General features: G+C 35.9%; 60 protein-coding genes, 2 tRNA genes and 1 pseudogene (1 of these 63 running past the window's edge). 39 read left to right on the top strand and 24 right to left on the bottom strand.

Features of this window, described 5'->3' with window-relative positions:
- The 5 genes in view from QWY88_RS09105 to QWY88_RS09085 are tightly spaced (at most 1 nt apart) and all read left to right on the top strand, a layout consistent with a single transcriptional unit that may run on beyond the window.
- Positions 1 to 467 carry the final stretch of an ABC transporter permease gene (locus QWY88_RS09105; RefSeq protein ID WP_304546083.1) on the top strand. Its footprint begins 652 nt before the window's first position, so the window shows 467 of its 1,119 coding nt (coding positions 653–1,119); its start codon lies off the left edge, out of view; the stop codon is at positions 465 to 467.
- A complete protein-coding gene (locus QWY88_RS09100; RefSeq protein WP_304546082.1) occupies positions 467 to 1,201 on the top strand; it encodes an ABC transporter ATP-binding protein in 735 nt (244 codons plus the stop codon). Before QWY88_RS09105 ends, QWY88_RS09100 begins: the two co-directional genes overlap by 1 nt.
- Complete coding sequence (locus QWY88_RS09095; RefSeq protein WP_304546081.1) at positions 1,198 to 2,139, top strand: MlaD family protein; 942 nt, start codon at positions 1,198 to 1,200, stop codon at positions 2,137 to 2,139. Before QWY88_RS09100 ends, QWY88_RS09095 begins: the two co-directional genes overlap by 4 nt.
- Position 2,140: 1 nt before the next feature.
- The gene (locus QWY88_RS09090; protein ID WP_304546080.1) at positions 2,141 to 2,734 is read left to right on the top strand and encodes an ABC-type transport auxiliary lipoprotein family protein; all 594 of its coding nucleotides are present in this window, start codon (positions 2,141 to 2,143) and stop codon (positions 2,732 to 2,734) included.
- On the top strand, positions 2,731 to 4,008 hold the full coding sequence (locus QWY88_RS09085; protein WP_304546079.1) for an aminopeptidase P N-terminal domain-containing protein: 1,278 nt from the start codon (positions 2,731 to 2,733) through the stop codon (positions 4,006 to 4,008). Before QWY88_RS09090 ends, QWY88_RS09085 begins: the two co-directional genes overlap by 4 nt.
- Here QWY88_RS09085 and QWY88_RS09080 read toward each other — a convergent pair.
- Both QWY88_RS09080 and QWY88_RS09075 read right to left on the bottom strand, forming a co-directional pair.
- A complete protein-coding gene (locus QWY88_RS09080) occupies positions 3,998 to 4,696 on the bottom strand; it encodes a DUF4386 domain-containing protein (RefSeq protein ID WP_304546078.1) in 699 nt (232 codons plus the stop codon). The two genes, QWY88_RS09085 and QWY88_RS09080, sit on opposite strands and share 11 nt — an antisense overlap.
- Positions 4,697 to 4,726: 30 nt before the next feature.
- A complete protein-coding gene (locus tag QWY88_RS09075) occupies positions 4,727 to 5,161 on the bottom strand; it encodes a hypothetical protein (RefSeq protein WP_304546077.1) in 435 nt (144 codons plus the stop codon).
- A gap of 87 nt (positions 5,162 to 5,248) precedes the next feature.
- On the opposite strand from QWY88_RS09075, the gene QWY88_RS09070 reads away from it, so the two are divergent.
- Entirely contained in the window at positions 5,249 to 6,490 is a 1,242-nt protein-coding gene (locus tag QWY88_RS09070; protein ID WP_304546076.1) for a diguanylate cyclase, read from the top strand.
- 2 nt (positions 6,491 to 6,492) lie between these two features.
- Complete coding sequence (locus QWY88_RS09065; RefSeq protein WP_304546075.1) at positions 6,493 to 8,175, top strand: Na/Pi cotransporter family protein; 1,683 nt, start codon at positions 6,493 to 6,495, stop codon at positions 8,173 to 8,175.
- Here QWY88_RS09065 and QWY88_RS09060 read toward each other — a convergent pair.
- Genes QWY88_RS09060 through QWY88_RS09045 form a run of 4 tightly spaced genes read right to left on the bottom strand, consistent with a single transcriptional unit; the run spans position 8,172 to position 11,139 of the window.
- Positions 8,172 to 8,513 (bottom strand): SUI1 family translation initiation factor, encoded by a 342-nt coding sequence (locus QWY88_RS09060; protein WP_304546074.1) that lies wholly within the window; start codon positions 8,511 to 8,513, stop codon positions 8,172 to 8,174. The two genes, QWY88_RS09065 and QWY88_RS09060, sit on opposite strands and share 4 nt — an antisense overlap.
- 1 nt (position 8,514) lies before the next feature.
- Positions 8,515 to 9,372: a DUF5718 family protein gene (locus QWY88_RS09055; protein WP_304546073.1), complete on the bottom strand. Its 858-nt coding sequence runs from the start codon at positions 9,370 to 9,372 to the stop codon at positions 8,515 to 8,517.
- The gene (locus tag QWY88_RS09050; RefSeq protein ID WP_304546072.1) at positions 9,372 to 10,976 is read right to left on the bottom strand and encodes an ABC-F family ATP-binding cassette domain-containing protein; all 1,605 of its coding nucleotides are present in this window, start codon (positions 10,974 to 10,976) and stop codon (positions 9,372 to 9,374) included. The genes QWY88_RS09055 and QWY88_RS09050 overlap by 1 nt, the downstream gene beginning before the upstream one ends.
- Before the next feature lie 25 nt (positions 10,977 to 11,001).
- Positions 11,002 to 11,139: a lipoprotein gene (locus QWY88_RS09045; protein WP_304546071.1), complete on the bottom strand. Its 138-nt coding sequence runs from the start codon at positions 11,137 to 11,139 to the stop codon at positions 11,002 to 11,004.
- Between the two features lie 50 nt (positions 11,140 to 11,189).
- On the opposite strand from QWY88_RS09045, the gene QWY88_RS09040 reads away from it, so the two are divergent.
- Positions 11,190 to 11,606 (top strand): GNAT family N-acetyltransferase, encoded by a 417-nt coding sequence (locus QWY88_RS09040; protein ID WP_304546070.1) that lies wholly within the window; start codon positions 11,190 to 11,192, stop codon positions 11,604 to 11,606.
- Between the two features lie 5 nt (positions 11,607 to 11,611).
- Here the strand turns inward: QWY88_RS09040 and QWY88_RS09035 are convergent, their stop codons facing one another.
- On the bottom strand, positions 11,612 to 12,046 hold the full coding sequence (locus QWY88_RS09035; RefSeq protein WP_304546069.1) for a YchJ family protein: 435 nt from the start codon (positions 12,044 to 12,046) through the stop codon (positions 11,612 to 11,614).
- A 161-nt stretch (positions 12,047 to 12,207) separates the two neighbouring features.
- Between QWY88_RS09035 and pta the strand changes: the two genes are divergently transcribed.
- Complete coding sequence (gene pta / locus QWY88_RS09030; protein ID WP_304546068.1) at positions 12,208 to 14,304, top strand: phosphate acetyltransferase; 2,097 nt, start codon at positions 12,208 to 12,210, stop codon at positions 14,302 to 14,304.
- The gene (locus QWY88_RS09025; RefSeq protein ID WP_304546067.1) at positions 14,285 to 15,325 is read left to right on the top strand and encodes an acetate kinase; all 1,041 of its coding nucleotides are present in this window, start codon (positions 14,285 to 14,287) and stop codon (positions 15,323 to 15,325) included. Before pta ends, QWY88_RS09025 begins: the two co-directional genes overlap by 20 nt.
- Before the next feature lie 27 nt (positions 15,326 to 15,352).
- On the opposite strand, the gene QWY88_RS09020 is transcribed toward QWY88_RS09025, so the two are convergent.
- The gene (locus QWY88_RS09020; RefSeq protein ID WP_304546066.1) at positions 15,353 to 15,571 is read right to left on the bottom strand and encodes a cold-shock protein; all 219 of its coding nucleotides are present in this window, start codon (positions 15,569 to 15,571) and stop codon (positions 15,353 to 15,355) included.
- A 426-nt stretch (positions 15,572 to 15,997) separates the two neighbouring features.
- On the opposite strand from QWY88_RS09020, the gene QWY88_RS09015 reads away from it, so the two are divergent.
- The 21 genes from QWY88_RS09015 (at position 15,998) to QWY88_RS08915 (ending at position 37,414) form a co-directional block, all read left to right on the top strand.
- Positions 15,998 to 20,716 carry an Ig-like domain-containing protein gene (locus QWY88_RS09015; RefSeq protein ID WP_304546065.1) on the top strand — a complete coding sequence of 1,573 codons (4,719 nt, stop codon included), beginning with the start codon at positions 15,998 to 16,000 and terminating at the stop codon, positions 20,714 to 20,716.
- Positions 20,717 to 20,849: 133 nt separating this feature from the next.
- On the top strand, positions 20,850 to 21,239 hold the full coding sequence (gene gspG / locus QWY88_RS09010) for a type II secretion system major pseudopilin GspG (RefSeq protein WP_193113043.1): 390 nt from the start codon (positions 20,850 to 20,852) through the stop codon (positions 21,237 to 21,239).
- 3 nt (positions 21,240 to 21,242) lie between these two features.
- Positions 21,243 to 21,725: a prepilin-type N-terminal cleavage/methylation domain-containing protein gene (locus QWY88_RS09005; RefSeq protein WP_304546064.1), complete on the top strand. Its 483-nt coding sequence runs from the start codon at positions 21,243 to 21,245 to the stop codon at positions 21,723 to 21,725.
- A complete protein-coding gene (locus tag QWY88_RS09000) occupies positions 21,725 to 22,939 on the top strand; it encodes a type II secretion system F family protein (RefSeq protein ID WP_304546063.1) in 1,215 nt (404 codons plus the stop codon). The genes QWY88_RS09005 and QWY88_RS09000 overlap by 1 nt, the downstream gene beginning before the upstream one ends.
- Positions 22,940 to 23,854 (top strand): hypothetical protein, encoded by a 915-nt coding sequence (locus QWY88_RS08995; protein WP_304546062.1) that lies wholly within the window; start codon positions 22,940 to 22,942, stop codon positions 23,852 to 23,854.
- A complete protein-coding gene (locus tag QWY88_RS08990; protein WP_304546061.1) occupies positions 23,838 to 24,773 on the top strand; it encodes a hypothetical protein in 936 nt (311 codons plus the stop codon). Before QWY88_RS08995 ends, QWY88_RS08990 begins: the two co-directional genes overlap by 17 nt.
- On the top strand, positions 24,770 to 25,177 hold the full coding sequence (locus QWY88_RS08985; RefSeq protein ID WP_304546060.1) for a hypothetical protein: 408 nt from the start codon (positions 24,770 to 24,772) through the stop codon (positions 25,175 to 25,177). Before QWY88_RS08990 ends, QWY88_RS08985 begins: the two co-directional genes overlap by 4 nt.
- A complete protein-coding gene (locus QWY88_RS08980; protein ID WP_304546059.1) occupies positions 25,171 to 25,704 on the top strand; it encodes a hypothetical protein in 534 nt (177 codons plus the stop codon). Before QWY88_RS08985 ends, QWY88_RS08980 begins: the two co-directional genes overlap by 7 nt.
- Positions 25,688 to 26,488, top strand: a complete 801-nt coding sequence (locus QWY88_RS08975; protein ID WP_304546058.1) for a hypothetical protein — start codon at positions 25,688 to 25,690, stop codon at positions 26,486 to 26,488. The genes QWY88_RS08980 and QWY88_RS08975 overlap by 17 nt, the downstream gene beginning before the upstream one ends.
- Positions 26,475 to 28,313: a secretin N-terminal domain-containing protein gene (locus tag QWY88_RS08970; RefSeq protein WP_304546057.1), complete on the top strand. Its 1,839-nt coding sequence runs from the start codon at positions 26,475 to 26,477 to the stop codon at positions 28,311 to 28,313. Before QWY88_RS08975 ends, QWY88_RS08970 begins: the two co-directional genes overlap by 14 nt.
- Positions 28,300 to 29,820 (top strand): GspE/PulE family protein, encoded by a 1,521-nt coding sequence (locus tag QWY88_RS08965; RefSeq protein WP_304546056.1) that lies wholly within the window; start codon positions 28,300 to 28,302, stop codon positions 29,818 to 29,820. The genes QWY88_RS08970 and QWY88_RS08965 overlap by 14 nt, the downstream gene beginning before the upstream one ends.
- Positions 29,813 to 30,211 (top strand): prepilin-type N-terminal cleavage/methylation domain-containing protein, encoded by a 399-nt coding sequence (locus tag QWY88_RS08960; protein WP_304546055.1) that lies wholly within the window; start codon positions 29,813 to 29,815, stop codon positions 30,209 to 30,211. Before QWY88_RS08965 ends, QWY88_RS08960 begins: the two co-directional genes overlap by 8 nt.
- The gene (locus QWY88_RS08955) at positions 30,208 to 30,711 is read left to right on the top strand and encodes a prepilin-type N-terminal cleavage/methylation domain-containing protein (protein WP_304546054.1); all 504 of its coding nucleotides are present in this window, start codon (positions 30,208 to 30,210) and stop codon (positions 30,709 to 30,711) included. The genes QWY88_RS08960 and QWY88_RS08955 overlap by 4 nt, the downstream gene beginning before the upstream one ends.
- Positions 30,712 to 30,750: 39 nt before the next feature.
- Entirely contained in the window at positions 30,751 to 32,109 is a 1,359-nt protein-coding gene (locus QWY88_RS08950; RefSeq protein ID WP_304546053.1) for a phosphomannomutase/phosphoglucomutase, read from the top strand.
- A 72-nt stretch (positions 32,110 to 32,181) separates the two neighbouring features.
- Positions 32,182 to 32,520: a hypothetical protein gene (locus QWY88_RS08945; RefSeq protein WP_304546052.1), complete on the top strand. Its 339-nt coding sequence runs from the start codon at positions 32,182 to 32,184 to the stop codon at positions 32,518 to 32,520.
- Between the two features lie 45 nt (positions 32,521 to 32,565).
- Positions 32,566 to 33,573, top strand: coding sequence for a dihydroorotase (gene pyrC / locus QWY88_RS08940; RefSeq protein ID WP_304546051.1), 1,008 nt, complete (start codon positions 32,566 to 32,568; stop codon positions 33,571 to 33,573).
- Positions 33,563 to 34,219: a response regulator transcription factor gene (locus QWY88_RS08935; RefSeq protein ID WP_304546050.1), complete on the top strand. Its 657-nt coding sequence runs from the start codon at positions 33,563 to 33,565 to the stop codon at positions 34,217 to 34,219. The genes pyrC and QWY88_RS08935 overlap by 11 nt, the downstream gene beginning before the upstream one ends.
- On the top strand, positions 34,209 to 35,030 hold the full coding sequence (locus QWY88_RS08930) for a sensor histidine kinase (RefSeq protein ID WP_304546049.1): 822 nt from the start codon (positions 34,209 to 34,211) through the stop codon (positions 35,028 to 35,030). Before QWY88_RS08935 ends, QWY88_RS08930 begins: the two co-directional genes overlap by 11 nt.
- 15 nt (positions 35,031 to 35,045) lie before the next feature.
- A complete protein-coding gene (exbB, locus tag QWY88_RS08925; protein ID WP_304546048.1) occupies positions 35,046 to 35,498 on the top strand; it encodes a TonB-system energizer ExbB in 453 nt (150 codons plus the stop codon).
- 1 nt (position 35,499) lies between these two features.
- A complete protein-coding gene (gene exbD / locus QWY88_RS08920; protein ID WP_304546047.1) occupies positions 35,500 to 35,895 on the top strand; it encodes a TonB system transport protein ExbD in 396 nt (131 codons plus the stop codon).
- Positions 35,896 to 35,905: 10 nt separating this feature from the next.
- The gene (locus QWY88_RS08915; protein ID WP_304546046.1) at positions 35,906 to 37,414 is read left to right on the top strand and encodes a hypothetical protein; all 1,509 of its coding nucleotides are present in this window, start codon (positions 35,906 to 35,908) and stop codon (positions 37,412 to 37,414) included.
- On the opposite strand, the gene QWY88_RS08910 is transcribed toward QWY88_RS08915, so the two are convergent.
- From QWY88_RS08910 to QWY88_RS08900, 3 genes are read right to left on the bottom strand one after another with little or no spacing between them, the layout of a single operon-like run.
- Positions 37,389 to 37,640, bottom strand: a complete 252-nt coding sequence (locus tag QWY88_RS08910) for a hypothetical protein (protein WP_304546045.1) — start codon at positions 37,638 to 37,640, stop codon at positions 37,389 to 37,391. The two genes, QWY88_RS08915 and QWY88_RS08910, sit on opposite strands and share 26 nt — an antisense overlap.
- Entirely contained in the window at positions 37,637 to 38,185 is a 549-nt protein-coding gene (locus QWY88_RS08905) for a YceI family protein (protein ID WP_304546044.1), read from the bottom strand. The genes QWY88_RS08910 and QWY88_RS08905 overlap by 4 nt, the downstream gene beginning before the upstream one ends.
- 37 nt (positions 38,186 to 38,222) lie before the next feature.
- Positions 38,223 to 39,950 carry a sensor domain-containing diguanylate cyclase gene (locus tag QWY88_RS08900; RefSeq protein ID WP_304546043.1) on the bottom strand — a complete coding sequence of 576 codons (1,728 nt, stop codon included), beginning with the start codon at positions 39,948 to 39,950 and terminating at the stop codon, positions 38,223 to 38,225.
- 93 nt (positions 39,951 to 40,043) lie between these two features.
- On the opposite strand from QWY88_RS08900, the gene QWY88_RS08895 reads away from it, so the two are divergent.
- Positions 40,044 to 41,333: a GGDEF domain-containing protein gene (locus QWY88_RS08895; RefSeq protein ID WP_304546042.1), complete on the top strand. Its 1,290-nt coding sequence runs from the start codon at positions 40,044 to 40,046 to the stop codon at positions 41,331 to 41,333.
- 5 nt (positions 41,334 to 41,338) lie between these two features.
- Here the strand turns inward: QWY88_RS08895 and QWY88_RS08890 are convergent, their stop codons facing one another.
- From QWY88_RS08890 to groES, 4 genes are all read right to left on the bottom strand, one after another.
- Positions 41,339 to 42,085 carry a glutamine amidotransferase gene (locus tag QWY88_RS08890; protein WP_304546041.1) on the bottom strand — a complete coding sequence of 249 codons (747 nt, stop codon included), beginning with the start codon at positions 42,083 to 42,085 and terminating at the stop codon, positions 41,339 to 41,341.
- A gap of 62 nt (positions 42,086 to 42,147) precedes the next feature.
- Entirely contained in the window at positions 42,148 to 42,813 is a 666-nt protein-coding gene (locus QWY88_RS08885) for a nitroreductase (RefSeq protein WP_304546040.1), read from the bottom strand.
- Between the two features lie 146 nt (positions 42,814 to 42,959).
- Complete coding sequence (groL, locus tag QWY88_RS08880) at positions 42,960 to 44,597, bottom strand: chaperonin GroEL (RefSeq protein WP_304546039.1); 1,638 nt, start codon at positions 44,595 to 44,597, stop codon at positions 42,960 to 42,962.
- 36 nt (positions 44,598 to 44,633) lie between these two features.
- Positions 44,634 to 44,894 (bottom strand): co-chaperone GroES, encoded by a 261-nt coding sequence (gene groES / locus QWY88_RS08875; RefSeq protein ID WP_304546038.1) that lies wholly within the window; start codon positions 44,892 to 44,894, stop codon positions 44,634 to 44,636.
- A gap of 207 nt (positions 44,895 to 45,101) precedes the next feature.
- On the opposite strand from groES, the gene QWY88_RS08870 reads away from it, so the two are divergent.
- The 3 genes from QWY88_RS08870 to QWY88_RS08860 all read left to right on the top strand — a co-directional run bounded on the left by QWY88_RS08870 (position 45,102) and on the right by QWY88_RS08860 (position 46,700).
- Positions 45,102 to 45,178: transfer RNA gene (locus tag QWY88_RS08870), tRNA-Met, on the top strand.
- 25 nt (positions 45,179 to 45,203) lie between these two features.
- Positions 45,204 to 45,278: transfer RNA gene (locus QWY88_RS08865), tRNA-Asn, on the top strand.
- 195 nt (positions 45,279 to 45,473) lie between these two features.
- Positions 45,474 to 46,700: a hypothetical protein gene (locus tag QWY88_RS08860; protein WP_304546037.1), complete on the top strand. Its 1,227-nt coding sequence runs from the start codon at positions 45,474 to 45,476 to the stop codon at positions 46,698 to 46,700.
- A gap of 38 nt (positions 46,701 to 46,738) precedes the next feature.
- Here the strand turns inward: QWY88_RS08860 and QWY88_RS08855 are convergent, their stop codons facing one another.
- The gene (locus QWY88_RS08855) at positions 46,739 to 47,062 is read right to left on the bottom strand and encodes a hypothetical protein (protein ID WP_304546036.1); all 324 of its coding nucleotides are present in this window, start codon (positions 47,060 to 47,062) and stop codon (positions 46,739 to 46,741) included.
- 197 nt (positions 47,063 to 47,259) lie between these two features.
- Between QWY88_RS08855 and QWY88_RS08850 the strand changes: the two genes are divergently transcribed.
- The 3 genes from QWY88_RS08850 to QWY88_RS08840 all read left to right on the top strand — a co-directional run bounded on the left by QWY88_RS08850 (position 47,260) and on the right by QWY88_RS08840 (position 49,105).
- Positions 47,260 to 47,526, top strand: a complete 267-nt coding sequence (locus QWY88_RS08850) for a hypothetical protein (RefSeq protein WP_304546035.1) — start codon at positions 47,260 to 47,262, stop codon at positions 47,524 to 47,526.
- 164 nt (positions 47,527 to 47,690) lie between these two features.
- The gene (locus tag QWY88_RS08845; RefSeq protein ID WP_304546034.1) at positions 47,691 to 48,224 is read left to right on the top strand and encodes a hypothetical protein; all 534 of its coding nucleotides are present in this window, start codon (positions 47,691 to 47,693) and stop codon (positions 48,222 to 48,224) included.
- Between the two features lie 17 nt (positions 48,225 to 48,241).
- Complete coding sequence (locus QWY88_RS08840; RefSeq protein WP_304546033.1) at positions 48,242 to 49,105, top strand: PDC sensor domain-containing protein; 864 nt, start codon at positions 48,242 to 48,244, stop codon at positions 49,103 to 49,105.
- A 2-nt stretch (positions 49,106 to 49,107) separates the two neighbouring features.
- Here the strand turns inward: QWY88_RS08840 and QWY88_RS08835 are convergent, their stop codons facing one another.
- From QWY88_RS08835 to gyrA, 8 genes are read right to left on the bottom strand one after another with little or no spacing between them, the layout of a single operon-like run.
- Positions 49,108 to 50,067, bottom strand: coding sequence for a radical SAM protein (locus tag QWY88_RS08835; protein WP_304546032.1), 960 nt, complete (start codon positions 50,065 to 50,067; stop codon positions 49,108 to 49,110).
- A complete protein-coding gene (gene hemE / locus QWY88_RS08830; protein ID WP_304546031.1) occupies positions 50,036 to 51,070 on the bottom strand; it encodes a uroporphyrinogen decarboxylase in 1,035 nt (344 codons plus the stop codon). Before hemE ends, QWY88_RS08835 begins: the two co-directional genes overlap by 32 nt.
- 50 nt (positions 51,071 to 51,120) lie before the next feature.
- Entirely contained in the window at positions 51,121 to 51,636 is a 516-nt protein-coding gene (locus tag QWY88_RS08825) for a YqhA family protein (protein WP_304546030.1), read from the bottom strand.
- 1 nt (position 51,637) lies between these two features.
- Entirely contained in the window at positions 51,638 to 52,666 is a 1,029-nt protein-coding gene (locus tag QWY88_RS08820) for an aspartate-semialdehyde dehydrogenase (protein WP_304546029.1), read from the bottom strand.
- An 8-nt stretch (positions 52,667 to 52,674) separates the two neighbouring features.
- A complete protein-coding gene (locus tag QWY88_RS08815; RefSeq protein ID WP_304546028.1) occupies positions 52,675 to 53,817 on the bottom strand; it encodes a sigma-54-dependent transcriptional regulator in 1,143 nt (380 codons plus the stop codon).
- A 20-nt stretch (positions 53,818 to 53,837) separates the two neighbouring features.
- Positions 53,838 to 54,248, bottom strand: coding sequence for a hypothetical protein (locus QWY88_RS08810; protein WP_304546027.1), 411 nt, complete (start codon positions 54,246 to 54,248; stop codon positions 53,838 to 53,840).
- On the bottom strand, positions 54,197 to 54,760 hold the full coding sequence (locus QWY88_RS08805) for an LPP20 family lipoprotein (protein ID WP_304546026.1): 564 nt from the start codon (positions 54,758 to 54,760) through the stop codon (positions 54,197 to 54,199). The genes QWY88_RS08810 and QWY88_RS08805 overlap by 52 nt, the downstream gene beginning before the upstream one ends.
- 59 nt (positions 54,761 to 54,819) lie before the next feature.
- Positions 54,820 to 57,306 carry a DNA gyrase subunit A gene (gene gyrA / locus QWY88_RS08800; protein ID WP_304546025.1) on the bottom strand — a complete coding sequence of 829 codons (2,487 nt, stop codon included), beginning with the start codon at positions 57,304 to 57,306 and terminating at the stop codon, positions 54,820 to 54,822.
- Between the two features lie 201 nt (positions 57,307 to 57,507).
- Between gyrA and QWY88_RS08795 the strand changes: the two are divergent.
- Positions 57,508 to 57,671 (top strand): annotated as a pseudogene (locus QWY88_RS08795) (ammonium transporter); the annotation flags it as partial.

Genomic DNA, 57,671 nt, shown 5'->3' with positions numbered 1-57,671 from the left:
TAATAGCAGGACGCAGTGGGTCAGCATATACTGCACAAATAGGTGCTATGAAGATAACGCAAGAGATTGATGCTATGAAGACTATGGGATTTGAGCCTTTTGCATTTTTAGTATTACCTCGAATCATAGCTTTGAGTGTTGCCATGCCGCTATTGATTTTCGTTGCAGATATGATGGGGATGCTTGGCGGTGTACTAGTTGCCAGTTTAGATCTGAAAATCACAACAGAACTTTTTATTGAGAGATTTCATGAAGTGATTGCTGCAAAACACTTTTTTGTAGGGGTTTTTAAGGGACCGTTTTTTGCCTTTTTAATAGCTACCATAGCAATCTATAGAGGTTTAATGGTAAAAGATGATACGCAGAGTATAGGATTTAACACTACTAAAAGTGTTGTAGAGTCAATCTTTGCCGTCATTGTATGTGATGCTATTTTCTCTATAGCTTTTACAAACCTGGGGATATAATGAAGCTAATCGATGTGAAAAATCTTACAACTGTTTTCGGTGATAAAATTGTTCACTACGGTATCAACCTGAGTGTAAACGAGGGGGAGATCTACGGTATAGTCGGTCCCAGCGGATGTGGTAAGACAACTTTATTGCGTGAGATTGTTATGTTGCAGGAGTTTCACAACGGTAGTATAGAGGTACTGGGGAAAAAGATCGAGAAGCTCTCAACAAAAGAGATACTTGAATTAAAGCGTCAATGGGGTGTTTTATTTCAGTTCGGTGCGCTTTTTTCCTCTTTAACCGTTGCAGAAAATGTAGCGTTACCGCTTGTTGAGTATACATCTTTATCTAAAAAAATGATAGATGATATAGTGAGATTTAAGATAAAGCTAGTTGGGCTCAAACCCGAAGATGGAGCACTCTATCCGTCTCAAATAAGTGGCGGTATGAGAAAAAAAGCGGGGCTTGCACGTGCCTTGGCACTTGATCCGAAACTGTTGTTTTTAGATGAGCCTACAAGTGGACTTGATCCGGTTTCGGCTAGGGAGTTTGATAGATTGATTTTAGATTTAAGAAAAATGTTAAATCTGACTATTGTAATGGTTTCACACGATTTGCGTTCAATTTACGATACTTTAGATAAAATAGCTATAATTGATAATAAAAAAATTGCCTTTGAAGGTTCTTTAGATGAGATGGATTCGGTCGAGAACCAGTTTGTACAAACATTTTTTAAAGAGAAACTATGAACAATAAAGTAAACTACACACTCATTGGTACTATTGTCTTACTTGGTTTTTTCACTTTGGCGAGTTTTTCGTACTGGATGTTAAAACCTTCCCATGAAGACGAGATCAAACGCTATGTGATCTACTTTGATGAGTCTGTATTTGGTTTGAATCTTGATGCTCCGGTAAAATTTCGCGGTATCAATGTCGGTAAAGTTTCCAATCTTCGAATAAACCCGCATAATTCTGAACAGGTAGAGGTTCAAGTTACTATTTTAAAAGACACACCGATCAAAGACAATATAGTTGCCGTACTTACAGCACAAGGGATTACGGGGCTTACGTATGTAAACTTGACTATCGGTGAAACATATACGAGAAAGATAGTGGAGATTGACGGTGATGATTACCATGTGATAGCTACGGCACCCTCAATCTTTCAAAATCTTCAAAAGTCATGGGGCAGTGTTTCGGAACATATGACTGATACCTTGTTTCAAGCAGAGAAACTTTTAAAAGATGAAAATCAAGAGAAGTTCATGAAGCTGGTAACATCGACTACCCGTACTTTTGATAAAATAGGTGATGCCTTAGATGAGAAAACTATAGCCAATTTTCAAAGTGCTGTGAAAAACTTGGATATAGCTATTCAAAAGATTGAAGGGCTTGTTGATCATACGGTCAAATGGGAAGATAATGTATCTAAATCGTTATACTCTATCAAGACAAGTTATAACAAAATTGACGGTACGATGACAGAATTTAAAAAAGCTTTGGCAAGTGGAGAGTTTAATTTTAAAGAGATCTCTTCTGAAGTTCTTCCAAATATGAATAATGCACTTTTACAACTTCAAGAGACGATGATGCAGTTAGACAACTCTTTAAAACGATATGATAGAAGTCCGTCTGATCTTATATTTAAACATGAAGAGATTAAAAAAGCTCCGGGGGAGAGATAAAATGAAAATAGTTCTTTTAGCTATAGCGGTTTTTTTATTCAGTGGATGTAGTGTAACGTATCCTTCTGTGACAGATTATAGAATCGATCCTCAAGTGGAACTTCCTGTAAAGCAAAACAGATGTAAAAAACACTCAATCAAAGTTTCACCAATATTTTCAAACGTATCTCTGAGTTCTACGGCGATGCGTTATAGTGTAGGGCGTTATAAAGAGTACTCGTTTACCCAGTCGGCTTGGTCAGATAGTCCTAGTAGGATGATTGCAAATAAACTCGTAAACGTACTAGATGATTCAGCTCTGTTTGACGGTGTGTATGGATACAAGTCTTCTAAAAGCGGGGATCTTGTATTGGAGATGAGTATTAATGAGTTTATCCAGTCATTTAATGAAGCAGGGGATAGATCAGATGCAAAGATAGATATCTCCTTTAATCTTATAGAGAAAAAAAGCGGGAAATTGATAGCATCTAAAAACTTTTTTAAAGTTATGAAAACAAAAACGGCTGATGCCGAGGGTGGTGTGGAAGCACTAAATATTTTATTAGGGGAAGTTTTGGAAGATACTGTTGTTTGGTTAAGTGGAAGTGAGCGATGATTAAAGAGAAAGAGTATATAAAAAGAAGAGAAAGATTTGGAAAAAAACTAGAAAAAAACTCTTTAGCAATTGTGATGTCGGCTGAACAAAAAGTACGTTCAAACGATACGGAATTTCCATACAGACAAGATAGCAACTTTTACTATTTAACAGGTTTCAAAGAGGATAACAGTGTTCTTGTGTTTGTGAAAGAGGAAGGGAAAGTTAAGGTTTACCTTTTTGTTATAAAAAAAGATCCGACACTTGAATTATGGACGGGAAAACGGTTAGGGGCTAAAAAAGCTAAAGAGATTTTCAGTGTTGATGATGTGTTTGAGATCGATGAGTTAGATAAAAAGCTCAAAGAGTTCGCAGCTACAAAAAATACTCTCTATTATGATTTTAAAATTGAAGCTGAACGTATTGAAAAGTTTAAAAAATTATCAAACACAATCGCAGATGTTAAAGATGCAGCAAAAATAGTAGAAGCTATGAGGCTGATTAAATCACGTGCAGAGATCAGCATTATAAAAAAAGCGCTCTCAATTACAAAAAAAGCACACCACAAAGCGATGAAGATGAGCAAAAAGTGCTCTTTTGAATATGAACTTCAAGCGGAGATGGAGTATATCTTCAAAAAAAACGGTGCGTACAGTGATGCGTATACTTCGATCGTAGCTTCAGGTGACAATGCAAATACTCTGCATTACATAGATAATGACAAACCTTTAAACAAAGGTGATTTAATCCTTATCGATGCAGGGTGTGAATATGAATATTACTCAAGTGATATCACGAGAACCATCCCTGTTAGCGGCAAGTTTACAAAGGCGCAAAAAGAGCTGTACCAAATGGTGCTTGATGTTGAGAAAAAGATCATCTCTATGATCAAACCGACAGTTCTTAGAAGCGAATTGCAAAATGAAGCTGAAAAGATGTTATGTGAAGGGATGGTTCAACTCGGTATTTTAAAAGGGAGTGTGAAAAAGCTCTTAAAAGACAAAGCCCATAAAAAATATTTTCCACATGGAATAGGGCACTACATGGGACTTGACGTGCATGACCAAAATCCCTATAAAGATACAAAAAATAAAGAGATTCCGCTCAAAGCAGGAATGGTTTTAACAATAGAACCCGGTATATATCTGCCTAAAGATGATACACAGATCCCGAAAAAATATCGTGGAATAGGGATAAGAATTGAGGATGATATCTTAGTTACAAAAGCAGGGTATGAAAACCTTTCAAAAGATGTGAAAAAAGAGATCGAAGAGATCGAAGCTCTTAACTGCTAAGAGGTTTAAAACTTTTTTGATATCTACTGTTCATAAAAAGAAGCCAGATAGCAAAACTTGTCTCTGTAATAAACGGGATGAGATATGCCGGTTGAATGAAAGTCAGGTATTGCGGTAACAAGAAATGGATACAACTGCCTGTAAGATATACCAGTGAGGCTAAAACCAGTCCATAGCCGAGTATCTTCGGTAAATTATATGAACGTATAATAATAGCTCCGATAAGGCCGTTAGAGACGGCAAAAAATATTAAACCTAAATCATATCCGTAAGTATGTATCTCTAAAAAAAGTTTCATACAGTAAGTTGTTTGTGTCGTTGTCAGCTCATTGTTAAGTACTATGAGTGAAGCAAAGTAGGAGAACAAAACAGCTATGGTGACAATGACGGCGTGTACAACTCTGTATACTAAAGCAGTTAAGGAGAAGAGTTTGTGTATGGGTTGAAACAATTTGTAGAAAATGACGGCAAGCGCTACGTCACTAACTAGCATCACAAGGTCTAAAGCAAATCCCAGACGATAGAATGTTAAAGATGCCGTTATATTATTGAGTGTAGTTACGGAGTTTTCATCATCGATGAACGAACTTCTGATAAAAACTTCACTGGAGATACCGCATATGATGATAATGATATATAAAACTCCCGCTATTTTAGAGAGTTTAATATAGTCCGTAGTCGTTGTCATATACTGCCTCCACGAATTAACTAAAAGGGGTTATGAATTATAAGAGTAACTCCATCCAGTCAGGTTTTTGATTTTTGCCTCGGCAAACTCATCAGAATCTGCTAAAAAATCTATAACATGCATAGGTGCATGCGGGACACTTGCTCTGTCTTGCTGTTTAAACAGTGGCATTGGCATCGGTGTATCCTGTGCGTTTGATATTGCAAACCCTACTGCCGTTAACTGGCTTAATACTTCTGTCGGATTTGTGATCTTATAGTCACTGCAAAACTTCTCTAATACGGGTTGTTTTACTTCATCCGGCAGTGCTTCGGGTGTATTTAAAAAGATTGTAAAATGAATAGGTGTAGCTCTGTATTTCTCAGGGGCAGGTGTCGCCATAATGATATACTCTACATTTTTTAAGTGTTCTTGAATCTCAAAAGTATCTAAATATTTATCTGCTCTAATTGATTTTGCTTCCATAGTTTCAACTTCTTATTTTTTGTAAATTATAATATTTAATGGCACAAAATATGCTTAATACTAGCTCTAGAGGATAAGGAGCCATAATTGAAGTTTATAGAAGCTTTGAAACTCAAAAGTAAACTATTTTTTCTTTTTGTATTTATCACGATTGGATTGATCTTTGTCGGGATTGTAGGTGCTAGCTATATTAGTGCCATGAAAAGAAACGTGGACTCCTTATATTTCGGCTCATTGGTTCCGGTAACCGAACTGCATGAGATCGTACAGACATATTACGGCGGAGTATCAGAATCGCTTCATAAAGTAAGCAGAGGCGAGATATCCCGTTTACAAACAATACAAGAACTCGAAAAATCATTACTTGTCATAGATCAAAAATGGGATAGTTATTCGCAACACTATAAGCATACTGAAGAGGCAGCATATATAGAGTATGTAGATATGGAACTTTCATCTGCCAATAGAGCTTTCAAAAGAACTTTGAACTTTTTGCAAAAGGGGGGCAATCCAGAGAAGATTGCACTCAACAGAGTGGAAGAAAAAGTCTCTCATCTCCACAGCGTTGTTAAAAAACTGATCAATTATGAGGTTGAGGTTGCCCAGTTTGAACGTAAAAAGTTTCTTACTAAATATGAAGATATCGCATTTAATATCGGGTTGACACTTATTTTTGTGATCATCGCCGTACTGCTTATTACAATGTATGTATTTAGAAGTGTACAAGAGGATCATACTAAACTCCATTCCATTGCAAAAAAATTAAAACAAGTAAATAAAAAGCTTGAAAATGCATCTTTTACCGATAGTTTGACAAACTTATATAACAGAAGATATTTCAACCTTGTCTATGAGCGTGAGCTCAAACGTGCAAAGAGAAGTAAAACCTACATTACATTTATGATGCTTGATATTGACTTTTTCAAGCAGTATAACGATACTTATGGACATGTTGAAGGGGATTTTGCTCTAAAAAGCGTAGCAAAAGTTCTCAAAGATACACTCAAACGCCCAAGTGATTACATATTTCGTCTCGGCGGTGAAGAGTTTGGTGTACTCCTTAGTGAAACAAACGAAACAGACAGTGCTAACCTTGCAAGAAGTTTATGTCAGGCTGTAAAAGAGAGAGAACTCAAACATGAAGAATCGGATGCACATGAGTTTGTAACTATCTCAATCGGAGTAGTGTGTTGTATAGCAGATGAAGCATTGGATGATGAAGTGTTGATCTCCCGTGCAGATGAGATGCTTTACAAGGCAAAAGAGCATGGACGTGACGGGTACCAGATCACGACAGATGTAAGTTTAATGAAAGTGATTAGCGCGTAAAGATGTATGATATTGTAGTAGCACTCAGCGGACTTGGAATGTTCCTTTTTGGTATGGGGTATATGGAGTTAGCCCTTAAAGAGTTTGCAGGCATTAAGTTCAAAAGATGGCTTAAACAATCTACGCAAACAAATATAAAAGCTATTTTTACGGGTGGAGTTGCTACTGCACTTTTACAAAGTTCATCGGTAGTTACACTGATGACACTCTCTTTTGTTAGTGCGTCGCTTATAAGTTTAGAGGGAGCTATAGGGATCATATTTGGTGCAAATATGGGAACAACTGCAACTGCCTGGCTTGTGGCAATTTTAGGGTTTAAAGTAAAGATAGAACTTTTTGCTTTACCGATGATAGGGCTTGGCGGAATAGTACTTATGTTCTCGCAAAATAAAAAGCTTACTGCAATTGCTAAAATCTTTGTCGGATTTGGATTGTTGTTTATGGGTCTGGATATCTTAAAAACAGCGATAGAGGGGTTTGCCGTAGGGATTGATCTTGCTTCATATAAAAGTTTTCCACTTATAGCATTTTTAGTATTAGGGGTGGTGATCACAGCCCTCATCCAATCGAGTTCGGCGGCAACAGCTATAATACTGAGTGCTTTGAGTACCAATATTCTTACTTTTGATATGGCAGCTGCTATGGCGATCGGGACAAATATAGGGACAACGGCAACAGCTATTTTAGGTGCTATTGGTGGGGTTTCTTATAAAAAACGGGTAGCTGCGGCACACCTTCTTTTTAATATCATTACTGCTATTGTCGCATTTATCTTTTTATCACAGTTAAGCTATTTTCTCTTAGAGAGTTTAGGTTTTAAAAATGATTTAGTGATGGCATTGGCACTCTTTCATACAGTCTTTAATCTTTTGGGTGTGATTATTTTAAGCCCTTTTATCGCACAGATAGCAAAGTTTTTAAATAAATTTTTTCATAGAAAACATGAGGTCGCAACTAAGTATATCCATATGGTTGACCCAACTATGGCAGATAGTGCTTTGATCGCAGTAAGAGATGAAATTGCAAACCTTTTTAACAACAGTATCAAGTTCGCTTTTTTATTGATCAACATTAAACCGCCTGATGTACTCAACAGTGAAAAAACAGCGTACCAGATAGTCAATGATGAGTCTCATGAGTATGAGTTTGATTACGATAAACGGTATGAACGTCTAAAACGTGTGGAGTTTGAGACAATTAAATATCTCAATAAAATTAGTGAATTACCTTTAACAGAGGCGCATACACAAGCTTTAGATACTCTTTATATATCGGTGAGAGAATCTGTATACGGTGCGAGAATTTTAAAAGATATTAAACATAATATCGATCAGTTTTCACAAAGCGATGATCCTAAAACACAGTACTATTTTAATCTTATTCGGGAAAACCTGATTAAAGCGATTCAAAATGCTCTGTTATTTGAAAATAAAGAGATCTCAAATGAAATTATTATGAAAAATCATGAGGAGATTCTCAAAGAGAATAAAAGTTTTGTAAATAAACTGACACGTAATTTTGAAAAAGAGGGGCTTGATGAGAAAATTGTGGTTGCGTTTTTAAACTCTAACCGTTCTGCACTTTTAGCAATAAATTCGTTTATAGATGCTGCTAAGGTACTCTCTATAGTATTTGAGATCGATAATAAAATAGAGGAGGAACAAGAGGAAAAAGAGGTGATTTAGTGCTTTGGTTTAAAGTTAAATCCCTCATCTACCAAAAGGGGACGAAGTTTCTCTTTTAACTCCCCTTGGAATTCCATAAAACCATCTTTATAAGCTCCGCCGCAGCCGAGCTTTTTTTTGAGTTTTTTAAGCAGTTCATCTGCAGTAGTTTTATCGAGTTGAAATTCACCGACTAAAGTAACAACTTTACCTCGGCGTTTCTCTTTTGAGAAAAATAGTTGGTGCTTTGTTGGTATTAAAACACCCTTTTTTACAGGAGTTTTTTTCTCTTGTACCTCAGACCAGCCATCATCGATATCTGCACCGATAAAGAGGTCTAACTTTTTCCCTCTTGACATTTTATTTTGTCACTTTTTCAGCTAATACGCTCATAATTACAGGATCGTATTTGTTGTTTTTTACAGCCTCTACAACTTCTACAGCGGAAATCTTAGTGTTGTTGTATACAACTACTACAACTTCATCCTCAGGTTTTAAAAATGTAGTTTCGCCATACTCTGTATAACGCGTAGCACCGATACTTACAAGTAGTTTTGTAGGATTACCACAAGCATTGATGTATTCTTTGATAGGCTCAAGAGGACCAAACTCTTTTTGCGTATTGATCTGGTTTTTGATCCAGTCAGTTAACTTTGAGTAAAAGTAGCTGTAACCGTTTAGTTCTACATCTTCACCGTAAGCATGCACTTCACCATCACGTCTTAAAAAACTCGCAATTGAGAAGTTGTCCATGATTCCGCCCTCGGCAAACTTGTCAATTTCAAACAGTGTCGAGCTCACCCCTTTAGAATTTACACCCCAGTTTTTTTTGTCACTGATTTTTGAAGCTCCTGCTACGCGGATAGAACAGTCGTTATATGCTCCAAAATGTGTCGGTGTGATCTTCGTTATAAGACCTGCTTCATACTCTAACTCACATACAAGTCCAACCTCAGGCTCCGCTTGAACGTTTACATCCTCTTGTGGAAGTGTGATTGTAGAGCTTGAAAGAGGGTATGTGTAGAGCATCTCTTTTGGTTTATACTCTAAGTTTTGAGATGCATTTTTATCACAAGGAAGGTAGAAAGGAAACATCCCTTTTGGAGCTGCTTCATCTTCCGTAATTACGTCTTTAAAGTCCTCTAATTCACCCGCTTGTGCTAAATGGAGTGCAAAGTTTCCGGCGATTCCTAAACCTAAAAACTCTTTATAGTCCATTATTTATTTGCCTCTTTCATCTCTGCAAACTCTTCGTAAGAACCTTCAAAGTCAGTATAAGTACCATCATCGTGAAGCTCGATAATACGAGTAGCAAATGCATCAAGTAACTCTCTATCGTGAGACACACAGATAACGTTTCCGTCAAATTCGTGTAGTGCTTCACCAAGTGCTACGATCGCTTCAAGGTCAAGGTGGTTGGTAGGCTCATCGAGTAGTAAGAAGTTTCCACCCTCTAGCATCATTTTTGAAAGCATCATACGGTGTTTTTCACCACCTGAGATAGATACTACAGATTTTTCTTGCTGCTCACCGTTAAAAAGCATACGTCCAAGACAGTTTCTGATCTCTGCAATGTCACGTTTTGGATCAAACGCACGTAACCAATCATAAAGTGTCCCTTCACCCTCAATAATATCTGCAGTATCTTGTGGGAAGTAAGAGTTCTCAATTGTAGCACCCCATTGGATCTCACCGCTAATACTTGGTTTCATCTCTTCCATAAGGATTTTCATAAGTGTCGTTTTACCCACACCGTTTCCACCGATAAGCGCAATCTTCTCACCCGGATTTACTTTAAAAGATACATTTTTTAGAACTTCATTGTCTCCGTAAGAGTGAGAAACATCGATCACGTTTAATGCTTCATCACCCATTACACGTTTCGCTTTGAAAACAATAGACGGGTCACGGCGTGAAGATGGTTTGATATCTTCGAACTCTAGTTTTTCAAGTTGTTTTTGTCTTGATGTTGCTTGTTTTGCTTTTGAAGCATTTGCAGAGAAACGGCGAACGAAAGCTTCAAGCTGCTCTTTCTCTTTTTGCTTTTTAGCATTATCCAGTTCCATCTGTTTTGCTAAAACGTTTGCTGCAATATACCAGTCATCATAGTTACCAGTAAACTCACGAATTTTTTGGAAGTCAACATCTAAGATGTTTGTAACAACTGCATTTAGGAAGTGTCTATCGTGAGAGATAACTACCATTGTCCCTTCGTGACGTTGCAGTTCATGCTCTAACCAGCTGATTGTCTCGATATCAAGGTTATTCGTAGGCTCATCTAGGAAAAGAACGTCTGGTTTCGGGTAAAGTACCTGCGCAAGTAAAACTTTGAACTTGTCGGCATTATCAAGTGTAGACATTAGTTCGTTATGTTGCTCAGCCGGAATACCTACGTTTTCTAGAATCTTTGCGATATTTACATCGTATTCGTAAGTAGGGTCTTCTTCAACACAGATAGTCTCCAACTCTGCAAGACGGTTGTTTACAGCATCGTCTTCAAAGTCACCCGTCATGTAGATCTCTTCTTTTTCTTTGATCGCATCGTAAAGTCTTTTGTTACCGTATAAAACAGCATCCATAATAGTGTAGTTTTCAAATGCGTACTGGTTTTGTCCAAGAACGCCCACTTTATTTGCTTTAGGGATGATTACTTCCCCTTCATACTCATTGATTTGACCAGATAAAATTTTCAGAAAAGTTGTTTTTCCGGCACCGTTAGCACCGATAAGTCCGTAACGTTTATGACGGTCCAGTTTTAGATTGATGTCTTGAAATAGAACTCTATTTCCGTATCTCATTGTAAGATTTTGTACAGTTACCATTATTTAATTGCCTATTCGTTGGAGTTTAGTTTGAGTTGTCTTTTGAACTATTAAAAGCATTGCTAACATCGTTTGTAATACTATTCACACCTTCATTGAACTCTTTTGCCGAACATCCGGCTAAAAGAAAAAGTGTAATAATAGAAAAAATGATCTGTTTCATAGTCTGCCTTAAATTTTTCGCAATTATAGCAAAATAGTGTAAAATACCCAATGCAGATACGTGAACTTACACTAAAAGAATTAGATACGGCATGGGAAGTTGTCAAACAGCTACGAGTCTCCTTGGATTATAAAGAGTTTGAAGACCTTATTTACGAGATGCGTGATATCAACTATACGATGATCGGTATCTTTGAAAGAGATAAACTTATTACCTATGCGGGGGTGGCTGTTACTACAAACCTTTATCATAAGCGCCATCTTTTTGTGTATGAACTTGTAACCGATGAGATGTTTAGATCAAAGGGTTATGGGGTGATGATATTAGATTATTTAAAAGACTATGCCAAGATGGCAGCGTGTGAAAATCTTGTACTTTCAAGCGGACTTGAAAGAGAAGATGCACACCGTTTTTATGAAAAAAACGGTTTTTCGAAAAAAAGTTTTGTGTTTGTAAAAAATATTTAATTTTTCTACGCGCAACACTTTTTATATTTTTTTCCGCTTCCACACGGGCACTGCTCATTTCTTTGAACACTTGAGTTATAAAGTTCTCCGTCTTTATATTTCCAGATCCCGTCTTCTTGGATAAAGTTACTTTTTTCGTGTAATACCTGAATAGAATCTTTGTCTTTATAATATGCTTTAAACTCTACTGTTGTCGGTGTCACATCTAAAACATCAAGTTTTAACCACTCTACGGAGTTTGAGAACTCTTCGATCAAGGCAATATCTTCATTAAACTGGTTCTCTTTTACAGCCGAATATACAAGGTATTCACCATTTGCCTGTACATAGGCAGAGTAGCGGCTTCTCATCAGTTCTTCGGCAGTTGCAGCTGCTTTTTGTTTTGTAATAATTGCTCCACAACACTCGTTAAAATCTTTTTCATTTCCACATATACACATAAATTTTCCGTTTTTAGATAGAATTATACAATAACGTTTTGAAGAGCGTCTTTGAAAGCATTTCTTAGGGAGCAAATCCTCCCTTGACTCACGAGTCCCACGAAATACTTTCAAAGACTTTCGACGCACTTATGGGATTGAAAGGAAGAAGGTATCAAGGTATGCAAATAAAATCACTCTATATAGCTTCAAATGAAAAAAATGTAGGTTCATTGTTCATATCTATGGGGATGATGGAACTTCTCAAACGTAAACTTCATAGAGTAGCTTTTTTTAGACCGGTGATCTACGATAAAAACTGTAAAGATTACAACATTGAATTTATTTTAGAGCGTTATAAACTAGATATGAATTATGATCAGTGTGTAGGATTTGAGACCTCGTATGTGGAGGAGATGCTTTCGCAAAAGAGAGAAAAAGAGCTTATTAACCAACTGATCGAAAAGTTTAAAGAGCTTGAAAAAAATTATGATTTTATCTTGTGTGAGGGGATCAATAAAGATGCCCTCAGTGCTACAATTGCCTATGATCTTAATATGGAGCTGGCAAAAAACTTCGGCTCTGGATATATCAACGTCATTGGAGCAAAAGATAAAGAGGTAAAAGATGTTTATGAAGACCTTTTAATAGAAAATGAGCATATCAGTTCCGAGGCTTCCAACCATTTTGCAACTTTTGTCAATCGTATATCTCAAGATAAGTCACAAGAGTTAAAAGCACTTTTACAAAACATTGACTACACCACTTTCATAGTTGAAGAGAACTCTGAACTAAGCCTCTCAACTATCCAAGATCTCATAGAGGGCTTGGATGCAAAAGAGGTGTTCGTATCAGAACATGATTATTATAGAACGTTTAAAGAGGTGCGTGTTGCGGCACTTTCATTAGATAATTTTTTAGAACATATTCAAGAAGATGATCTCATCATCGTTCCAGCTGACAGATCGGACATTATTTTAGGACTTTTAGGGGCACTTCACTCTTCTGCATATCCAAATATTAGTGGGATAGTATTTCCTTTTAATATGTCGATACATCGAAATATAGAGAAACTGATCGACGGACTTAAGAGTTTTAAAATCCCGATCCTCTCAGTTGCAACAGATACTTACAATACCGCAAAAAACATCATTAAACTGCATCCTCGTGTACGGGTCAACTCGGAGCGTAAAATTGCTTTGGCTTTGGGTGAGTTTTATAAAAGCGTAGATATTAATCTGATAGAGGAGAAGATCTCTCATACTGTTAGTGACATAATGACTCCGCAGATGTTTGAGTATAAACTTTTTGCAATGGCACGTGCAAATAAAAAAACAATAGTACTGCCTGAGGGTGAAGATGAAAGGGTACTGCGTGCAGCTGAGATCATTCTGCGCCGGGATGTTGCAGATATTATTTTGCTCGGGGAAAAAGAGGAGTTGACTCACAGGTATCTAAGACTCGGACTTGATCTTTCAAAAGCACAGATAATCGATCACAAAAACTCTGAACTTCTTGATGGTTTTGTGGAAAAATTTTATGAGATGAGAAAAGAGAAAGGCTTAACTCTTCAAGCCTCACGAGATGCAATGAGCCATGCAAACTATTTTGCAACGATGATGGTTGAATGCGGGATTGCCGATGGGATGGTAAGCGGTGCTGTCCACTCCACGGCAGATACAATGCGACCGGCACTGCAGATCATCAAAACGGCAAAAGAGATCTCCATAGTCTCTTCGGTTTTTTTTATGTGTTTTGAGACAAAAGTTTTAGTCTACGGTGATTGTGCGATCAATCAAGAACCTGACAGCAAAAATTTGGCAGACATCGCAATCGCTTCGGCAAAAACGGCAAAACTTTTCGATATCGAACCGAAAGTGGCGATGCTCTCATACTCTACGGGCAATAGCGGTTGGGGTGAAGATGTAGAGAAAGTTAAAGAGGCTACAAAACTAGTGAGAGAGAAAGTGCCCGATCTGCTTGTTGAAGGGCCTATCCAGTATGATGCCGCAATCAACAAAGATGTTGCACGAAAAAAACTTCCAAACTCCAAAGTAGCAGGGGAGGCAAGTGTGTTTATCTTTCCTGATCTAAATACGGGAAACAACACATATAAAGCTGTACAAAGAAGCAGCGGAGCGGTAGCTATCGGACCGATTATTCAAGGTCTTAAAAAGCCTGTAAACGATCTAAGCCGCGGATGCCTGGTAGCTGATATAGTAAACACGATCGCAATTACGGCGATACAAGCGGGGCAAAATGAAAATAGCAGTTGTTAACTCTGGGAGTTCCTCTTTAAAGTTTAAGCTCTTAGAGCTTCCGAGTGGAACTGTTTTAGAGGAAAAATTTGTTGAACATATCGGCGAGGAGCACTCCGAGATAAAAGATCATCATCAAGCACTAGAGGCTTTAGCGATCGATTTTAGTGAGATAGATGTGATTGGACACAGGGTTGTTCACGGGGGTGAGAAGTTTCATAGCACGGTTTTAATTAATGATGAGGTTGTTGAAACTATTAGAGAACTTATCCCTTTGGCACCTCTGCATAACCCTGCAAATTTGGAGGGGATAGAGGTGATGCAAAAATTTGCTCCAAATATTCCTCAAGTTGCGGTGTTTGATACCGCATTTCATTCAAGTTTGCAAAAAGAGGCTTATATGTATGCCTTGCCGTATGAGATGTATGAAAAAAATCATATCAGACGTTACGGATTTCACGGTACTTCGCACAGTTACCTTTTAAAAGAGGCTGCAAAGCTTTTAAACAAAGAGCCTGAGGAGACAAATCTTATCTCACTCCATTTAGGAAACGGTGAGAGTATTTGTGCTATTAAAAACGGAAAAAGTCTAGATATCTCTATGGGATTTACTCCTTTAGAGGGCTTAATGATGGGGAGCCGCAGCGGTGATCTTGACGCAGAAATCGTATTGTATATGCAAAAATCCCTAAATTTAAGTGTTGAGGAAGTTGATACTATATTAAATAAAAAATCGGGACTAATCGGAGTTTGCGGTGAGAACGATATACGCCAAATATTAGATCGTAATGATGAGCGTGCAAAACTTGCAATAAAGATGATGGTTCGCAGAATCCATAAGTATATAGGGGCTTATTTTATGTTACTTGACGGAGAAGTGGACGCTATAGTTTTTAGCGGTGGTATAGGTGAAAACTCCCAAGTTATACGAGAAAAGATTTTAGATAAAGAAATATTGAAAAATTTGAAAAGTTTTGTGATAAAAACAGATGAAGAGTTGGAGATAGCACGTGAGTGTTATCAAGTTGTAAAGAAGGTGTAGGGAAAAAATCCCTACTTCGTATAATAATTATACTGCTGTTACGTTCTCAGCTTGAGGACCTTTTTGTCCTTGACCGATTTCGAAAGTAACTTTTTGTCCCTCTTGAAGAGAAACTCTACCACCATTTGGATTGTTTACTTGACGGAAGTGTACAAATACATCGTCTCCACCGTTATCTTGTTGAATGAAACCATAACCTTTTTCCTCGTTGAACCATTTAACTGATCCGTTTACTAATTCTGCCATAAAGCAACCTTGTTTAAAAATTTCGTGTAAAAATATTGGAGAGTCTTTAGGTTGGTTCACACGGGTAGAGCAAAATCACACTAAAGATGAAATGTATCCTCATCTTTCACTTAAGAATGCATTGTATCTAAATTTTATGGAATTTGCGGTGAATTTTACATCGATAGTCGAATTCTATATGTTCTTTGTATCTTAATCATATAATATTTGAGTGCTGAATGGAGTTTAAAGGGTGTCTATCACCCCTTTAAATATATAAAAAATTTATAAATAGAAAAATTAATTCTATTTAATAATTGAAGTTTATAAACGTTACATTAATAAACAAATATTAGTATAGATTTAAAATAATAACAAATATGTGATGAAAATATAGCATAAATCATTATAATAATAAGAATTTTTCATAATAGAAAGGGGAAAATGATGAAACACTTTTTTCTAAAAACATCTATGTTGTCTTTCAGTACAGCAATTGTACTAGGGATAACTGGATGTGGCGGAGGTGGTGGTGATACCACTCCTTCAGGTACAACTACAAGTGTGGTTAGTGAGGGAACAGCAATTGACGGGATACTCTCAGGTTCTACAGTTTGTATCGATGTAAACAAAAATAATGTTTGTGATGCAGGTGAAGACAGTACGACAACTGACCAAAACGGTAAGTACAGCTTAGAGAGTACTCAAGAGGGACCATTATTAGTCGTTGGTGGTACAGATAAAGGTACGGGTAACGCATTTAGCGGAACACTAAAAGCTCCTGCAGGTTCTTCGGTAATCTCTCCTCTTACTTCTGCAGTACAAGCACTTGTTGATAGCGGTAAGACAGCTTCTGAGGCTGAAACAAGTGTAAAAAAAGCGATGGGTTTAGAGAATGTTAATGCAACATTGACTGATTTTAATCCTTTAGAAAAAATAGAAGACCCGGCATCTGCGGCAGATGCACAAAAAATTCTTGCACAACAAACGAAACTTCAAGTTTTAGTACACGCTGCATCGGTTACAGTTGCGGGAGCGGGTAATAAAAACGCTGCAAATACTATGAATGATGTTTTTGCGGCAGTTGCTCAAAAGTTTGACGGTGCGACAACAAGTGTATCACTTGATGCAACGAAAATAGAATCTATTGCAAAAATAGCTGCTGAACGTGTATATACAGGTGATACAGTAGAAGCTGTAGCTGCACGTGTAGCTGCCAAAGTGTCAGCCGAGAATGTTGCACAAAGCGTAGCGGAAGATGCAAGCAGTGCAGAACAATCAGTTACGTTGGCATCCACAGTTGATGCAATAAGCAGGTTAAATGAAGCAATTACAAAAGTAAATACTTCAACACAAACTGAAGTAGCTGCTTTAGCATTAGAAGCATTGACAAATGCACAAGCGCAAAGTTTAGCTAATCTCCAAGCGATAGAAACACTTCAGCAAGAAAAAGAAGCTCAAGCTGCACTATTAGAAGCAGCACAAATTGCAAAAGAAGCTGCTGAAGCTGCATTAGCTGAAGCTGAAGCACAGGCTCAAGCAGATTTAGATGCTTATAAGGCATATTTAGCCGCAAAAGCAGAAGCAGAGGCTGCAGCAAAAGCGGAAGCAGAGGCACAAGCAGCAGCAGCAGAGGCACAAGCAGCAGCAGCGGCAGAAGAAGCTGCAATTTTAGAAGCACAAGCTGCAAAAGAGGAAGAAGCAATTGCTCTTCAACTTCAAGCAGAGGCAGAAGCAGCGGCAGCAGCGGCACGTGAAGCAGCAGCTTTAGAAGCTCAAGCAGCAGCAGAGGCAGCAGCTGATTTAGCAGCAGCACAAGCAGCAGCAGAAGCAGCAGAAGCTTTAGCAGCAGAAACAATTGCCAAAGCACAGGTAAATGCAGATTCTACAATTGTTTCATTTTATGTTTCTCAAGCGACAAATGATGCAAATCAAACAAATGTTCTAGCATCAAAAATCGGTACTTTTATAAATGATAACAATTTAACTACATCTGCGGCGGCAGTTACATTATTATCTCAGTCTGATTCAAATGCAACTGCTGCAAGTACAACATTATTAGAAATGATAGCTTTACAAAGTCAAGTACAAGCTATGGTTGATGCTAATTCAACAGATGTTAATACTTCTACACAACTAAAGTTGAGTGCTGAAACAAAAGTAGCATTGGTTCATGCAAACTACATTTCAAACCTTAACTTAAAATCTTCAGTAGAGTTGATTTTAGCAGCAGAACAAGCCGCAGCTGCTGCAGCGGCAGAAGCTGAAAGAATATTGGCTATCATCACTGCAAACAAAACGGAAGTAAATGCAATTACAGTAGCACTTGAAGGTAATGCAACTGTATTATCTAGTGCAAAAGACGGTGCAGTTAAGGCAGCGAGTGCAGCACAGACTATTGCCGATTCAAACCCTAATGCACAAACGTATGCAGACCAAGCTAAAGTTGCTGCAGATAATACAGTAAGTGCGTATGCAGATCTATTAAAAGCAGTAGCAGATGCACAAGCTGCAAATGTGATTGTAAATGATGCAAATGTAACTGAACAAGCTGCAATCGATGCAAACGTAAGTGCAAATGCTGCAAAAGTAACTTTTGAAGCAAAAGCAACTGTTATAGGGGAAAATGCAGCGGCAGCGGCAACTGCCTTAGCAGCAGCAGAAGCAGCACCTGTAAGTGGCAGTACAACTCCAGCAATCAGTTTTATAGACGGTATGCAGTTCTCTAACTTTGATGTATGGGTAGATTATGATAAAACGGTTGTTGAATTAAGAACTCATAGTTTAAACAACGGTACATTTACAGAAAATGCTTATGAGTTAAATACGACGACGGGTGTTTTTGAAGCCAGTACAAAAGCTAACAGTGACTATGTACTTGGTGTAAACGGCTGGACAACAGAATCATTTAAATCTTATACGCTTAACAATGGTGTGATTACATTTGAAAATGGTATGGCTGTACAAATTGCAGCAGAATACGATTTAGCAAATCCAACAGCTGAAGGTACTGCATTTATTGCAGAGATTAATGCTCAAGTTCCTGGTGAAGATAATGTAACATTTAATACAGGCGCTAAAGCGTATATTTTAGCGTTTAAACCAACAACAGATCTTTATGAATTATGGGATGCTCCAACAGTACAAGAACAAGATCCTGTAACATTTAACTGGTATTCAACAGATCAGACATTTAGTACTATCTATGATTATATGCAGTCTGTAAATTCACCGGCTGGTTCTTATGATGAGGTAACAGGTATGTGGACAGGTGTTGATTTTGAAAGAAATACAGCTTCAGTACAGTGTGATATGTTCCATAACTGTCCTGTAGTTGATTCTATTGGAACAGAATTCACTAGTGTATCTGCTGGAATGAGCGGTAATTTAGTAGTTACGGATCATTCAGTAAACCCATATCCACAAACAAAAGTTGGTACATGGGAAGCAAAAACTGTTAATAGCCAACTTATTGTGACATATACACCTGATGCTGGAAAAGAGAGTTATTTTCAATGGGAAGATAACTTAATAGGTGTAGCAGACGGTGCAGTACGTAAAGGTCACTATCAAGCAGCTGCAACAGAGTTTAAAATAGATACAGAACAAGCAGAATTTAATGATTTAGCAGTGAATGATATTAAATCAGCTATTGCAACATTTATTGCAAACGGCGGTACTCTTGATGGAGGGACTACAGAACCGACTCCAACACAACTGACAGCAGTTGATGATAGTATAACAACTCAGCCGGATACAACTGTAACATACAATGTACTGGCAAACGATTTTGGCGGTGAAGGAACTTTATTCATAGATAGTGTGACACAAGGTCAAAATGGTACAGTTAACTGGACAGGTGATATTGTAGAATATATTCCTAATGCAGGTTATGCAGGAAGTGATAGCTTTACATATACTATAACTGACGGTTTTAGTGTAGCAACAGCGACTGTAAATGTAAACATTTCAACAAATAATCCTCCGGTTGCAAATAGTGCTGCATTTACAATGTTAATAGGTGAGACTATCTCTGGAAATATCGGTGCTATTGATCCTGAAGGTGCTACTGTGACATACAGTATTTCTGCTATTAACGATCCAAGTCAAGTTTTTGGTACAGCTACAACACTCTCTTCTGATGGTAATTTTACGATTGAAACAGTACAAGAGGGGAATGCAACTATAACAGTTACAATGAGTGATGGTGATGTTAATTCAACAGTGACATACAGTGTTTTTGTAGAAGCTTCAATGAACACAGATTCTCTTTACGGGATGAGTGAAGCATCTCAAAATCTAACTTCTACTGAATTTGATGCATACGCTACAGCTCCACAAATCTTCCCTGCAGATACTCCACTATATAGTTTTTGGGGAGTTAATACTGATGAAAACGGTACAGCTACACTTGAGTATGATTATTTAGAGTTTAAAACAGACGGTACATTTGTAAATCCTGATAGTAATGGTACTCACGATAGCCAATGGAATAGTACTATGACAGTTAGCATGGAAGGTACTCCTGTCGCAAAAGCTGTTGTAATCAATGGTAATATGAGTGCAACAGAGATTGCAAGTGAGATCACAGAATTAGGCGAACTTGGTATTACATTACCAACAGGTTCAGTTGTTTCTAAAGTAGCTGTACTTATGTTAAATGCAGAGTATGATATCTGGGAACAGGTTAATGCTTATGTAGATGGTGGAGCAACACCTGTAACTGCTTTATCAGAGATGTTTGGCAACTATACAGCAGTGTATAATCGTGAAAACTATAAACGTGAACTTCAGTTTGCTCAGGGTGAACAGTTTAGTGACGGAAGCGGAACTGTTGTAGAAGTTGATATGACAAGTGTCTATATGGGACTTAGTATGGAACCGACTATTATTAATCCAAATGCAGGAACTTGGACGGCAACAACGTATACAGATAATAATGGAACTACAGTTGATATGATCCTTATGACAGTTGATGATACTTTAGTTGGAGCTTATAATAAAAACCCAATTTTAGTAGCTCCTGGTATTGTACTTGAAGATGGTACAACTACAGATCGTTTGTCTAGAGGTAGTTATACTCCTGCAAATAGTGGTTTTGTAGAGTATTACTTTAATGATACAGCTGCACAAGAGATAGTTAATAGTTTTAACGCTACTCACTAAATTCTTCTTTTATTTCGTATGCCCTAGCGGCATACGAAATCTTCCTAAAATCTTATAAATGATTGTAATTTTCATGTAATCTTCATGTAATTTTTATATAATAATATTCCAAACAATTTCAAAAAGGTTTTTTATGAAAAGAAATGCGTTCTCTTTAATAGAACTTATGATCGTTATCGTGATCCTTGGACTATTAGCGGCGATGGTTATGCCGAGTCTTACAGGTAAGGGTGAAGAAGCAAAACGTGACCTTGTGTGTGTACAGATGAAAAGTATCTATAACGGTGCACTTGATATGTACAAAATTAAAAACAGTGTGTACCCTTCGACACAAGAGGGATTAAAATTACTTACAAAAGACGATAAGTATTTTAAAGACGCTAAAATGCCTAAAGATTCTTGGGGACAAGAATTTATCTACATTAACAACGATGGCAAGGTGGAACTTATCTCACTAGGTGCCGATAAAAAAGAGGGCGGTAAAGACGAAGCTGCCGATATTAAACTAAGTGAGTGTAAATAAGTTTTGAAAAAAGCTTTTTCCCTTATTGAGTTGATGATCGTGATTGTTATCATCGGGGTTGTATATACCCTTGTGATAACAAAACTTCATAATGTTGAAGATAAGCAAGAGAAACTTAGTTTAAAAAACTTGAAAAGTTATATGTATAAACAGATCAAAGACGGTAACTCTTCAAAACTTGTTTGTGGAGATGATTGCAGCGTTTGCACACTCTATATAGACGGTGTAAAAAGAGCGGACATTGATGAGCTGATCGATGATTCGATAGAAGTTTATAGATATAGCTATTCAGAAGGTTTAGTGCAGCAACGCTTTGACGGGTGTTTTGAGTTTGAAGTTGCAAGGGACAGAGTTTCTGACCAGTATATAGTTGCCTTTAAAGATAAGGTGTATGATTATAGTGAATACTTTGAAGGTGTAAAAATTTACGATACGCTAGAAGAATTTGTAGATAAAAAAGAACAATTGATACAAGAAGTGAAGTGATGATTTTTAAATATAAAGGTATAGATAAAACAGGAAAAAATGTCACTGACAGAGTTGAAGCTGCAAATCTAGATGAGGTAAAGGCAAAACTCAAAGCAAACGGTATCTTGTATAGTGAGATTAAAGAGGATTCACTGCCGTTTTATGAGAAGTTTAAACTTAAAAAACGTTATAAAATTTCTTCAAAAGAGTTAGCACTGCTTTCTCGTGAACTCTCTATGTATATCCGCTCAGGAATGAGTATAGTCTCTGCACTTAAAGTGGTTCAAACCCATTACGCTAAAAATAAAAAAATAAAACTCTTTTTGGCAACGGTAAATACGCATCTTGATGAGGGGGAAAACTTCTACAGTGCTTTATCTTCTCAAGATGTGGTAGAACTTCCGGAATTTTTTGTAGAATCGATTCGTGTAAGTGAAGACGGAGGGATCCTTGACGAAGTTCTTATGGAACTTTCCCGCTTTTTAAAAGAGCAGGACAAAATAGCAAAAGAGATTAAGGGTGCATTTGCTTACCCATCATTTATGGTTATTATCTCTTTAGTGATGATCGCATTTATGCTTACTTATGTCGTACCGCAAATTACGGGGATATTTGAGAGTATGGACCAAGAACTTCCAACTCCTACAAAAGTAGTGATTGCTCTTGGAGACTTTTTCAGTGAGAATTTTCAAACTATTTTAGCACTGATTTTTATCTTTAGCGCACTTTTTGTAACCTTGAAAAGAAAGATATACAGTTTTGCTTATTTTGTAGATAAGCTCTTACTTAAAGTACCTCTTTTTGGTGCCATTATCCTAAAAAGTGAGTTAGCACGTTTCTCATACATCGCTTCACTTTTAACACGTTCAGGTGTTGTATTCGTTCAAACAATAAATATGAGTGCAAATATCTTAAGCAACAAAGTAATCAAAGAGTTGTTTGTAGATGCAAGTAAAAAAGTTGTTGAAGGAAAACTGCTCTCTCATGCACTTTATAATTCAGATGTACAACTTGATGATGCATTTGTTCAGGCAATAGCCCTTGGTGAAGAGACTTCAGAGATAGAGAGTGTTTTAACAAATGTGTCGGAGCTTTATTTTGAAGAGAACAGAGATAAAATTTCACTCCTTCTAACTCTGCTTGAACCGGCTTTAATGCTTTTTGTAGGCGGAAGTATAGGTTTTATCGTAGCGGCAATGCTTTTACCTATTTTCTCAATGAGTATTCAATAGATGCAGAGAAAAAAAGGGATCGCACTCCTTATTACCGTAATGTTTGTGATTGTAATCACGGTAGCGGTCGGCTACGCTTTAAAACAGATTAACGACTCTTCACGATACGTAGAAAAGGAGAAAATGCTCTATCAGGCTCATATCTTTGTAGATGATGTAATAACCCTTTTAAATGGTTCTGCGCAACTAAAAAGTATAGGAGAAAATAATTCTGTAGAGGAGTTATATCTCTTTTTGCAAGGGATAGAGGGTGGCATACCGTTAACCAATGACGGTACCAATCTGATGGTTTATATTACGAGCGCATGTTCAACTTTTGCAGTAAACTCTATAAACAAAGACAAACAACAAGAGGAGTTCTTATATGAGTATCTCAGCAGATATAATGTGAGAGGGGAGTATATAGAGCTTTTAAAAGATGTTATGAAAGAGCCTAAAGAGGGTGTTTATTACAATACGACTATTTTTGAAGAGAATCCGACACTATTTCGAGGCTCTATTGCTTCAATGAAACACCTCAAAAAGATTAACAGGTTTTATAAAAAAGAGTATCAGGATGATGCAATTGATGCGATCAACTTTACGCAACTTTTTAATTTCTCAACTGAGACAAATACAACCATCGACCTTAATTATGCAACACCTGAAGTGTGGGAACTCATAACGGGAACAAGCTCTGAAAGAGCGAAAAATTTAGCTGAAGGAGAGGTTGTATACAGTTCAAAGAAAGATTTGTTCAAGGCTCTTAATTTGGGTGAAGATGAGCAGAATAGGCTTGGAAAATTTTCCACGGATATCTTTGTTCCGTATTTGTTTATAAAAATGGATATAATAAGAGAAAACATAACTTCACATATAAGTTTTGAATATGATATAAAACACAGGAAAGGGTATAACTTTGTTTACGAAATTTAAAACAACCAGTAGTGTTGTTTTTTTAGATCCTCATAGTGAGAAAACTCCTCAGGTAGCTGCTGGTACAAAAGTAGATATTATCCTCTCACCATCACTTTATTGGGTGAAAAAACTGAGTTTGCCTGTAAAATATGCAAGAGATGCTAAAAAACTGCTGCCATCACTTTTTGAAGACAACCTTCCTCAGGGGAACTACAGTTACGTAGTCTTTAAAGAGGGGGAAGAATTTTTAGCATTTGCATATGAAGATAAAAAGATTATTGAAGAGCTGGGGAAAAAAGATATTCCTGTCTCTACGATTAAGAATGTCTATTTTGCACAAACGGAACTTCTAGATGCAGTACCGTGCAAGATTAATGAAAAAGAGGTGTTGATTGTAGATAATGACTTGGTGTTTATAGCTCCAAGCCGTTGGATCGAGACTGCGAAAGAACTTTCATTAGATAATTTAAAACTTTCAAAAAAGACAATTAAACTGCAACAGTTTTCTCACATTATCGACAATAACAGCTTGTATAAAATAGCTGCTTTACTTGGTGTATTTATTCTTCTTTTAGGGGTTGAAGCCTTTATAACTATGCAAAAGATAGAGAGTGTAAACATACAAAAAGAGAAGCTGTTTGACGAGTATAAACTTTATCCTACTATGATGCAAAACCGTTCTGTACTCCAGGAGTATGAAACAACTTTTGAAAAACAAACGAAACTACGTGAAATAGTTGCAGATTTTTTAAAATTAAAACTCACAAAAGAGCAAAAGATTACGAAAATAGCATATAAAAATAAAGTACTAAGTGTAAATATATCAGGTTTAGATGAGGCCTCTAGTAAGAAAGTACTGCAGAGTTTACAAAACTACAAAGCAGCTCTCAGCTCTTCATTTAAGGGGAAAAACTTTGAGATCGAGGTGAAACTATGAATCAAGTAAACCCGTTACATATCGGTGCATTGCTTGTAACCGTTTTACTCTTTTTATTTTTTAAATTAAATACACTCAAAGAGGAACTGCTTGAAGCAAAACTGCAGTATCAAGAGAGCAAAAAAGTGGCAGTTAAGTTAAATGGGCTTGAAGAGGTGTACGGCGATCAGAAAAAGATAAACAGCTCTATTCAAAGAGTGTTAAGACAGCCCTCATTAAAGTCTGCAGAGTTGACTCAAAAGACAACAAAAGATTCGATCAAAATTACTACAGAGAGTATGAATGCCGATGCCTTAAACTCTTTGATGGGAAAAGTGCTTAACGGTTCGTATAATATTTCGGCATTGAACATCAAAAAATTGGGTGATGATAAAGCAAGCTTGGAGATGGAGATAAAATGGTAAAAAAGATAGCACTGTTTTTTGGATATTTCCTAGTATTTATTTTAGCACTAATCGCTTTTACCCCTAAACAAAGTGTCTACTATTTTCTAGAACAAGAGTTGGGAGCATTTGATGTTATTATCTCCGGGGAAAAAGTACAAGACAGATTTTTTACTTTAGAGATCGATGATGCACACCTGTTCGCTCAGGGGATTGAGGCAGCTGAAATTACAACAACAAAGATAACTTTGCTCGGTGTCTATAATTCGATCGACGTCAGCGGTATCCGTTTGGCATCTATTGTGGAGAACTTTGCTCCTCAAAAGGTAGAGAATGTTTCTGTAAACTATTCGCTCCTAAACCCTTTGAACGTGAATATATCTGCAAACGGTGTATTTGGTGAGCTTGAAGGGGAGTTTAGTCTTTTAGACCAAAGTGTATCGTTAGTATTAAAACCTTCAAAACTGATGCAGTCAAAATACAGCAGCTCATTACGACAGTTTAAAAAAGATCAAAACGGGGAGTACAAATATGTTAAAGCTCTCTAACTCTAAACTTCTTAAAGTTGTGACAAAACTTTTAATACTCATACTCTTTGCAAAACTTTTTAGTTTAGCTATCTGGTGGTATCTTCCAAGCAGCGGCATAGATAACCAAGAGAGTGAGACTTATACACAAAGTTATAAGCGAATCGATTTTAAAAATATGCTTGAGCGCTCAAAGGTTGTTGTAAACGAGGAACAAAAAAGTACGGTTTCAACGAGTATTGGTACTATTGTTTTAAAGGGGCTTTACGGAAAAGGGAAAAAAGGTTTTGCGATCGTTGCCAAAAAAGCACAACCTGACAAAACTTCAGTTATCTCTGTTGGAGAGTTATATGAAGGGTATAAGTTAAAAACCATTCAGGCATTTAGCGTTATTTTTGAAAAGATGGGCAAAGAGTATATCGTGAGTATGGATAGCTCTGAAAAATTGCAACCTAAAGAGTTTGTAAAAAAAGAGACTACTCTGGGAGAGGCATATGAAGTGGAAAAAACAGATATCACTTACTATTCGAAAAATCCGGGAAAATTGTGGAGTGATGTCGCAATCAATGAAGTGTTTGAGGGTAAAAAAATTACCGGCTTTAGAGTAGACAAAATAAAACCAAACTCAAAAATAGCCAAGCTGGGACTGCAAAAAGGTGACATAATGATTCGGGCAAACAACGTAGAACTTACCTCTTATAAGGCAGCGATGGACCTGTATAAAAAGATAGACAGTATAGATATCTTAGAATTAACAGTACTCAGAAATAATCAAGAAAAGGAAATCATATATGAAATTCGTTAGAGTTTTTTTAATCACACTATTTTTACTTACAAGCTTAAGTGCAAGAGAGAAGGTCAATGTTAACTTTTCTAATGTCAAAATTGATGACTTTATAGAACTTGTTTCAAAGATTACTCATAAAAACATCCTTGTAACGCAAAAAGTGAACGGGACAGTGAACTTTATAAGTTCAACACCTATTTATGATGATGAACTGATCGAATTACTGGTTGATGTTCTGGAATCAAAAGGTTTTACACTGGTACAAAAAGGTTCAAGATACGAAGTTATTCGTGCTACGGATGCCGCAAACAACAATCTTCCTGTAATCGCTAAGAATAAAAAGCTTTACGGTGCCACTATGGTAACTCAGGCTCTAGAGATTAAAGGTGAAAATGTTGACGTAGTTGCAGCAAAAGTGAGATATCTGATTTCAAAAACTGCCAAACTGATGACTATGAAAGAATCAAATACGCTTTTAGTTACAGATTATCCGAAAAATATTGAGACACTTAAAAAAGTTATTAAAGACCTTAGTAACAATGTCGAGAATGTTGTAAAAATTATCTATCTGAAAAATACCGAAGCGAAGAAACTCAATTCTAAAATTACCGAGATTCAAAAATCGATCTTTAACCAACAGGTTGTTTCAGAGCAGGTAACAATAGTAGTTGATGAAAATGTTAACGGTTTAGTACTTGTCGGAGATGAAAACAATGTAAACAAACTTGCCGAGATTGTGGCAAAACTTGATGTAGAGTCAAATATTAACAATACCGTAAAGATTTTTGCACTTAAAAATTCAGATGCCCAGGCGGTGTTAAAAACGATCACCGACATTATCGCAAAACAAACGTTTAAAGACCCTGCAATGAAGCCGAATGTCTCAGCAAGTGATGAGATTAACTCGATCGTTGTGATCGGAGATCCTTTAGTGATCAAAGGGATTCAAAAAATCATTGAAGAGCTAGATAAAGAGAAGTTTCAAGTCTATGTACAGGCAAAAATCGTAGAGATCAATAAAAACAAGAGTCAGGATATCGGTGTAAAATACGGTTTTTCTGCCGGAGATATTTCATCGTCTGGTCTTTATGCAATGAGTGCAAATTTTGGTTCAGCTGATTTAACAACACAAGCTACAGCAGTTGTTGGAGAATCATTAGGAACATCTGTTATTGGAGTAACACGTTCAGCATTAGCATTGGGGGCTACATTAGATTTTTTACAACAAAACGGTGCAGGACAATCAATCTCTAATCCATCTATACTTTGTGTAAATAACAAAGAATCATCAATTTATGTGGGTAAAACGATCTCTATATCTACAGGTTCTGTTACAACTAGTGCAGGAATTGGCGGTACTACAAGTAGTTACAAAAGAGAGGATGTCGGTTTAACTTTAAAAATTAAACCTCGTGTCTCTTCAAACGATAAAGTAACTCTTGACGTAGAAGCAGTTTTGGAAAATGTATTGGATGATGGACTTGATGCAAGTGGTCAAACTGTTCGACAACCCGTAACCTCAAAACAAGAGGTAAAGACACAGGCAATTTTACGCCACGGTGAGAGTATTATTATCGGAGGACTTGTAAAAACTTATTCAGATAAAACAGTTACAAAAGTACCACTTTTAGGAGATATACCTCTTATAGGAAAACTTTTTACATCAACATCTGATACAGAAGAAGAGGACAATTTAGTTGTAATTCTCACACCTTACGTGATTGATAAAAGTGAAGAGTTGTCACAATTACAAAAAGACCTCGGTGTGCTTTCAAAGATTCAAGAGAAGTATAATAAAGATATTTTCAAAATGGTAGAAGAGGGTAAAGATGTTAAACATTGAACCGCTCCATAACCTTCATCTAGAGCCGATTGAAGTTGAAGAGCTCAATACAAACTTATCTGTTAAAAATTATCTTCTTTTCAGTGAATATGGGAGTGAGATATCTGCGTTTACTTCAAAACGCTACCTCAGTGAAGCGAGTAATTACTATACAAAGCTTGATGAGGAATATCCGTTATATATTTTAGACGAGGACTCTTTCGATAGACTTTATAACCGTTTTTTAGAACTCAGAACAGACAAAGAGATCGAGACGATGAAGGGGGATAGACAAGAGGAGAGTAATGATGAAGATGAACTCTCTTTAACCGACTTTCTAAGAACTTCGGCAGATATCTTAACGAGTGAAGAATCAGCACCCATTATCAAGTTTGTAAATGCACTGTTTTATCAAGCGGTAAAAAAACGTGCGTCAGATATTCACATTGAAGTGCATGAAAACAAAGGGGAAGTTCGTTTTCGTATAGACGGTATGTTGACAAAAAATGCCGATCTAGACAAAAAGATAGTCAATCTTATCGTGAGTCGTATCAAAGTTATCTCAAATCTTGATATCTCGGAGAAAAGGATACCTCAAGATGGTCGTACGCAGATCAAAATTGCGGGTGAAGTTTTAGATATTCGTGTCTCGATACTTCCTACATTTTACGGTGAACGTGTAGTTATGAGGCTTTTGATGCAAAGCTCACAAATCCCGGAAATTACTGAACTTGGATTTAACGATTCTATGATCAATGATGTAAAAAAACTGCTTCGCTCATCGCACGGGATCATCTTGGTAACGGGGCCGACGGGAAGTGGTAAGACAACATCACTGCACTCATTTTTACGCGAAGTGGAAGAGCCGCATAAAAACCTTATAACGGTTGAGGATCCTGTAGAGTATAAAAGTGACAATATCTCACAAATTCAAGTAAACGAGAAAGTGGGGCTCACATTTGCTTCGGCACTTCGATCTATCCTGCGTCAAGACCCTGATGTTATTATGATCGGGGAGATTCGTGACGAGGAGACAGCTACGATTGCAGTTCGTGCAGCACTGACGGGGCACCTTGTTTTTTCAACGCTTCATACAAACTCGGCAGCAGCAACAATCTCAAGACTCTCCGATATGAACATAGAACCGTTTTTAATCTCATCTTCACTTTTAGGGATATTGGCACAGAGACTTGTGCGTGTACTTTGTCCTCATTGTAAAGAGGAAGATGAACTGGCTGAGAATTTTAGCGAGGATTATGACCTTCCTCGTGATGCGAAGATCTATAAATCTTGCGGCTGTAAAGAGTGTAACTATACAGGTTACGCGGGGCGCCGTTCTATCGGTGAGCTTCTGATTATGAACGATAAAGTAAAAGACCTGCTTAAAACTACGACGGATGAGCATACGATCAAAACGGCACTTGAAGCAGACGGGCTTAAAACGATTGCAAAACAGCTTCGCATGATGTTAATAAACGGGGAGACTTCACTCGATGAAGCTATCCGTATCGGTATAGGACATGGCTAAACAACGCAACGCTTTTACTTTGATCGAAGTGATGGTGGCGGTGATGATTGTCAGTGTCGTGATCGCTGCTATGTTTCAAGTAAGAGGGGATGCAAACAGTAAACTCTTATGGCTGCAACAATCGATAAAAGAGACGCAATATAACTCTTTTTTACTCGGAACTTCCCAAAAGTACGGTTTTGAAAAAAGCAATGTATCACTCAAAGAACTTGTAGATGATTTTAATCTTGAGAGTGACCTCAGACGTGAAGTAAAAGCCATAAAAGTGAAACTTTCATACGATGAAATAGATAAGTTTGAAACACCTACTGGAAGTGTTTTGGAGATCGGAAAAACAAAACTTGAATCACAAAAGTTTTCTACTTCAATGTTACGGGTGAAGATCCAATGAGAAAAGGTTTTACACTTATTGAGTTAATGGTCTCGATCGTAATACTCTCGATCATTATGGTGTTTTTATATAAGAGTTATGCAGAGTTAAACGGACAAAACAGAATCTATAAAGAGGCTGTCGATAAAATTGAAAAAATAGAGACGATTAAACAAACAGTTTTTTTAGATCTTTCTATGAGTTTTAGAGAAACAATAATGATTTTGCATCAAGATAAAAATGCAGACATTCTCTTTTTTCAATCTTCACATTCTATTCATGACCGCATACACCCCTACATTGGGTATATTGTTCAAGATAAAAAACTTTACAGGATAGAGTCTTTACGGGCTTTAAAAGTATACCCTTTAGAGAGCAATGTCGATTTTGATGTTGATTATTTGGGTGAAGTTGAAAATTTTCGAGTTTATCAGGGACAACAAGATGACAGTTTATATCTGGTAGACATATCGTTAAAGAGTTTAGAGCGGATTTTAATGAAGATAAAATCTTTTTCTTAGTATCATAATATATTATAAATTAACAATTTGGAGAGTGTTTTGAGCATCTATAGAGAGTATGACATACGTGGGATTTACGAAAAAGAACTAAATGAAGGAAGTGTTACAAAAATCGGTTTTGCATTGGCTTCTAAGATTGACGGAGAATATGTAGCAGTCGGTTATGATGCAAGAAGTCACTCTCCGATTTTGTTCGAATATCTTGTAGCAGGTCTCAATGCAGGCGGTAAAAAAGTTTTAGACATGGGACTTGTGCCAACTCCTGTTAATTACTTTACAAACTATCAAGAGTGGGACGGGATCACACCTTCAGCTTCTGTTATGATCACGGGTTCACACAATCCAAGCGAATACAACGGTTTTAAGATTACAATTGCTCAAGCACCGTTTTTCGGTGAAGATATCTATGCACTCGGGCGTGAGTGTGAGGCGATGGGTGATATTGAAAAAGTTGATCGCCAGGTTGTAAAAATTGATGCGAAAAACAGATACATCGACTATATTGTAGAGCAGTTCCAACATCTTAAAGGGATGGATACAAAGATCGTATATGACTGTGGAAACGGTGTAGCGGGTATTGTTCTTCCTGAGATTTTTGAGCGCTTGGAATTAAATACAAAAGGGTTATATGTCGATCCGGACGGTACATTCCCAAATCATCATCCGGACCCTTCAGTTGAGAAAAACCTTGCTGATGTAAAGGTACTTTTAGAAAAAGAGGGTGATATCGCTTTTGCATACGACGGTGATGCAGACAGAATCGCGGTACTGACTCATAAAAACAATATAAAAGGGGATATGATGGCCCTTTTATACTCTATGAAGATGCAGAACCCTACAGTTGTAGGTGAGGTGAAATGTTCACAAGTTATGTATGACGAGCTTGAACGCCGCGGCGGGAAAACTATTATGTATAAAACAGGACATTCGAACTTAAAAGTAAAGATGAAAGAGGTTAATGCTGACCTTGCATGTGAAGTGAGCGGGCACGTGTTTTTCAAAAACAGATACTTCGGCTACGATGATGCAATCTATGCAACCCTTAGAATGTTAGAGCTTATCCAAGACGGTATAGACCTTGACGCTGAGCTTGCAAAGCTTCCTGAAGTATATTCGACTGAAGAGATCAAAGTTGAAACTACGGAAGCGGAAAAGTTCAAAATTATGGAAAAAGTAAAAGAGCTTTTACAAAATCCTCCGGCATCTTTTCCGGCTATCAAAGATATCATCGATGTTGACGGTGTAAGAATCAACTTTGAAAACGGTTGGGGACTTGTACGTGCATCAAACACAACTCCTGTACTTGTAACACGTTTTGAATCAACTTCAAAAGAAGATGCTGCACTCTATGAAGCATCAGTAAATGCGCTTATAAAAGAAGCAAAAGAATTATTATAATCAAATAGTATAATAAACATAATTTAAAACTATTTAGATAGAATACCTTCAAATTATTAAAGGATCTTCTAAATGGTTTATATCACACTCTTTTTACTTTTCGTTTATCTAAAAATAGCTCGTGTTCACACAAAACAGGAAAAAGTTACTACTCTTTTTGTTGCACAACATACACTTATTGCACTCAGTGCCATAGCTACACTTTATTATGGATTTTTAACAGAACCTTGGTATCTTATAGTTCCTGCAATGTGGCTCTTTTTTATCGTAGCAGCGTTACTGGTAACGGCTATCATGATTGGGATATTTATTGACGGGATATCGTTACTAGGTCTTAGTAGCATATATAGGTTTTTACCGATATTGACGTTAGTTATCGTAACACTTTCTGCATCTTTATGGCTTGTTTAACCACCGATTTGTTATAATCCCGTATATATAAAATTAAGGATCTCAATGAAAACTCATACACTTTTAATGCCACTAGATATGCATCTCCATCTTCGTGATGGTGTTATGCTTGAAAATGTTGCTCCACTTTCAGCATATAGTTTTAGTGGTGCTATCGTGATGCCAAACCTCGTTCCACCAGTTACTACAAAAGAGGAAGTTATCGCTTATAAAGAGCGTATAATGGCTGCAGTTCCAAATGATTTTTTTGAACCATACATGACACTTTTCTATCAAAACTACTCTAGAGAGTTTTTAGAAGATGTTGCGGAGGAGATTACAGCGGTTAAATTGTATCCAGCCGGAATTACAACAAACTCTGAAGGTGGTGTGAGTTCATTCGATATCGAGGAGATGAGAGAAACTTTAGAGGCTATGAGTTCAATGGGTATCCCTTTATGTGTCCACGGTGAGACTGACGGTTTTGTAATGGATAGAGAAGCTGAATTTATGTCTATTTATGAGCTTTTAGCACAAAACTTTCCAGATCTAAAGATCATTATGGAACACATTACGACAAAAGCTGCTGTTGATATGCTTGATAAATATCCGAATCTTTATGCAACGATCACTGTACACCACCTTTTAATCACTTTAGATGATGTAGTTGGCGGTATGATGCAGCCACACCTTTTTTGTAAACCGATTGCAAAACGTCCTGAAGATTTAGACGCACTTTTAAACGTAGCATTAGAAGCGCATCCAAAAGTGATGTTCGGTAGTGATTCTGCACCGCATCCACAACATAAAAAAGAGTCTTGCGGGTGTGCAGCAGGTGTATTTACGGCACCAATTGCATTACAGCTTTTATGTGAGATCTTCGATCAGTACGGAAAACTTTCTAACTTACAAGCTTTTGTAAGTGACAATGCACAAAGCATTTACGGTATTTGTCCTGAATTTAAAGAGGTTACTTTAGAAAACAGACCTTTTACAGTACCTAATGATTACTCAGGAGTTGTTCCGATGTATGCGGGAGAGACTCTAAACTGGGCTATCGAGAATGTCGAGTAATATATTACTTCTAGAAGATGATCCTCTTTTTGGGGAGACTCTTGTAGATATGCTTGAGGATGAGGATTTTAACGTTAGTTTATATCCAAATGGTCAAGCAGCACTCGATGCCACTTTCGAAAATAGATTCGATCTCTATGTATTAGATATAAACGTACCTTTGATTGACGGTGTGACATTACTCAAAGAGCTTCGTGATGCAGAGGATGAAACACCTGCTATTTTTGTTACATCTCACAAAGAGAAAGAGATGATGCAAAAAGGTTTTTTAACCGGTGGTGATGATTATATTGTAAAACCGTTTGACAATGATGAATTGATCCTACGCATAAATGCACTTCTAAGACGATTTAAACAAAAAGATAAAGTGTGTAAATGTGGACTTTGCATAGACAATACACGAAAAGTGATCAGCTATAACTCTGAGGAGTTAGAACTCTCAAAGCGTGAGTTTGAAGTGTTGTCTTTATTAATTGAAAATGCCAACAGTGTAGTTTCAAAAGAGATGATACTTGATGAGTTATATAATCTGAGTGAAAGTGGTAGTGAAGGTGCAATCAGGGTTTATATAAACCGTATAAAACAGTTACTTCCTGAACATAATTTAGAAAACGTCAGGGGAATAGGGTACAAGCTTGTTTGTTAACTTAAGAATTAGTATCTTTGTATTTTACTTTTTAACAGTGATCGCATTTCTGGCAATTTCATACTATTTTTTAGATGTACTTGGCGTGAGCAACTTTTATATCTATAGTGTAGTTTTACTCTGTATCATTATTTTGTCGGGTATTTTTATCTCTAAACTTGCTATCGACCCGTTAGCAGAATATGTAACAAACCTTCAAAATCTTTCAAAAGAAACATTGCATGAACTCAATCTCCCTATAAGTACGATCACGACAAATACGCAAATGATCAAGAAGAATCTTGAAGATGAGAAAGCACTTAAAAGGGTTGCGAGAATCGAGTCGGCATGTGATATGTTAAAACAAAGATACGATGAGCTTGATTACCTTATTAAGATGCAGTCAAAACAAAACATCAAGGAGATGGTAGACCTTAGTGCTCTTGTTCAAGAGAGAATCACATTTTTACAAAGGATCTATCCAAATAAAAACTTTAATTTAAATCTGGAAAATTTTTCTCTGGAGATAGACAGAGTAGGGCTTTCCAAGGTAATTGACAATTTAATCGATAATGGGGTAAAATACTCACCTAAATCACAAAATATAGATATAAATCTACAAAAAAAAACACTCACAATTCAAGACTACGGTATTGGAATGGATGAGGTTGAACTACTTCAGATTTATGATAATTTCTATCAATCCAATAAACATATGCAGGGTTTTGGTATAGGGCTTTCGATGGTGAAGCGGTTTTGTGATGAAAATAAGATAGAATTGAGTGTGACATCAAAACTGAATCAAGGTACGAAAGTATCTTTAAAATTTTAAAAATTTAGGAATATTATGGAAACAACAAATTTAATGGCATATGCCGAACAAGCAATAGATTACGGGGTAATGGGTACTTTAATACTGATGAGTGTTGTGACGCTTTGGTTGTTTATAGAAAGAATGATGTTTTACAAAACAGTAAGAGTTGAAGAGTACAAGCACAGAGATGAGTTGGAGATGGATCTGACGAATAATATCAATGTTATAAGTGCTATTGGCGCAAATGCTCCGTATATCGGTCTTCTTGGAACAGTTCTTGGAATTATGCTGACATTTTATACTTTGGGTGATGTAGGTGCGGTAGATGCAAAGAAAATTATGACAGGACTTGCACTTGCACTTAAAGCAACGGCTATGGGACTTATTGTAGCAATTCCGGCTATTGTGACATATACTATTGCTTTGAGAAAAGTTGAAAAGATATTAACAAGATACGACATTGCCACTGAGCAACAAGAGGCGTAAGATGTCTAAGTGCAGAAAAACACAGAAGAGGTTTGATCAGATAAACGTTATCCCATTTATCGATATTATGCTTGTTCTTTTGGTAATGGTTTTAACAACTGCTACTTTTATCAAGCAGGGCGTTATCCCTGTTAATCTTCCCGAAGCTTCTTCATCTGAGAAAAAAGAGGAGAAAAAAGAGGTTACTGTATATGTGAACGACAAAGGTGAAATGTTCTTTGAAAAAGAGAAGGTTGATCTTGGCACGTTAGAGCAAAAAATAGCAGCTATCTCAAAAGAGCAAACGGTAATACTAAGAAGTGATAAAGAGTCTAAGTTTCAGGATTTTGTGAGTGTAATGGATATTTTAAAAAAGCTGGGACACGAGCAATTGTATATAGTGACAAAAAACGACTAAAAGAGATATGTTGAAGTTATGTTATATTTACAATGAAGATATTTCATCAAAGCATTATCAGCATTTGCTGGAAAACTTTGAAATACTAAGTGTCGATCTAGATACGACAAAAGAGATCCCCTCTGCAGAGATATATATTCTCGATCTAAAGCATATAACTAAAGAGTTGTCTCTTCTACTCAAAAATACTCTAGAAAAAGAGCTGCACAAGCTTGTCTATTTTAATGTACCTAAAGAGTATACACTGCTTCATTTTCAACTTGCTCTGTTGTTACAATGTAAGTCTCTTATAACTGAAAAACAAGATACTCAAAAAATTATTCATAGAATAAAAGATGAGTATTATGAGTATATTGCCAAACAGAACAATCAATCGCAAGATGAGTGTGATCAGTCTTTAGAAACAAGACTTGGATTTATCGAACTTCTTAAAGACAAATTTCTTGCTAAAACTAAGCGATTGGGCTTAATAACAATAGCATTAAAGAGTGTTGATGAGAAACAGCTCAAAGTAGTCATAAATGAGATAAATAGCATACTCAAGGAGAGCCTGCAGCTAGCACAATATAACGGTCATTTTTATCTTGCTATGCACGAAGGTTTAGAGTTTGAAACGCTGAAGCAAAAAGCAAAAGAGCTCAATATCCATCTCAATCAACTTGCATCATTACACAATATAGTGCTTTCACATGAAGTGTATGCTATTGACCTTGAAGGGATGGAGTTTGAATTCATTTTAGAGATGTTGCAAGATCTTGAAAAAAACCAACTCTCTAATGATCTCAAGCTAAATAGCCAAATATGTTTTATTGAAAACCTGGCAGAACATCAAAGTGACGAGTATATCTTACGACAGATGCTCAATACTATGAAGTTTAATAAAGTAGATGTAAAGCTGTTAAATATCTACAAAGGGCTTGTGATAAACTCGAAAGCTTCGGTTGTCAAAGTTGATGACAGGTTTATACAATTATCATTGCAAAAACTTCAAATAGAAGCTGCCTCTATACAAAAACAGACTACTATAGAGATCGCAGGTTATTCTCAAACCATAGAAGCTTCATTGAAACATATCAATATTCAAAAGGGGATAGCTACGTTTGAGCACTTTACATTGATGAAAACAAGTGTAAATGCACGTAAGCACGGTCGTGTTATTTGTGAGAGAACGACAAATATCAACATATCGGCAGACGGTACATCATTAAAGGGTGTTATTCTAGATTTGTCCTTAGTTTCTGTCGCCATCAAACTTCCGTATACTAAGACGCTTGATAAGTTATATGATAAAGATGTAGTTTTAACATTTGAATTGAGCTTGCAAAAGAATAAGATAATAAATACTATTGTAAGAAAAGGATCCGTGCAAAGGATCTTTGTAGATGGTCAGCAGAAGGTGGCAAAACTAATTTGCGACTTTCATGAAGACCATAATAATGAGCATCTCATCTCAGAATATATTTTTCAAAGACAAAAGAGTATTGTGAAAGAGATTAAAATGCTTTCTCTAAAAGCTTAAACTTCGGTTTAAACTCCTCTTTTGTCTCTTCTTGTTGATCAAGTGCTGTTGTACTCTGCGCAGCACTCTGATTGTAATCAAAAACTTTTTTTTCTATTGTCGTTTGTTCCATAAAAAGTTCACCGGCAATAAAAAATAAAACCATAATAACTACGATACTGACATAAAGCAGTATGTAGTTTTTTATATGTCCGCTATCAAAGGGATTTGTTTTAAACTCTATCATTTACAACTTGTATTGATCGTGAATTCTAATGTAACATCCTGCCAAGTTTTTCCTTGGTGAAGTGCATAACATGCTTTTGTAATCGCTTCAAGTGACGGCAGCATTTTAAAGTCGGCAAGATCGATACTACCGTTTAGTTTCATACTCTGAGGAGTAGATGTTAACGTCATAGAGATAACTTTTTTAACACCGTTCATAGATATCTCTACATCTGCAGTTTCTTTATGAACTTTTAAAACTTTTGCATCAATAGCTTTTACCCCTTGAACGTTAAAAAAGTTGTTTACAAGTTTTGCATCACGCCCTTGATTGTTTGAATTTACATCTGATGTAACAATAGTAACGTTACTAGATTGAAGTAGTTCTATCTGTGAAGTAGATGCTTCATAGTTTAGTTTGATGTTATCAAATGTTCCTTTTACACCAACCTTAGCAGGTGTCTTAAATGCTGTCCATTGTAAAGAGTTAGAGTCTACTTTACATGTAGAAGCAAAGATAGAAGTTGATAACCCCAGTAGTGCCACTAGCAGTAAATTTTTTTTCATGAATTTCTCCAAATTTTTTTGATGTATTGTATCATATTCATCCAAATGAAACTTGATTTTTCCCATTATTCTTTGATTTGTAAAGAAAAGTATCCGCACGTTTATAGATCGAATCTTCGGTATCATTTGCTTTTACCTCAGTTAAACCGATACTGATGGTTATTTTCTGATCTTTAATGATAGAGAGCTTCGTTGCAACCATATCTAAAAGATTTTGTGCAAACTTTTCTGCTTTATCTAAGGCTGTATTATCCAGCAGTAAAACAAACTCCTCTCCGCCTATTCTATAGAAATAATCATTTTTTCGAATATTGCTTTTTACAAGTCTTGATAACTCCATTAGGACGATATCACCCATTCTATGACCGTATGTGTCATTTATCACTTTAAAGTTATCTATGTCAAAAATAATCATACAAAAAGGTGTCTGATGTCGATCGTAAAGTGAAAGAAGCTCGGCTATCTTTTCTCTGTAAGCTCTAATATTTTTGGCTTTTGTCAGGTAGTCGGTGACAACCAGTTTCTCCAGCTCTTTTTTTGCATCTTCGAGCTCTGTTGTACGCTCTGCAACTGCTAGTTTTAGCTCCTCTTCATTTCTGTTTTTTTCCTGTAGGAGTTCCTCTTGAATTTTAATCTTCTCTTGGCTCATTGTTCTATATTTAGTGGCTAGGATAAGAGTAAAAAAGATAATCTCTATAAATGAACCGAGTACGAAAAGGTGGCGGTTTAAAAAATTATACTCTAAAAAGGCATTGAAAGTAAGGACCATAAGTGTCATCATCGCCGAGTAGATAATGAGTGCGATCAGATAGTATTTGGCTCCTACGTAACCTCTTCTGTATGTCTGAATAGTAGCATAGAATAAGGCAGAGAAAAAGAAGATAGAGAAGATGTTAAAAGATAAAGTTGTATAGGGTACATCATTCCAAATAAGCAGAGCAAACAGTAAAAACAAGCCTATACATAGTTGAAAAAACTTATGGATAAGCTGTAGATGTTCTTTGAGGTGTAAAAAAGTATCTGAAAAAAGGATAAGGGTAACTAAGACAAATGTTCCAACAACATGAAGCCCTTCGTTCCAGCCGTTAAATCCCAAAAGAAGATAAAAACCGCTTTGCATAGCACTAAAAATAATAAATACAAATGTATAAGCTACATAGTAAAGATATACTTTCTCTTTAGTGAGAAAATAGCTATAAAGGTTCAGTATAAAGATACTGAGTAAACTAAATGCAAAGATCAGATAGATATCGAGAGTTTCAAAAGTTGATTCGCTAAAGTAATGTTCCTGAGAGCAGAGCTGAAACTCTCCGAGTTGTCCGGCAATGGTCTGCCCCTGAATATATATGGTTTGTTTCGTACCTGAAGGGATATGGAATCTAAAAGTGGGGTATACGGACTTGAAACTACGTTGATCGAGTGGAATATCTAAACCGTTTTTATCCAGCTGCCATTTATTGTTTTTGTATTGGTACAGATTAAACGACTTCCATAAAACTTCACTAAAAGTTAAAAGAAAATCTTCTTGAGTAGAGTTGTTGTCAAGAACAATTTTAAACCAAGTAGTACCGTCTAAGTACCCAAATGTAAAGTTGTTTGTTGTTTTTTTAAACTGTTTAGTCTGTAGATCTGTAACTTGCAGAGTATTTGACTGATCGTAAAAGTATTCAATTTGAAAATCTTTATAACAATCTTTTTCATTGATTAAAGAGATTTGTGCTGATAAGGAAGTAAAAAAAATTAATAATAAAATAGATACTTTCATAATGGATGATTATAACTAAAAATTATTTAAACCAAAACGTATAATTTTTAATTAAAAAAACTTTTGATAAAGTAGTAAGTATAAGGGAGATAAATGGGTAAATTTCAATTACTAAAAGAATTAACAGTCTATGTAGACGAGGCATTTGAAGATTTTTATAACACCATGTTAAATGATGTAAGATTGGGAGTTTTTTTTGAAAATGATGAGCAGGTATTAGCATTAATCGAGAAACAGAAAAAACATTTTTTAGCTTCTTTGTCTTTAGATGTTGAGATCTTAAAACAAAACTATGTGAAACTGGGAGAGTTCCATTACGATCTACGTATCCCGTACATAGACTTTATGAAAGGGACTGATATTTTAGAGGAACACTTCCTATTAAATGCCCAACGGTGTAAAAATACTAAAAAGTTAATGCGTGAGATCTTTGAGTATTTTAAAGTGATGAAGGCTTTTACAGCCAAAGGTTACCTCAATAAAATGTTAAATGAAGATAAGCGAGATTTGGAAACATTCTTTGAACAGGTAATAGTAGATACAAACACTTATCTTCCGAAAAAATTAATATTAAGAAAAATTCAATGGTTGAAAGAGTTATTAGAAAGTATTGAAACAAATGTAGATTTTGAGCTTGATAGTAAAGATGGCTTTATTATAAAACAATGGTTAGATGAATTAGAGTTTTTGACTTTAGAGAAAAGAAAGTTCTTTGAAGAGCTTGAGCAAAGGATCTATCTTAATACACAAAACCTTTTTTATTTTTTACATCGTGAAGAGTATTTAGAGATCTTACCTTTATACACTTCACTGTTAAATGTATATAAATTAACGTTAATGATGAATAATGCCATAACGATAGAGTATGCAAATCAAGTAATAGAAGATATGCAACTTGATTCTTTAACACAACTTTTTAGAAAAGATATCTTTCATGAATTGCTAAAAAAAGAAAAGGCATTAGTAGAAAGAAATACAGATATGAAGGTGAGTATTGCATTTATTGACTTAGATAATTTTAAACTGGTAAATGACTCTTTTGGTCATTATAGCGGTGACAAAGTTATAGAAAAGATGGGTGAATGTATTAGGAACAATATACGTGCTTCAGACATGGGGTTTAGGATAGGTGGAGATGAATTTGCGATCATATTGAAGGACGCTACAAAAGAAGCATCGAAAAACGTCTGTGAAAAGATTAAAGCAGATTTCTCCTCTTATCAATTTATTTTTAATGATGAGGTCTCATTTAGTGTAAGTGTCAGTATCGGAATTAGCCAACTAAAGAACACTAAAGAAGAAAGTTTAGAAATGCTTTTAAACAGTGTCGACAGTAAACTCTATGCTGCAAAGAATAAAGGGAAAAATCAAATCTGTATCTAGATACTCTACTGTTTTAAAGAATTTTGAGTAATCTTCTCGAAGTTCTTTAAAATCCTGCTACTAACATCACAACTACGTAAATCGTTTAATAATTTGTTTATATTGAACCCTAGTTTTTTTAGGTCATCTTTTTGGTTAAGAATATACTCTTTCATAATGTTTTTATCGAATTCAGGATGAAACTGTACACCCCAAACGTTCGTGTGAAACCTTACTATTTGATGGTTTTCTTTTTTATTTTTTCCCAATACCTTCGCATTATAGGGAAGCTTTACTACAGTTTGATAGTGTGTTTCATATGCATAGAATTTTTTTGGAAGAGCTTTTAGAATTGGATCATTATAATTTTTTTGAAGGGTATTTATTTTTACAACCCCGATCTCCTTGCCATTCTTGTTAAAATCACTTTTCCCTCCTAATGCTTTTGCTATAAGTTGATGTCCATAGCAAATTCCTAAAAGAGGTATCTCTCTTTTTGAAATACTTTTTATATATTTTTCAAGCTTTATACTCCAAGGGAGTTCTTGAGTTACCATAGAGTGTGAACCTGTGATAATAAATCCTCTTGCACTCTTTAAATTTGGCAGTTTTTCATTTTCTAGAATATTTATGGTCTTTATTCTGTTTTTTGACTTTTTTAAAAATCTTGATATCCATGTATCAAAATCATTATATTTTTGTTTTGTTTGTGGAAAAGTTTCTCCCACTTTTAAAATGTATAGATATTTCATTGGATTATTATATAAAAACATAGAGTTTTATAACTCTATTTTTTGTACCTTTTTTAACCAATGCAATTAAACTGTTTTAGTCCTTATTCATAAAATGTAGCAAACTCTTCTAATGGTACTCTTTGCGTTTTAAAACTATTAACCGGCGCATTTTTATCTTCATATCCTAAGGCGATTCCACATAGTAAAACTTTGTCTTTATCAATATCTAGCTCTTTTTTTACAATAGAAGGGTATTCCGCTAGGGAAGCCATAGGACAGCTCCCTAAACCTAATTCGGTCGCTGCTAACATGACGGATTGTAAAAACATCCCATAGTCTAAATAAGAACCTTTTTCCAAAACAGAGTCAATGAAAAAGTAAAGAACAGTTGGCGCTCCAAAAGCTTTGTAGTTTTCTCTCCACTGTTGAAGTTGTTTTTCTTTATCTTCTCTTTTTATGCCTAGAGTTTTATACATCAGCAGCCCCATATCTTTACGTCTGCTTTTATAGGGTTCTCTCCACTCTAAAGGATAGTATTGATAATCCATATCCTCTTTATGATTATTATCAAATGCTTCTAACATTTTGTTTTCTAGGGCAACTTTTTTTTCTCCGCTTACTACGCACACATTAAAAGGTTGCATGTTTACACCCGATGGTGACATTTTGGCAGATTCTAAAATTTTAATAATTTTTTCTTTTTCAACATCTTTATTTAAAAATGCTCTAACCGATTTTCTTTGTTTTAAAATATCTATTACACTCAAAATATTTCCTTTAACAGTAGTTGTAATATTATATAAGATTGATATAGCATAAACAAAGCATAAAGGTTTAAGGTGAGTAAAAAATTAGGAGGGAAAAAACCGTATCTCCTAATGAGATACGGTAAGTAGGGGTTGTTGCAGAATGATTACATCATTCCCGGCATACCCATTTGTGGAGGCATTCCACCGCTCATATCAGCAGCAGGCTCATCTTTTGGAATTTCAAAGATTGCCGCTTCTGTAGTTAGTAAAAGTGAAGCTGCAGAAGTTGCATTTGTTAAAGCAACTCTTTCAACTTTTAACGGATCGATGATTCCCGCTTCAAACATATCTACATATTCACCAGTTGCAGCATTGAAACCTAGGTTCTCGTTGTCAGAGTTTTCAATAGTGTTTACAACTACACCTGCATCATAACCGGCATTGATTGAGATCTGTTTTACAGGAGCTTTTACAGCTCTTAAGATGATCTCTGCACCGATCTTCTGATCGCCTGTTAGATCAAGGTTAACTTTAGCAGCAGCACGTACTAATGCAGCACCACCACCGATAACGATACCCTCTTCAACAGCAGCTTTTGTAGCTGAAAGTGCATCGTCAACTCTGTCTTTTTTCTCTTTCATTTCAGTTTCAGTTGCAGCACCAACTTTGATAACTGCTACACCGCCTGCAAGTTTTGCAAGTCTTTCTTGAAGTTTCTCTTTATCATATTCACTTGTTGTGTTTTCAATAAGTGTTCTGATCTCAGTAATTCTTGCTTGTACCATATCTTCAGTTCCAGCACCGTTTACGATTACAGTATTGTCTTTGTCAATTACTACACGAGCAGCTTGACCAAGCATTTGAATGTTAGTACCTTCTAGAGTAAGACCAGTCTCTTCAGAGATAACTGTTCCCGCAGTTAAAATTGCGATATCTTGAAGCATCGCTTTTCTTCTGTCACCGAATCCCGGAGCTTTTACTGCAGAGATGTTAAGTACGCCGCGAAGTTTGTTTACAACTAACGTTGAAAGTGCTTCACCCTCTACATCTTCAGCGATAATAAGAAGTGGACGAGAAGTTTTTTGCACTTGCTCTAGTACCGGTAAAAGATCTTTTAAAGATGTGATCTTGCTGTCAACTAGTAAGATCCAAGGATTTTCAATCTCTGCAGTCATTTTTTCAGTATTTGTGATGAAATATGGTGAAAGGTAACCACGGTCAAACTGCATACCCTCAACAACATCTAACTCATCAACGATACCTTTTGCTTCTTCAACAGTGATAACACCGTCTTGACCAACTTTTTCCATAGCTTCAGCGATCATATCACCGATCTCATGATCAGAATTAGCAGAGATAGTTGCAACTTGTGCGATCTCGCTTTTGTCTTTAATAGTTTTAGAACTCTCTTTTAGCTTTTCTAAAATCGCTTCACACGCTTTATCCATACCACGTTTTACTTCAACAGGGTTTGCACCTGCCGTGATATTTCTAAGACCCTCTTTAAAGATAGAGTTTGCTAAAACTGTTGCAGTAGTTGTACCGTCACCAGCTTCATCAGCAGTGTTACTAGATACCTCTTTAACAAGTTGTGCACCCATATCTTCTAGTTTGTCGCTTAATTCAATTTCACGAGCTACAGATACACCGTCTTTTGTGATAACCGGGCTACCGTAAGACTTTTGAATAAGTACGTTACGACCACGTGGTCCCATAGTTACTTTTACTGCGTCTGTTAATTTCTCAACACCGCGAGCTAAAGCATTTCTTGCATTATCTGAAAAAATTATCTCTTTTGACATTTTTATTCCTTGTTATATTTGTAAGATTTTAATAAATTATGAAATTACACCTAGAACATCTGAAAGTTCTAATACGATGTAGTCTTGCCCCTCTAGAGCTAACTCAGTACCTGCATATTTACCAAATACAACTGTATTACCTACGTTTACTTCTTTTACTTCACTACCAATAGCCATAACTTCCGCACGGTTTGGTTTCTCTTTTGCATTGTCTGGGATAATAATACCGCTTGCAGTTGTGTTTGACTCTGCTACACTTTTTACAAGTATTCTTTCACCTAGTGGTTTAAAATTCATATATCCTCCTCAATATTAATAGTATATAAATAGGGTTAAAATATTACATTAAAAACGTAACAATGTCAACACTCTTAGTCACTATGACTAAAGTTTGTTTAGCTATGAATTGTAATAAGTTTGCATTTTTATAAAATATAAAAGTTTTTTTTCTATTTTATAAAACTCTAAGGAGTGCTTGTATATAATTTCGGCCTCTTAAGAGATGTCAAGGTAGCTCAGCTGGTTAGAGCACTGGTCTCATAAGCCGGGGGTCGGGGGTTCAAGTCCCCCCTTTGACACCATCTTTCTTAAGAATATTTTTTACATTCCGGATTAGCTCAGCGGTAGAGTAGGTGACTGTTAATCACTTGGCCACTGGTTCGAATCCAGTATCCGGAGCCACTTCTTTTATAAATCCCTAAAATACGAACAATCAATTTATTTAATTTTTAATAGTGTCAATATAGTGCCCTTTTTTCGATGAATATCACTTATCTTCACAGCTATATTTTGCTACACACTCTTTACACATAATCTATTTATAATATATGAAATACAAATACAAATTCAAAGAGAAATACATTCGATGGATTTGCTATGAGTAAAGAGGAGTATATTATGATAGTTCAATACATTAAACGTATCTTACTAACTTCGTTACCTTTTTTAATTTGTGTTACAAATGCAGAAGCCACACCAGCATTTGCAAGACAAATGGATACTAATTGTGTAACATGTCATTCTCAAAACATTCCAAAATTAAATAGATTTGGACGCGAGTTTAAAATGTCCGGTTTTACTATGATAGGAGGCGTGAAAGAAGTTACCGGAAGTAGTCGTGGTGGATTGAATATTCCAGCTACGCTTAATATGGGATTTATCATTAAAGCAAGATTCCATCATCAAAAAACAGCTTCTACTACTAGTTCATTTACAGAGGTTTTTGATGAATCAGCAATTGTTTTAGGTGGAAAAATTGCTGAACATGTTGGTACTTCTATGGAATTTGGCGAAGGACTTTTAGGAGGAAAAATCGCATTTACTGATGAATTTTCTGTCGGTCGTCTGGGTGCTACTATTTATATGACTGATGCACTGGGAGCTTTTTCTGGTACTGAAATTTACACTACAGGCTTATACCGTCCAATTCGACAATTTGAAAATAGAAAAAAAGCAAATATCTTTCAATTACTTGGTATAGGTGATGGTGCAGCTACTGGTGGACAAGTTTATTATTATGGAAATGGAATTTATGCCACCATAGGAGGCTATGTACCGGTTATGGGAAATAGTATTAAAACAAATGGACATTATAAACTTCTTGCTCGTGCAGCTTATAATATGAATATAGGAGCGTTTGATGCAGCAATTGGTGGCTACTATATAGGTGGTGATGTTTCTGATGTAAACCGTACTGCTACGGGTAAAGAAAAAGCTGATGATGTAGATGCTCTAGACCGTGTATCGAGTGGTTTAGACTTGCAACTTGACGGAACAGTCTCGGGAATCTCTTTGATGGTTACTGGTGGAATCGTATTAAAAAATACGTATACAGATAAAGATCTTCTAAAACAAGATAAAACAGGCTTTTCTATAGGGGCACAGCTCAATCCAATAGAACGTTTTGGTGCTAAACTGGCTTACCTGTCATTAAATGATAATAATAATGCAGTGAATGATGAAAGGGGTATTACTCTAGGTGCAGAATATAATTATGCACAAAATATCCGTTTCATGTTAGAATATTCTCTAACTGATTATCCAGATGATTCAGTTAAAGACCTAAATAAAGATCTGCTTTTTATGGCAATGATTGCCTTTTAATCCAAAGAGTATTCCTCTTTGGAACATATATATTTATTTTATACTGTTTGAATATCCACGAGTTCAACCCGCTCGCACTCTTTTTTAAACAGTTTTCTATTTTTAGCATCCTCTTCGGCTAAGATCAGTAGATCTGCAAAGTCGTTTTTAGATACTTCAAATGTGTGAACAGCTCTTTGTGTTTCTATTTTAATCGTTGCATCGTCTTTTGCAAGAACATCTAGATTTCTACCGCCTTTTACATACTCCGATTTTATTACTTTAAGAACTTTCTCATTTTGTAGGAGCTCATTAAGAGATACCTCTTTATAGATGTCTGACTCGCATAATACTTTGTAACTTACCACTATATTTCCATCCATTATTTGATTTGACCTTTCTTATCTTACGTTTATACTTTATTTTTTATAAGCTCAATTATATGTAAAATAAAAATAGACCTTTAATAATATTTCAAATAGCAATGTTTTTAGAACTGATTGTTTTTTCCCAATGTGAGTACAACGTGAGAATTTAATGCTATAATTTTCAGATACAGCTTATAGTTAAGGGGATCGAAGTGATAGTAAAAAAAATGAAGCAACTTATCAAGTACGCTATTGAACTTGATATAGATTATCTTGAAACTTTTCTAGGATATGAAGGTGATAATGTTTTAAAAATAACTACAAGAAATAAAGAGACCTTAGAAGCTATGGAAGAGTTTTTAAAAAATATCGATCTAAAATACAAAACCGATTTTGATATCTCAGCAGGTACGAGCGGGGGACATGTAATATACATAGGTGTTGAAGATCCCAGTCTATTTAAACTGAAAAAAGACTAGTAAAAGAGATAAATATTTCCTTTACTGCCTTCTCATAAATACTTAAATTTAGTAGAAATACTCCTACATAAACTTGCTATCAGTGATTAAAAAATAAGCCATCAATAGAACAAAAAAAAATCCTTTCGGTGTATAATGCAAAAAATCTTAATAAAGGATTTAGCGTGAATACAAAAGAAAAGAACATGTGCAGACTCTATAAAGCTCGTACTGCACACTTAAAATGGGTAAATAGCGTTAAGTTGCTTGTATCAGGGGTTAGTGTAGATAAAAAATACCTAACACCACTCGCTCAAGATTCAGATTTAGGACAATGGTTTTATAACGAAGCAAAACAATTTGCACAGTTCAATAGCAAAAATGTTTTAGAAGAGATGGAAGAATTATTAGATGAAATGTATGATATTTATACAAAAATTTATTCTATCTATTTCGCTAAAGAACAGAGTACATTGAAAGCTTTTTTAGGATTCAAATCAAATGCCAGTAAATATGAAATGGAACTGGCTTCTCGTTGTTATGAAGATCTTGTTGAGTTGTCAGATAAATTTAAAAACAAATTTGGAGTATTAGAGAGACAACTGTTAGCATTAGGAGATCCCAAGCATGAGATGGTACGAGTATTTGAAGAAGAAGAGATAAGTACAGTTCCAGAAGAAAGTGGTGATGATTATTATCATGGACCACGCTCACATTAAAGAAGTAAAGGATGAACATGCAAGAGTTTATGGAAACATATAACGCTAATGTAGATGATATTGAGAAATTTTTAACAGAAACAATCTACAATTTAGGAGAACTTTCAAAGAGAGAGGAAAAAAAGTTTGAAAACCTTTTTAAAGTATTCCCATCTTTAGAGTTGGTATATATATGCGATAATGATACATTAGTACAAATTTCAGATAATATTTACAGAGATAAAACTAGCTCTTTGCCAAAAGGGAGAGATAGAAGTTATTTAATGAAAAAAATAAGATTAAATAACAGCGATATCTCAATTTCAAAACCTTACATTAGCAGTGCTACGGGAAAAACTTGTATCACAGTTGTAAAAGAGGAAGCGGATAAAATATATTTTATGGACTTTACTTTAACTGCTTTACTCGATAGACTAGGGTTGATCGAGCTGCATAGAGAGTTTAACTTTGTAAGTAAAAGTTTTTATTTTGTAACGGCAAACTTAATGATCCTCCTTGCTGTATTTACACTTGGATACAGTATTTACGAACTTGGACATTCACTGTTTTTTAAAGATGGGGTATCGATAGAATCTATTTTTAAACCAATAATCGCTTTAACGTTAGGACTGGCTATTTTTGACCTCTCCAAAACGATCTTAGAGCAAGAAGTTGTATTTAAAAGTTATTCTAAAAACTCCAAGTTGGAGTACAAAGTATTTACGAAATTCTCAATTACGATTATTATTGCGTTATTGATTGAGTCATTGATGGTTGTATTTAAAATCGCATTGCACGACTACTCGCAAATGCTTTATGCAGTCTATCTGATCGCAGGTGTATCTATTTTAGTACTTGCGTTGGGATTATTTATTTTCTTTACGAGAAAAGTAACGAGATAGAGTTATTTAACTCTTTTTCGTTTACTGTTCTCAGAGGGGATGATAAATTCAAGATTGTCTAGTTTTTTAATAGAAAGTTTATCCTCTTCTAAAAGTTTTTCAAGTCTTTTTCTAGAATCTTCATCAAATAGTAGTTCAATATCACTCATAGTGAGCGGGCGTTTATCTAAGGTATTTATGATCTCATCATCACTATAGTGACTATTGTTTGCTTCTGCATGTACACGTGAAGCTATATGGATAGGCAATGAGCTGTCAAAAAGATGAGAAAGCTCATAAAGCTCTTTATAACTAATTCCCATTACAGGGTAGGCCGGTGGTCTGTCAATTGTGCCAAGGTCTATTCTAAAAGCATCTATAGACAAAAGAACATCGTTAAGTTTAGCGACTTCCTCTTTTGAGTCATTTAAACCATGTACAAAGAGAATCTCAATAAAAAGCTTGCCTGTGTACTCTTTTGAAAACTGTTGTACCTTTGAGACAAGTGCATCAATGTTTATATTGTGGTGCGGTCTGTCTATCTTTTTAAATACTTCAGGTGTAATCGCATCTAAAGAGAGTTTTACCTGGTCAAGTTTTAGCAGTGAGGCATACACTTTTTCATCTGTAAGCATCGCACTGTTTGTAAGTATAAGGGTTTGTGTAGAACCTTTGATCTTATTTATCTCATCGATGAGCTGATCGAGGTAAGGGTAGAGTGTCGGCTCTCCGTTTGCAGTAAGTGTGATCACATCTATTTTATCGTTAAGATGTTGTTTTAGTTGTGAAATAATTTCATCTACTGAAATAGTTTTCGATTGGTGATCAACGGTTGCCGCAGGTGCAAGTTCACAATATAAACAGTCAAAATTACATTGTTTATGGGAAGGGGAGAGATCGATGCCCAAACTCATGCCGAAACGGCGTGAGTTGATTGGACCGAAGATTATATTATTTTTTTCCACTGACTCTGTGACACTCATTGATGAAGTGTTTAGCATTCTCTACAGGAACATCAGGAAGGATACCATGCCCTAAGTTGAAGATATGGCGTTTTCCCTGCATAGTTTCTTGAATAACTTCTACACATTTTGTTGTTGCTTCTTTTGAGTAAAGACGACACGGTTCCATATTTCCTTGAAGAACATATTTATCACCTAAACGCTCTTTTGCAAATTTCATTGGTGTTGACCAGTCTACACCGAATACATCAAAGTTTCCGTACACTTTATCTAAGAATGCAGGAATCCCTTTAGGGAATAAAATTACTGGAATGTGTGGGTATTTCTCTTTTAAATATTCTGAAATTTCAACCATATATTTCCAAGAGAATTCATCGTACATACCCGGCTCAATTGCAGCAGCCCAAGAATCAAATACTTGAACAACGTCAACACCAGCTTCAATCTGTTTTTCCATGTAGATTTTTACAACGTCTGTAACTTTTCTAAGGATTTTGTGTAATAGATCAGGGTTAGAGTACATCATTTTTTTACAGATGTTGTATGTTTTTGTCCCTTGTCCTTCGATCATATACGTAGCAAGTGTCCAAGGTGCACCTGTAAAACCGATTAGTGCTTTATCGTCAGCTAGTTTTGTTTTAATTAGCTCAATTGTTTCATACACATAAGTAAGTTTTGATGCAGCTTCTTCACCGCCGATAAGTCTGTCTAGATCAGCTTCACAAGTAATAGGATCAGAAAACTTAGGACCTTCACCTTTTACAAATGATAAATCCATCCCCATCTCATCCGGAATAACTAAGATATCGCTAAATAAAATAGCAGCATCTACATCTAGGATGTCAACTGGTTGTAGTGTAACTTCACATGCCATCTCAGGATTGTGGCAAAGGTTTAAGAAATTTCCGGCTTTTGCTCTTACTTCCATATATTCCGGTAGATAACGACCAGCTTGTCTCATCATCCAAACCGGTGTATAAGGTGTTTCTTTTCCAAAACATGCATCTACAAATATCTTACTCATTTTTTTCCTTGTGTATAAATCAAATTAATTGTCTATTAGTACTTTTAATACTAATGATGATGCCCAACTTTACTTAAAAAGTATAAACCAACAGCAACAGCAGTAATAGAAAGGGCTAAATATAAAAGTTCTAATGGTGAAGTGTAACTTGTAAGCCCAACTTTTTGGAAAAAACCAACTACTAAAACCATAACAATAACTTTAGAAATTTTATCTTTTAGTTGATCAAGAGAGTGGATTGAAAGAATTTTATTCTCTTCGTCATCCTCTCTGGCAATGTCAATATCTGAGATAAACAGCTCATATAAACCAAAAGAGAACAGTAGCATTACTATACCGATTAGGTAAAGATCAACTGCACCGATAATGCCACCCACTACTAAATCGTGGAAATGTTCAGGGTGAAGGTGGTTTATATATGTATTTATAACCAGTTTAACAGTTTCATAAATATCAAATGATGCAACAGCAAATAGAGCTATAGCACCAAGTAGACCAAAGATTACCGCAAGTAAAACGATAAATCTTGAACCCCAAAGTCCGTTTTCAAATATTTTTTCAAACATTTTAAGCCTCTTGCATCTCTATAAATTTTTGAGCAATTCTTACTGCATTTGTCGCAGCACCAACTCTTAAGTTATCAGCAACAACAAACATATGTAACATATTGTTTGAGTATACATCTTCTCTGATACGCCCAACAAAAGTTTCATTACGATCAACACAATCTTTCGGCATTGGATATACAGCTGCACTTGGATCATCTAAGATAACGATGTTTGGAGCTTTAGAAAGGATATCTCTAGCTTCATTAGCGTTTACTTCGCTGTCAAATGTAAGTGTTAATGTCTCAGAGTGTCCACGAAGAACAGGTACACGAACACAAGTAGCACTCAGCGCTATCTCTTTATGCATGATTTTAGTTGTTTCATTAACCATTTTCATCTCTTCTTTTGTGTAACCGTTCTCCATAAATTTATCAATTTGCGGGATTACGTTTAAAGCGATTTGCTGGTTAAATGCTTTATGCTCACTCTCACTAAGTTTAAAAGCAAAGAAGTCTTGCATCTGTTGTACTAGCTCTTCCATAGCAGATTTACCTGCACCGCTTGTCGCTTGGTAAGTTGATACATCAACACGTACAAGATCATAAGCTTCATCAAGTGGTTTAAGTGCTTGAACCATCTGAATAGTTGAACAGTTAGGGTTAGCAATAATTCCTGTTTTTTTCCATTTAGCGATATCTTCAGGGTTTACCTCTGGCACAACTAAAGGAACATTTGGATCCATTCTAAAGTGAGATGTATTGTCGATCACTACAGCACCTGCTTTTACAGCTGATGGTGCATACTCGGCACTTACGCCTCCACCTGCACTAAAGATAGCGATCTCAACATCCTCTTGTTCAAAGATATCGTGCGTTAACTCTTTGATTACTAAATCTTCACCGTTAAAATCAACAGTATTACCTGCACTTCTACTACTTGCTAGTGGAACAAGTTTATTTAAAGGAAAATCGATCTCTTCTAAGATTCTTAATACCTCTTCACCAACAGCACCATTTGCACCAACTACCGCTAAATTGTATTTTTTCATAAAGTCTCCTACTTTCTTGTATCTAAATATAAATCTTCTTTTTGAATTTTATCAGTTTCGCTAAGTATAACCGCTCTCTCAATTACAGAGATAAGCTCACGAATATTTCCTGGCCAATTATACTCTAACAACTCATTTTTTGCCTCATCTGAAAATGTTTTATTTTCAAACCCATACTTTTTACAGTTTTTTTCACATGTAATCTCTGCAATGCTTAATATCTCATCTTTACGCTCTCGTAAAGGTGGAATATTAAGTGGAATTGTATTTAATCTATAATATAAATCTTCTCTAAACTCTCCACCCTTGATCTTTTCATCTAGGTTTGCATTCGTCGCAGAAACGACTCTAATATCTATCTTGATCGGTTTTGATGAACCAAGACGACGTACCTCTTTCTCTTGTAGAGCACGAAGCAGTTTTGCTTGAACTCCGTAAGGCATCTCACCAATCTCATCTAAAAAGAGTGTCCCGCCGTTTGCAAGTTCAAATTGTCCCGCTTTTGCTTCAACAGCATCCGTAAAAGCACCTTTTTCGAAGCCGAATAGTTCACTCTCTATAAGGTTTTCAGGAATAGCAGCCATATTGATAGCTACAAAAGGTTTCTTTGCTCTTAGTGAATTTTTATGCACATAAGAAGCAAAAACCTCTTTCCCGACACCGCTTTCTCCTAAGAGTAAAATACTGGCATCTGTTTTACTCGCTTTATCGGCAAGTTTCAAAATATTTTTAAGTGCTTCTGATTCTCCTAAAAAATCGCTTGTGTCATTTTTAGTTTTTTTAGAAACAGTTTTTTTAACATTTTGTACTTTCTCTTCCCGTTTAATAGCTTCAATTAACGTATCTACATCAAACGGCTTGAGTAAAAAGTCCTTTACACCTAACTGAATAGATTCAATAGCACGAGATAAGGTCGCATTACCGGTCATAATAATAACTTCAAATTTCCCGCCAAGTTCTTTAACAAACTCTATACCGTCCATACCCGGCATATTGATATCTGTTATAACGAGATCGAAGCTATCATCTAAGCCTTTGAGTGCATCTTTGGCATTTTTAAAGGTTTTTATCTCAAACTCTTTAAAGTCACCCATAGCAATCTCTAACGATTTACGCATATTGATATCATCTTCAACTATTGCTATCTTCACAAAAGGTCCTATTTTACGAGCTATTTTAAAGGCGTAATTCTAACAAATGTATCATTAAAATCGACTTTGAAGCATGTTGTTTTTAGTGTAAGTACTGTTGTTGAAGAGTTTTGAAAGTTTGCAGTTTTCTCATTGTGTTGTACTTGTAAACCGAGCTGGTGAAGATAACTTATAAACTCTTGTTTGTTTTTTTCAATGACAGTTTTGAGTTCTTCTGAATTGTGTGGGTCTAAAAAGATACTTTTTTGAGGAAGACCTGTGCACGCTTGCATAGCAGGAGATACGTCAAGATGCTCATTATATAAAAGCGCATCTTTAACAACATATCTGTAAGAGATAAGATATTCACTTGCATTAATAGCAAGTGAACTAAAGATAATTAGTGCGCAAATTGAGAATAAGATAGAGCGATCTCCATCTCTACTTCGCATAGACCCTCTTTAAAATTTGTTTCAACGATATTTGCATTTTTAACCATTGCTTGAACTGATGTTCTAACAGTTGAACGTTTTACCATCATGTTTTTGATTAAGTCTTGACCATCAACACGAACACCTTTTACTTTTTCAGCAATAAGTCTGTAAGCATCAGCAACAGCTGCACGTTTTGCAAGTGCATAAGCTTGTGCAGGTGAAACTGTGTTTATTGGTGCTACACCTTGACCTACAACACTGATAATAAGTTCTTTGTCAGCTTCTAAAACAGGTTCGTTATCTGCAGTATCGGCAGTTGCCATCTCTTCTTTATTATCTGAAGTTTTACTAGCCTCTTGAACAGGTGCAGGTTGTTGTTCTACCGTCGGGTAGTTCACATTAATCACAGTTTCGTTAGGTGTAGTAATAACTTTAACAGGTTCTTGTTGCTCAGAAGATACACTGTTTGGTGTATAGCCGGCATAAACATTTAAACTTAATAAAGCAAGTAATACTAAAGAGTATTTCATAAAATATCCTTATTGAAGAGACATGCTCTTCAGAGTTATTGTAAAGGTTTAAGCAAGAACTATTCCAAGTCTAAACTTGGGTTTTCTTCCTCTGTACCTTCTTCATCTTCATCTTCTTCTTTTTTAGGACAACGAGAAATACTTGCTACATCATCCCCTTTTACTATATATACACCTGAAGTGTTACGGCTTGATTTTGAGATAGTTTGCATATCTACACGGATCATTTTTCCGGCTTTTGTAAGTGCCATCATATCCATGCTCTCATCAACCATTAGAATACCGACAACATTTTTACCTGTTTTTGCCGTCATTTTCATAGCAATTACACCTGAACCGCCACGGTTAGTCAGACGATATTCACCGGCATCAGTACGTTTACCGATACCTTTTTCACTTACAATCAGGATCTCTTGTTCATCACTTGAGATGATGTTTGCATCTACAACTTCATCACCCGCATGTTTAAACTTGATACCTCTAACACCACGTGTACTTCTACCTTGTTCACGAGTTTTCTCGATCTCAAACTTGATACACTGTGCAAGTTTTGTAACAATGAAGAGGTATTTAGTTTCAGGCTCTGCAATTTTTGCAGTAATTAGAGAATCGTCATCATCAAGTACAATCGCTCTAACACCGTTACTTCTAATATTGCTGTATTCACTTAAATTTGTACGTTTTACAATACCGTTTTGAGTAAAGAATACTAAAGATTTCTCTTCGCTAAAGTCTGTTGTAGGGATGATAGACTGAATCTTCTCGTCTGCAACTAATTGAAGAAGGTTAACAACTGCTTTACCTTTAGCTGTTCTTGTACCTTCTGGAATTTTATACACTTTTAACCAGTGAAGTTGACCGCGGTCAGTTACAAATAATAATGTATCGTGTGTATTACATGTAAAGAATCTTTCAATAAAGTCATCTTCGTATGTAGTTACAGCAGTTTTTCCTTTACCGCCGCGTTTTTGTTTCTCATAGTTCGCTAAAGGTACACGTTTAATATAACCTCTGTGTGTAATAGTTACAACCATAGGCTCATTTGGAATTAAGTCTTCGATATCGATATCATCATAATCATCTTCAATATCTGTTTTTCTTTTTCCAGAGTATGTTTCTAAAATTTCATCAAACTCTTCATCGATAATACCGTGAAGAACCTCTTCGCTTTTTAAGATTGATTCTAGGTATTCGATCAGTTTCATTAACTCTTGAAGTTCATTCTCAATTTTCTCGATCTCTAAACCAGTTAGACGACCAAGTCTCATAGCAACGATACTTGCTGCTTGAATTTCAGAGAAGTCAAATTCGCTTACAAGATTCTCTTTTGCTAACTCTTCCGTATTTGATGCACGAATAACACGGATAACATCATCAATGATGTCGATCGCTTTTTTGAGACCCTCTAAGATGTGTGCACGTGCTTTTGCTTTTTCAAGATCAAAGATTGTACGACGAATAATAATTGTTTTACGGTGATTGATAAAGTGTTTTAAGATATCAATTAAACCAAAGATACGAGGTTCTTGATTTAATATAGATAGCATAATGATACCAAACGTTACTTGCATAGCAGTTTGTTTGAAAAGGTTGTTAAGAACGATCTCGCTCATTGCATCTTTTTTCAGCTCGATTACGACACGCATACCATCACGGTCTGATTCATCACGAATCTCACTTACACCGTCGATTAGTTTGTCTTTTACTAAGTTTGCAACATTTTCGATTAAACGTGCTTTATTTACTTGGTAAGGAAGTTCATCAATAATGATGATCTCTTTTTTACCTTTTTGCTCGATATGTGTTTTCGCACGAATCTTGATACGGCCACGACCACTTTCGTATGCTTCTACAATACCTTTTTTACCGAAAATGATACCACCCGTTGGAAAGTCTGGTGCCGGGATATATTCCATTAATTCGTTTAATGAAATTTTTGGATTTGCTAAAACGGCTTTGAGTGCATTCATCACTTCAGTTGGGTTATGTGGAGGTATGTTTGTAGCCATACCAACTGCGATACCGCTCGAACCGTTAATAAGTAAGTTTGGTACACGAGTAGGCATTACATCTGGTTCTTTTGTTGTAGCATCGTAGTTATCGATCATATTTACAGTGTTTTTATCAAGATCTTTTAACAGCTCTCCTGCATACTTTGTCATACGTGCTTCCGTATAACGCATTGCTGCCGCACTATCACCGTCAACTGAACCGAAGTTACCTTGTCCGTCAACAAGTTCCATTCTCATTGAGAAGTCTTGAGCCATACGAACAAGAGCATCGTAAACTGCTGTATCACCATGCGGGTGGTACTGACCGATAACATCCCCGACGATACGTGCAGATTTTTTATACTTTGAACCAAAAGAGAGGTTTAGTTTGTCCATCGCATATAGTATACGTCTATGAACCGGTTTTAAACCATCTCTTACATCTGGTAACGCACGACCGACGATAACACTCATCGAATAGTCAAGATAACTATTTTGAAGTGTCTCTTCAATATTTATAGTTTGTATCTCTTCATTATTTAGCAAATCACCCATATAACACCCTAATATAAAAATTAAATTTGGTAGATGATACCTAAATATCTCTTAAGATAATGTTTAAACCATAAAAAAACTATCTAATTTACACTATGTATATGGCAATGTTCTGATTGATTAAAAATTAGGCAATTAGTTGAACAACTGATGAAAAGTTTATATTATAATTTGAGCAGAAATATTCAAAAAAGGATTAACATGAAGAGATGGATAGTTGCGATGTTACTCGCGTTACCGACTTTAGCATTAGCTGAAGACAAGTTAGATACAGGTGATACAGCGTGGATGATGGTATCAGCTGCATTAGTATTACTAATGACACCGGCAGGGTTGGCGCTTTTTTATGCAGGTATGACAAGAAG

Origin of the sequence: Sulfurimonas sp. hsl 1-7 (assembly GCF_030577135.1) — a bacterium.
GTDB classification, from domain to species: Bacteria; Campylobacterota; Campylobacteria; order Campylobacterales; family Sulfurimonadaceae; genus Sulfurimonas; species Sulfurimonas microaerophilus.
The sequence above is the reverse complement of the archived record's forward strand: the minus strand, read 5'-3'. Positions and strand labels throughout refer to the sequence as shown.

Excerpts from the sequence above, each read along its gene's own strand:
- QWY88_RS09085 (WP_304546079.1), top strand. The coding sequence starts at position 2,731 with ATGATTAAAGAGAAAGAGTATATAAAAAGAAGAGAAAGATTTGGAAAA.
- QWY88_RS08980 (WP_304546059.1), top strand. The coding sequence starts at position 25,171 with ATGGTAAAAAAGATAGCACTGTTTTTTGGATATTTCCTAGTATTTATT.
- QWY88_RS08860 (WP_304546037.1), top strand. The coding sequence starts at position 45,474 with ATGAGTAAAGAGGAGTATATTATGATAGTTCAATACATTAAACGTATC.
- QWY88_RS08945 (WP_304546052.1), top strand. The coding sequence starts at position 32,182 with ATGGTTTATATCACACTCTTTTTACTTTTCGTTTATCTAAAAATAGCT.
- QWY88_RS08895 (WP_304546042.1), top strand. The coding sequence starts at position 40,044 with ATGGGTAAATTTCAATTACTAAAAGAATTAACAGTCTATGTAGACGAG.
- QWY88_RS08975 (WP_304546058.1), top strand. The coding sequence starts at position 25,688 with ATGTTAAAGCTCTCTAACTCTAAACTTCTTAAAGTTGTGACAAAACTT.
- QWY88_RS08835 (WP_304546032.1), bottom strand. The coding sequence starts at position 50,067 with ATGAGTGTCACAGAGTCAGTGGAAAAAAATAATATAATCTTCGGTCCA.
- QWY88_RS08910 (WP_304546045.1), bottom strand. The coding sequence starts at position 37,640 with ATGATAGAGTTTAAAACAAATCCCTTTGATAGCGGACATATAAAAAAC.
- QWY88_RS08970 (WP_304546057.1), top strand. The coding sequence starts at position 26,475 with ATGAAATTCGTTAGAGTTTTTTTAATCACACTATTTTTACTTACAAGC.
- exbB (WP_304546048.1), top strand. The coding sequence starts at position 35,046 with ATGGAAACAACAAATTTAATGGCATATGCCGAACAAGCAATAGATTAC.
- QWY88_RS09095 (WP_304546081.1), top strand. The coding sequence starts at position 1,198 with ATGAACAATAAAGTAAACTACACACTCATTGGTACTATTGTCTTACTT.
- QWY88_RS09060 (WP_304546074.1), bottom strand. The coding sequence starts at position 8,513 with ATGTCAAGAGGGAAAAAGTTAGACCTCTTTATCGGTGCAGATATCGAT.
- QWY88_RS08995 (WP_304546062.1), top strand. The coding sequence starts at position 22,940 with ATGCAGAGAAAAAAAGGGATCGCACTCCTTATTACCGTAATGTTTGTG.
- QWY88_RS08965 (WP_304546056.1), top strand. The coding sequence starts at position 28,300 with ATGTTAAACATTGAACCGCTCCATAACCTTCATCTAGAGCCGATTGAA.
- QWY88_RS09090 (WP_304546080.1), top strand. The coding sequence starts at position 2,141 with ATGAAAATAGTTCTTTTAGCTATAGCGGTTTTTTTATTCAGTGGATGT.
- QWY88_RS08820 (WP_304546029.1), bottom strand. The coding sequence starts at position 52,666 with ATGAAAAAATACAATTTAGCGGTAGTTGGTGCAAATGGTGCTGTTGGT.
- QWY88_RS08825 (WP_304546030.1), bottom strand. The coding sequence starts at position 51,636 with ATGTTTGAAAAAATATTTGAAAACGGACTTTGGGGTTCAAGATTTATC.
- QWY88_RS08955 (WP_304546054.1), top strand. The coding sequence starts at position 30,208 with ATGAGAAAAGGTTTTACACTTATTGAGTTAATGGTCTCGATCGTAATA.
- QWY88_RS09020 (WP_304546066.1), bottom strand. The coding sequence starts at position 15,571 with ATGGCAGAATTAGTAAACGGATCAGTTAAATGGTTCAACGAGGAAAAA.
- pyrC (WP_304546051.1), top strand. The coding sequence starts at position 32,566 with ATGAAAACTCATACACTTTTAATGCCACTAGATATGCATCTCCATCTT.
- QWY88_RS08960 (WP_304546055.1), top strand. The coding sequence starts at position 29,813 with ATGGCTAAACAACGCAACGCTTTTACTTTGATCGAAGTGATGGTGGCG.
- QWY88_RS09065 (WP_304546075.1), top strand. The coding sequence starts at position 6,493 with ATGTATGATATTGTAGTAGCACTCAGCGGACTTGGAATGTTCCTTTTT.
- QWY88_RS08810 (WP_304546027.1), bottom strand. The coding sequence starts at position 54,248 with ATGCGAAGTAGAGATGGAGATCGCTCTATCTTATTCTCAATTTGCGCA.
- QWY88_RS09080 (WP_304546078.1), bottom strand. The coding sequence starts at position 4,696 with ATGACAACGACTACGGACTATATTAAACTCTCTAAAATAGCGGGAGTT.
- QWY88_RS08840 (WP_304546033.1), top strand. The coding sequence starts at position 48,242 with ATGCAAGAGTTTATGGAAACATATAACGCTAATGTAGATGATATTGAG.
- QWY88_RS09100 (WP_304546082.1), top strand. The coding sequence starts at position 467 with ATGAAGCTAATCGATGTGAAAAATCTTACAACTGTTTTCGGTGATAAA.
- QWY88_RS08905 (WP_304546044.1), bottom strand. The coding sequence starts at position 38,185 with ATGAAAAAAAATTTACTGCTAGTGGCACTACTGGGGTTATCAACTTCT.
- QWY88_RS08985 (WP_304546060.1), top strand. The coding sequence starts at position 24,770 with ATGAATCAAGTAAACCCGTTACATATCGGTGCATTGCTTGTAACCGTT.
- QWY88_RS09075 (WP_304546077.1), bottom strand. The coding sequence starts at position 5,161 with ATGGAAGCAAAATCAATTAGAGCAGATAAATATTTAGATACTTTTGAG.
- QWY88_RS09050 (WP_304546072.1), bottom strand. The coding sequence starts at position 10,976 with ATGGTAACTGTACAAAATCTTACAATGAGATACGGAAATAGAGTTCTA.
- groL (WP_304546039.1), bottom strand. The coding sequence starts at position 44,597 with ATGTCAAAAGAGATAATTTTTTCAGATAATGCAAGAAATGCTTTAGCT.
- QWY88_RS09025 (WP_304546067.1), top strand. The coding sequence starts at position 14,285 with ATGAAAATAGCAGTTGTTAACTCTGGGAGTTCCTCTTTAAAGTTTAAG.
- gyrA (WP_304546025.1), bottom strand. The coding sequence starts at position 57,306 with ATGGGTGATTTGCTAAATAATGAAGAGATACAAACTATAAATATTGAA.
- QWY88_RS09055 (WP_304546073.1), bottom strand. The coding sequence starts at position 9,372 with ATGGACTATAAAGAGTTTTTAGGTTTAGGAATCGCCGGAAACTTTGCA.
- gspG (WP_193113043.1), top strand. The coding sequence starts at position 20,850 with ATGAAAAGAAATGCGTTCTCTTTAATAGAACTTATGATCGTTATCGTG.
- pta (WP_304546068.1), top strand. The coding sequence starts at position 12,208 with ATGCAAATAAAATCACTCTATATAGCTTCAAATGAAAAAAATGTAGGT.
- QWY88_RS08890 (WP_304546041.1), bottom strand. The coding sequence starts at position 42,085 with ATGTTTTTATATAATAATCCAATGAAATATCTATACATTTTAAAAGTG.
- QWY88_RS08855 (WP_304546036.1), bottom strand. The coding sequence starts at position 47,062 with ATGGATGGAAATATAGTGGTAAGTTACAAAGTATTATGCGAGTCAGAC.
- QWY88_RS09035 (WP_304546069.1), bottom strand. The coding sequence starts at position 12,046 with ATGTGTATATGTGGAAATGAAAAAGATTTTAACGAGTGTTGTGGAGCA.
- QWY88_RS08900 (WP_304546043.1), bottom strand. The coding sequence starts at position 39,950 with ATGAAAGTATCTATTTTATTATTAATTTTTTTTACTTCCTTATCAGCA.
- groES (WP_304546038.1), bottom strand. The coding sequence starts at position 44,894 with ATGAATTTTAAACCACTAGGTGAAAGAATACTTGTAAAAAGTGTAGCA.
- QWY88_RS09015 (WP_304546065.1), top strand. The coding sequence starts at position 15,998 with ATGAAACACTTTTTTCTAAAAACATCTATGTTGTCTTTCAGTACAGCA.
- hemE (WP_304546031.1), bottom strand. The coding sequence starts at position 51,070 with ATGAGTAAGATATTTGTAGATGCATGTTTTGGAAAAGAAACACCTTAT.
- exbD (WP_304546047.1), top strand. The coding sequence starts at position 35,500 with ATGTCTAAGTGCAGAAAAACACAGAAGAGGTTTGATCAGATAAACGTT.
- QWY88_RS08935 (WP_304546050.1), top strand. The coding sequence starts at position 33,563 with ATGTCGAGTAATATATTACTTCTAGAAGATGATCCTCTTTTTGGGGAG.
- QWY88_RS09000 (WP_304546063.1), top strand. The coding sequence starts at position 21,725 with ATGATTTTTAAATATAAAGGTATAGATAAAACAGGAAAAAATGTCACT.
- QWY88_RS09045 (WP_304546071.1), bottom strand. The coding sequence starts at position 11,139 with ATGAAACAGATCATTTTTTCTATTATTACACTTTTTCTTTTAGCCGGA.
- QWY88_RS08805 (WP_304546026.1), bottom strand. The coding sequence starts at position 54,760 with ATGAAATACTCTTTAGTATTACTTGCTTTATTAAGTTTAAATGTTTAT.
- QWY88_RS09040 (WP_304546070.1), top strand. The coding sequence starts at position 11,190 with ATGCAGATACGTGAACTTACACTAAAAGAATTAGATACGGCATGGGAA.